At 68.3% G+C, this 56,542-nt stretch carries 55 protein-coding genes and 1 tRNA gene (2 of these 56 only partly in view); 26 read left to right on the top strand and 30 right to left on the bottom strand.

The window, feature by feature from the left end; translation table 11 throughout:
• Together CIK77_RS03965 and greA are read left to right on the top strand one after the other, a co-directional pair.
• Positions 1 to 172 carry the end of a DUF4307 domain-containing protein gene (locus tag CIK77_RS03965; protein WP_087056171.1) on the top strand. It extends 227 nt beyond the left edge of the window, so the window shows 172 of its 399 coding nt (coding positions 228-399); the start codon falls outside the window, past its left edge; its stop codon occupies positions 170 to 172.
• 85 nt (positions 173 to 257) lie between these two features.
• Positions 258 to 737 (top strand): transcription elongation factor GreA, encoded by a 480-nt coding sequence (gene greA, locus CIK77_RS03960; RefSeq protein ID WP_087056170.1) that lies wholly within the window; start codon positions 258 to 260, stop codon positions 735 to 737.
• Positions 738 to 1,153: 416 nt separating this feature from the next.
• Here greA and ilvA read toward each other — a convergent pair whose 3' ends face one another.
• Positions 1,154 to 2,413 carry a threonine ammonia-lyase gene (ilvA, locus tag CIK77_RS03955; protein WP_087056169.1) on the bottom strand — a complete coding sequence of 420 codons (1,260 nt, stop codon included), beginning with the start codon at positions 2,411 to 2,413 and terminating at the stop codon, positions 1,154 to 1,156.
• Positions 2,410 to 3,627, bottom strand: coding sequence for an AI-2E family transporter (locus tag CIK77_RS03950; protein WP_170934229.1), 1,218 nt, complete (start codon positions 3,625 to 3,627; stop codon positions 2,410 to 2,412). The genes ilvA and CIK77_RS03950 overlap by 4 nt, the downstream gene beginning before the upstream one ends.
• A gap of 86 nt (positions 3,628 to 3,713) precedes the next feature.
• Between CIK77_RS03950 and CIK77_RS03945 the strand changes: the two genes are divergently transcribed.
• From CIK77_RS03945 to CIK77_RS03910, 9 genes are all read left to right on the top strand, one after another.
• Positions 3,714 to 5,000 (top strand): winged helix-turn-helix domain-containing protein, encoded by a 1,287-nt coding sequence (locus CIK77_RS03945; RefSeq protein WP_087056167.1) that lies wholly within the window; start codon positions 3,714 to 3,716, stop codon positions 4,998 to 5,000.
• Between the two features lie 65 nt (positions 5,001 to 5,065).
• Positions 5,066 to 5,917, top strand: coding sequence for a MetQ/NlpA family ABC transporter substrate-binding protein (locus tag CIK77_RS03940; protein ID WP_087056166.1), 852 nt, complete (start codon positions 5,066 to 5,068; stop codon positions 5,915 to 5,917).
• Positions 5,914 to 6,963: a methionine ABC transporter ATP-binding protein gene (locus CIK77_RS03935; protein ID WP_087056165.1), complete on the top strand. Its 1,050-nt coding sequence runs from the start codon at positions 5,914 to 5,916 to the stop codon at positions 6,961 to 6,963. Before CIK77_RS03940 ends, CIK77_RS03935 begins: the two co-directional genes overlap by 4 nt.
• Positions 6,960 to 7,628: a methionine ABC transporter permease gene (locus CIK77_RS03930; protein ID WP_087056164.1), complete on the top strand. Its 669-nt coding sequence runs from the start codon at positions 6,960 to 6,962 to the stop codon at positions 7,626 to 7,628. The genes CIK77_RS03935 and CIK77_RS03930 overlap by 4 nt, the downstream gene beginning before the upstream one ends.
• 3 nt (positions 7,629 to 7,631) lie before the next feature.
• On the top strand, positions 7,632 to 8,786 hold the full coding sequence (locus CIK77_RS03925; protein WP_087056163.1) for an aminotransferase class I/II-fold pyridoxal phosphate-dependent enzyme: 1,155 nt from the start codon (positions 7,632 to 7,634) through the stop codon (positions 8,784 to 8,786).
• A gap of 60 nt (positions 8,787 to 8,846) precedes the next feature.
• Positions 8,847 to 9,317, top strand: coding sequence for an S-ribosylhomocysteine lyase (locus tag CIK77_RS03920; protein ID WP_087056162.1), 471 nt, complete (start codon positions 8,847 to 8,849; stop codon positions 9,315 to 9,317).
• Positions 9,317 to 10,093 (top strand): SDR family NAD(P)-dependent oxidoreductase, encoded by a 777-nt coding sequence (locus tag CIK77_RS03915; RefSeq protein WP_087056161.1) that lies wholly within the window; start codon positions 9,317 to 9,319, stop codon positions 10,091 to 10,093. Before CIK77_RS03920 ends, CIK77_RS03915 begins: the two co-directional genes overlap by 1 nt.
• Positions 10,094 to 10,307: 214 nt before the next feature.
• Complete coding sequence (locus tag CIK77_RS17590) at positions 10,308 to 10,919, top strand: hypothetical protein (protein WP_087056160.1); 612 nt, start codon at positions 10,308 to 10,310, stop codon at positions 10,917 to 10,919.
• Between the two features lie 56 nt (positions 10,920 to 10,975).
• Positions 10,976 to 13,549 carry a metallophosphoesterase gene (locus tag CIK77_RS03910; RefSeq protein ID WP_170934228.1) on the top strand — a complete coding sequence of 858 codons (2,574 nt, stop codon included), beginning with the start codon at positions 10,976 to 10,978 and terminating at the stop codon, positions 13,547 to 13,549.
• Positions 13,550 to 13,704: 155 nt separating this feature from the next.
• On the opposite strand, the gene CIK77_RS03905 is transcribed toward CIK77_RS03910, so the two are convergent.
• Both CIK77_RS03905 and CIK77_RS03900 read right to left on the bottom strand, forming a co-directional pair.
• Complete coding sequence (locus CIK77_RS03905; RefSeq protein ID WP_087056158.1) at positions 13,705 to 14,001, bottom strand: hypothetical protein; 297 nt, start codon at positions 13,999 to 14,001, stop codon at positions 13,705 to 13,707.
• Positions 14,002 to 14,009: 8 nt separating this feature from the next.
• Positions 14,010 to 14,576, bottom strand: coding sequence for a LemA family protein (locus CIK77_RS03900; protein WP_087056157.1), 567 nt, complete (start codon positions 14,574 to 14,576; stop codon positions 14,010 to 14,012).
• 97 nt (positions 14,577 to 14,673) lie between these two features.
• Here CIK77_RS03900 and CIK77_RS03895 point away from each other — a divergent pair, with 97 nt between their 5' ends.
• Positions 14,674 to 15,204 (top strand): GNAT family N-acetyltransferase, encoded by a 531-nt coding sequence (locus CIK77_RS03895; RefSeq protein ID WP_249268701.1) that lies wholly within the window; start codon positions 14,674 to 14,676, stop codon positions 15,202 to 15,204.
• Between the two features lie 82 nt (positions 15,205 to 15,286).
• On the opposite strand, the gene CIK77_RS03890 is transcribed toward CIK77_RS03895, so the two are convergent.
• On the bottom strand, positions 15,287 to 16,312 hold the full coding sequence (locus tag CIK77_RS03890) for a pseudouridine synthase (RefSeq protein ID WP_249268700.1): 1,026 nt from the start codon (positions 16,310 to 16,312) through the stop codon (positions 15,287 to 15,289).
• Positions 16,313 to 16,373: 61 nt separating this feature from the next.
• Between CIK77_RS03890 and CIK77_RS03885 the strand changes: the two genes are divergently transcribed.
• The gene (locus CIK77_RS03885) at positions 16,374 to 16,991 is read left to right on the top strand and encodes a GyrI-like domain-containing protein (RefSeq protein WP_170934227.1); all 618 of its coding nucleotides are present in this window, start codon (positions 16,374 to 16,376) and stop codon (positions 16,989 to 16,991) included.
• A 58-nt stretch (positions 16,992 to 17,049) separates the two neighbouring features.
• On the opposite strand, the gene CIK77_RS03880 is transcribed toward CIK77_RS03885, so the two are convergent.
• From CIK77_RS03880 to CIK77_RS03840, 9 genes are all read right to left on the bottom strand, one after another.
• Positions 17,050 to 17,126: transfer RNA gene (locus tag CIK77_RS03880), tRNA-Leu, on the bottom strand.
• Positions 17,127 to 17,187: 61 nt separating this feature from the next.
• Complete coding sequence (locus CIK77_RS03875) at positions 17,188 to 18,642, bottom strand: NAD(P)/FAD-dependent oxidoreductase (protein WP_087056154.1); 1,455 nt, start codon at positions 18,640 to 18,642, stop codon at positions 17,188 to 17,190.
• A gap of 15 nt (positions 18,643 to 18,657) precedes the next feature.
• Positions 18,658 to 19,977, bottom strand: a complete 1,320-nt coding sequence (locus CIK77_RS03870; protein ID WP_087056153.1) for a S8 family serine peptidase — start codon at positions 19,975 to 19,977, stop codon at positions 18,658 to 18,660.
• A complete protein-coding gene (locus CIK77_RS03865; protein ID WP_087056152.1) occupies positions 19,974 to 20,519 on the bottom strand; it encodes a DUF501 domain-containing protein in 546 nt (181 codons plus the stop codon). Before CIK77_RS03865 ends, CIK77_RS03870 begins: the two co-directional genes overlap by 4 nt.
• Before the next feature lie 133 nt (positions 20,520 to 20,652).
• Positions 20,653 to 21,105 (bottom strand): septum formation initiator family protein, encoded by a 453-nt coding sequence (locus CIK77_RS03860; protein ID WP_087056151.1) that lies wholly within the window; start codon positions 21,103 to 21,105, stop codon positions 20,653 to 20,655.
• Between the two features lie 32 nt (positions 21,106 to 21,137).
• Positions 21,138 to 22,418, bottom strand: a complete 1,281-nt coding sequence (eno, locus tag CIK77_RS03855; RefSeq protein ID WP_087056150.1) for a phosphopyruvate hydratase — start codon at positions 22,416 to 22,418, stop codon at positions 21,138 to 21,140.
• A 227-nt stretch (positions 22,419 to 22,645) separates the two neighbouring features.
• Positions 22,646 to 23,644 (bottom strand): CPBP family intramembrane glutamic endopeptidase, encoded by a 999-nt coding sequence (locus CIK77_RS03850; RefSeq protein WP_087056149.1) that lies wholly within the window; start codon positions 23,642 to 23,644, stop codon positions 22,646 to 22,648.
• Complete coding sequence (locus tag CIK77_RS03845; protein WP_087056148.1) at positions 23,641 to 24,702, bottom strand: DUF1648 domain-containing protein; 1,062 nt, start codon at positions 24,700 to 24,702, stop codon at positions 23,641 to 23,643. Before CIK77_RS03845 ends, CIK77_RS03850 begins: the two co-directional genes overlap by 4 nt.
• Positions 24,699 to 25,091 carry a GntR family transcriptional regulator gene (locus CIK77_RS03840; protein ID WP_087056147.1) on the bottom strand — a complete coding sequence of 131 codons (393 nt, stop codon included), beginning with the start codon at positions 25,089 to 25,091 and terminating at the stop codon, positions 24,699 to 24,701. Before CIK77_RS03840 ends, CIK77_RS03845 begins: the two co-directional genes overlap by 4 nt.
• 97 nt (positions 25,092 to 25,188) lie before the next feature.
• Here CIK77_RS03840 and CIK77_RS03835 point away from each other — a divergent pair, with 97 nt between their 5' ends.
• Positions 25,189 to 26,484: an APC family permease gene (locus CIK77_RS03835; RefSeq protein WP_087056146.1), complete on the top strand. Its 1,296-nt coding sequence runs from the start codon at positions 25,189 to 25,191 to the stop codon at positions 26,482 to 26,484.
• A 142-nt stretch (positions 26,485 to 26,626) separates the two neighbouring features.
• Here the strand turns inward: CIK77_RS03835 and hisS are convergent, their stop codons facing one another.
• The 7 genes from hisS to mfd all read right to left on the bottom strand — a co-directional run bounded on the left by hisS (position 26,627) and on the right by mfd (position 36,475).
• Positions 26,627 to 27,892 carry a histidine--tRNA ligase gene (hisS, locus tag CIK77_RS03830; RefSeq protein WP_087056145.1) on the bottom strand — a complete coding sequence of 422 codons (1,266 nt, stop codon included), beginning with the start codon at positions 27,890 to 27,892 and terminating at the stop codon, positions 26,627 to 26,629.
• Positions 27,893 to 28,060: 168 nt separating this feature from the next.
• Entirely contained in the window at positions 28,061 to 28,684 is a 624-nt protein-coding gene (locus CIK77_RS03825; protein WP_087056336.1) for a MazG family protein, read from the bottom strand.
• 199 nt (positions 28,685 to 28,883) lie between these two features.
• The gene (locus CIK77_RS03820) at positions 28,884 to 29,669 is read right to left on the bottom strand and encodes an alpha/beta fold hydrolase (protein WP_087056144.1); all 786 of its coding nucleotides are present in this window, start codon (positions 29,667 to 29,669) and stop codon (positions 28,884 to 28,886) included.
• Positions 29,670 to 29,827: 158 nt separating this feature from the next.
• Positions 29,828 to 31,111 carry an RNA polymerase sigma factor gene (locus tag CIK77_RS03815; RefSeq protein WP_087056143.1) on the bottom strand — a complete coding sequence of 428 codons (1,284 nt, stop codon included), beginning with the start codon at positions 31,109 to 31,111 and terminating at the stop codon, positions 29,828 to 29,830.
• Positions 31,112 to 31,114: 3 nt separating this feature from the next.
• Complete coding sequence (locus CIK77_RS03810) at positions 31,115 to 31,462, bottom strand: YciI family protein (RefSeq protein WP_087056142.1); 348 nt, start codon at positions 31,460 to 31,462, stop codon at positions 31,115 to 31,117.
• 126 nt (positions 31,463 to 31,588) lie between these two features.
• On the bottom strand, positions 31,589 to 32,767 hold the full coding sequence (locus tag CIK77_RS03805; RefSeq protein ID WP_087056141.1) for a Na+/H+ antiporter NhaA: 1,179 nt from the start codon (positions 32,765 to 32,767) through the stop codon (positions 31,589 to 31,591).
• Between the two features lie 81 nt (positions 32,768 to 32,848).
• Entirely contained in the window at positions 32,849 to 36,475 is a 3,627-nt protein-coding gene (mfd, locus tag CIK77_RS03800) for a transcription-repair coupling factor (RefSeq protein WP_087056140.1), read from the bottom strand.
• A 150-nt stretch (positions 36,476 to 36,625) separates the two neighbouring features.
• Between mfd and CIK77_RS03795 the strand changes: the two genes are divergently transcribed.
• The 3 genes from CIK77_RS03795 to CIK77_RS03785 are packed head-to-tail and all read left to right on the top strand — an operon-like array spanning position 36,626 to position 37,663.
• Entirely contained in the window at positions 36,626 to 36,823 is a 198-nt protein-coding gene (locus CIK77_RS03795; RefSeq protein ID WP_087056139.1) for a hypothetical protein, read from the top strand.
• Positions 36,820 to 37,077, top strand: coding sequence for a hypothetical protein (locus tag CIK77_RS03790; protein ID WP_087056138.1), 258 nt, complete (start codon positions 36,820 to 36,822; stop codon positions 37,075 to 37,077). The genes CIK77_RS03795 and CIK77_RS03790 overlap by 4 nt, the downstream gene beginning before the upstream one ends.
• A gap of 16 nt (positions 37,078 to 37,093) precedes the next feature.
• The gene (locus CIK77_RS03785) at positions 37,094 to 37,663 is read left to right on the top strand and encodes a hypothetical protein (RefSeq protein ID WP_087056137.1); all 570 of its coding nucleotides are present in this window, start codon (positions 37,094 to 37,096) and stop codon (positions 37,661 to 37,663) included.
• A gap of 72 nt (positions 37,664 to 37,735) precedes the next feature.
• On the opposite strand, the gene pth is transcribed toward CIK77_RS03785, so the two are convergent.
• Complete coding sequence (gene pth / locus CIK77_RS03780; protein ID WP_087056136.1) at positions 37,736 to 38,320, bottom strand: aminoacyl-tRNA hydrolase; 585 nt, start codon at positions 38,318 to 38,320, stop codon at positions 37,736 to 37,738.
• Positions 38,321 to 38,389: 69 nt separating this feature from the next.
• Entirely contained in the window at positions 38,390 to 39,001 is a 612-nt protein-coding gene (locus CIK77_RS03775; RefSeq protein WP_170934226.1) for a 50S ribosomal protein L25/general stress protein Ctc, read from the bottom strand.
• A 252-nt stretch (positions 39,002 to 39,253) separates the two neighbouring features.
• On the opposite strand from CIK77_RS03775, the gene gndA reads away from it, so the two are divergent.
• Positions 39,254 to 40,693, top strand: coding sequence for an NADP-dependent phosphogluconate dehydrogenase (gndA, locus tag CIK77_RS03770; RefSeq protein ID WP_170934225.1), 1,440 nt, complete (start codon positions 39,254 to 39,256; stop codon positions 40,691 to 40,693).
• A 103-nt stretch (positions 40,694 to 40,796) separates the two neighbouring features.
• Here the strand turns inward: gndA and CIK77_RS03765 are convergent, their stop codons facing one another.
• Both CIK77_RS03765 and CIK77_RS03760 read right to left on the bottom strand, forming a co-directional pair.
• Positions 40,797 to 41,963, bottom strand: coding sequence for an exo-beta-N-acetylmuramidase NamZ family protein (locus tag CIK77_RS03765; protein ID WP_087056133.1), 1,167 nt, complete (start codon positions 41,961 to 41,963; stop codon positions 40,797 to 40,799).
• 7 nt (positions 41,964 to 41,970) lie between these two features.
• A complete protein-coding gene (locus CIK77_RS03760; RefSeq protein WP_249268699.1) occupies positions 41,971 to 42,837 on the bottom strand; it encodes a MurR/RpiR family transcriptional regulator in 867 nt (288 codons plus the stop codon).
• 109 nt (positions 42,838 to 42,946) lie between these two features.
• Between CIK77_RS03760 and CIK77_RS03755 the strand changes: the two genes are divergently transcribed.
• The 8 genes from CIK77_RS03755 to CIK77_RS03720 all read left to right on the top strand — a co-directional run bounded on the left by CIK77_RS03755 (position 42,947) and on the right by CIK77_RS03720 (position 51,473).
• Positions 42,947 to 43,879 carry an N-acetylmuramic acid 6-phosphate etherase gene (locus CIK77_RS03755; protein WP_087056131.1) on the top strand — a complete coding sequence of 311 codons (933 nt, stop codon included), beginning with the start codon at positions 42,947 to 42,949 and terminating at the stop codon, positions 43,877 to 43,879.
• Positions 43,872 to 45,164 carry an ABC transporter substrate-binding protein gene (locus tag CIK77_RS03750; protein WP_249268698.1) on the top strand — a complete coding sequence of 431 codons (1,293 nt, stop codon included), beginning with the start codon at positions 43,872 to 43,874 and terminating at the stop codon, positions 45,162 to 45,164. The genes CIK77_RS03755 and CIK77_RS03750 overlap by 8 nt, the downstream gene beginning before the upstream one ends.
• 62 nt (positions 45,165 to 45,226) lie before the next feature.
• Positions 45,227 to 46,183, top strand: a complete 957-nt coding sequence (locus CIK77_RS03745) for a carbohydrate ABC transporter permease (protein ID WP_087056129.1) — start codon at positions 45,227 to 45,229, stop codon at positions 46,181 to 46,183.
• The gene (locus CIK77_RS03740) at positions 46,183 to 47,094 is read left to right on the top strand and encodes a carbohydrate ABC transporter permease (protein WP_087056128.1); all 912 of its coding nucleotides are present in this window, start codon (positions 46,183 to 46,185) and stop codon (positions 47,092 to 47,094) included. The genes CIK77_RS03745 and CIK77_RS03740 overlap by 1 nt, the downstream gene beginning before the upstream one ends.
• Before the next feature lie 16 nt (positions 47,095 to 47,110).
• Positions 47,111 to 48,091: a serine hydrolase domain-containing protein gene (locus CIK77_RS03735; RefSeq protein WP_087056127.1), complete on the top strand. Its 981-nt coding sequence runs from the start codon at positions 47,111 to 47,113 to the stop codon at positions 48,089 to 48,091.
• A 72-nt stretch (positions 48,092 to 48,163) separates the two neighbouring features.
• Positions 48,164 to 49,078 carry an N-acetylglucosamine kinase gene (locus CIK77_RS03730; RefSeq protein ID WP_087056126.1) on the top strand — a complete coding sequence of 305 codons (915 nt, stop codon included), beginning with the start codon at positions 48,164 to 48,166 and terminating at the stop codon, positions 49,076 to 49,078.
• A 113-nt stretch (positions 49,079 to 49,191) separates the two neighbouring features.
• Positions 49,192 to 49,926, top strand: coding sequence for a response regulator transcription factor (locus tag CIK77_RS03725; protein ID WP_087056125.1), 735 nt, complete (start codon positions 49,192 to 49,194; stop codon positions 49,924 to 49,926).
• On the top strand, positions 49,923 to 51,473 hold the full coding sequence (locus CIK77_RS03720) for a sensor histidine kinase (protein WP_249268696.1): 1,551 nt from the start codon (positions 49,923 to 49,925) through the stop codon (positions 51,471 to 51,473). Before CIK77_RS03725 ends, CIK77_RS03720 begins: the two co-directional genes overlap by 4 nt.
• Here the strand turns inward: CIK77_RS03720 and CIK77_RS03715 are convergent.
• The 5 genes from CIK77_RS03715 to glmU all read right to left on the bottom strand — a co-directional run.
• On the bottom strand, positions 51,467 to 53,026 hold the full coding sequence (locus CIK77_RS03715) for an FAD-dependent oxidoreductase (RefSeq protein WP_087056124.1): 1,560 nt from the start codon (positions 53,024 to 53,026) through the stop codon (positions 51,467 to 51,469). The two genes, CIK77_RS03720 and CIK77_RS03715, sit on opposite strands and share 7 nt — an antisense overlap.
• The gene (locus CIK77_RS03710; protein WP_087056123.1) at positions 53,023 to 53,889 is read right to left on the bottom strand and encodes an FAD:protein FMN transferase; all 867 of its coding nucleotides are present in this window, start codon (positions 53,887 to 53,889) and stop codon (positions 53,023 to 53,025) included. Before CIK77_RS03710 ends, CIK77_RS03715 begins: the two co-directional genes overlap by 4 nt.
• Position 53,890: 1 nt before the next feature.
• Positions 53,891 to 54,319: an FMN-binding protein gene (locus tag CIK77_RS03705; protein ID WP_087056122.1), complete on the bottom strand. Its 429-nt coding sequence runs from the start codon at positions 54,317 to 54,319 to the stop codon at positions 53,891 to 53,893.
• A gap of 98 nt (positions 54,320 to 54,417) precedes the next feature.
• Positions 54,418 to 55,452 carry a ribose-phosphate diphosphokinase gene (locus tag CIK77_RS03700; RefSeq protein ID WP_087056121.1) on the bottom strand — a complete coding sequence of 345 codons (1,035 nt, stop codon included), beginning with the start codon at positions 55,450 to 55,452 and terminating at the stop codon, positions 54,418 to 54,420.
• On the bottom strand, positions 55,427 to 56,542 hold the 3' portion of the coding sequence (glmU, locus tag CIK77_RS03695) for a bifunctional UDP-N-acetylglucosamine diphosphorylase/glucosamine-1-phosphate N-acetyltransferase GlmU (RefSeq protein ID WP_087056120.1). 342 nt of this gene lie beyond the right edge of the window; 1,116 of the gene's 1,458 nt are visible here — the last part of the coding sequence; its start codon lies off the right edge, out of view; it ends in the stop codon at positions 55,427 to 55,429. Before glmU ends, CIK77_RS03700 begins: the two co-directional genes overlap by 26 nt.

Below are 56,542 nucleotides of genomic sequence, written 5' to 3'. Positions count from 1 at the left end.
CGATCGCGACGTGGCCTGCATCCTCACGGCGCTCGATGAGGAGTTCGGCACGGTCGGTTGGAAGGTGTTCGAGTACGCCGCCGACGGCGATCACGCCCAACGGCATACCGAGGAGATCCCCACGCTCGCCGAGGCGACGACGGGTTTGGTGAAGTCCTGCTGGGTGCTCTAAGCTCTTCGAAAGCTACTTGCTCGACGCCTCGGCCACAATGCCGGGGCGTCTTTCGCATCCGGTATTCGCTTAGAAGGGAAATGCCGTGTCTGACTCAACCTTCCTCACTCAGGATGCCTACGACCGTCTCACCTCAGAGCTCGAAGAGCTCTCGACGACGGGCCGTGAGGAGATCGCCAAGCGCATCGAAGCCGCCCGCGAGGAGGGCGATCTGCGCGAGAACGGCGGCTACCACGCTGCCAAGGACGAACAGGGCAAGCAGGAAGCACGCATCCGCACACTGCAGTCGCTGCTCAAGGACGCCTCGGTCGGCGAGGCGCCCGAACTCAACGGCACCGTGCAGTCCGGCACGGTCGTGACCGCTCTGGTGCTGGGTGACGAGGAGCGCTTCCTGCTCGGCAGCCGCGAAATCGCCGGCGGCACCGACCTCGACGTCTACAGCGAGAAGAGCCCGCTGGGCGGCGCGATCCTCGGTCTCGCCGAGGGCGAGAGCACCACGTACGAGGCCCCGAACGGCAAGCAGATCCCTGTGGAGATCGTCAAAGTCGAGTCCTTCGAGGGCTGAACGGCGCGGGGCGCGCACAGCGCGTCGTTCCGCACACTGTGAGATCGAGCGGTTCCGGATGTTCGCAAGAGCATCCGGAACCGCTCTTTCGCGTGCCTGGTCCGCTCGGCGGAACCTGGCTCAGATGCTGTGACGGCAAGGCGGAGGAGAGAAAGGGCACCGAGAGTGCCCTGACCGACGACAACGCCGCCAGCGCAGTTCCCGACTACCGCGAAGCCGGGCTCAGGTGCTGTGATGGCAAGGCGGAGGAGAGAAAGGGCACCGAGAGTGCCCTGACCGACGACAACGCCGCCAGCGCAGTTCCCGACTACCGCGAAGCCGGGCTCAGGTGCTGTGATGGCAAGGCGGAGGAGAGAAAGGGCACCGAGAGTGCCCTGACCGACGACAACGCCGCCAGCGCAGTGCCTGAGCCCGGCTCAGTCTGGGAGGACTTCTGGGGTGAAGCCTGCGTCCCTCAGCGCCTGCAGGACGAGTTCGCGGTGCTCGGCGCCGCGCAGCTCCACGGAGATCTGCAGATTCACCTCGCTGACCTGCAGCCCCTGGCCGTGGCGGGTGTGCAGCACCTCGATCACGTTCCCTCCCGCGCCGGCGATCACCTGCGAGACCATGACGAGCTGGCCAGGCCGGTCGGGCAGCGGGATCCGGATCGTCATGTACCGGCCGGAGGCGGCAAGCCCGTGCGACATGATGCGCTGCAGCAGAAGCGGGTCGATGTTCCCGCCGGAGAGAATCGCGGCGGTCGGGCCCTGGGAATGCACCTTGCCGGCCATCATCGCGGCGACGCCGACCGCTCCTGCCGGCTCGACGACGACCTTGGCGCGCTCCAGGAGCGCCAGCACGGCGCGCGCGATGTCATCATCGGAGACGGTGACGACCTCGTCGACGTACTCGCGGATCGTCTCGAACGGGATCTCGCCCGGCCGTGCGACGAGGATCCCATCCGCGATCGTCGGCTTGGTGGTGATCTCGACCGGATGCCCCGCCTCGAGCGATACCGGCATGGGCGCGGCGTTCTCCGCCTGCACGCCGATGATCCGCACCTCGCGCCCTTCGGCCTTCGCGCGTGCCTTGGCGGCCGCGGCGACACCGGCGATGAGCCCGCCGCCGCCGACACCGACGACGATCGTCTCGACATCCGGAACGTCATCCATCACTTCGAGACCGAGCGTGGCCTGCCCGATCACGATGTCACGATGGTCGAACGGGTGGATCAGAATGGCGCCGGTGCGCTCTGCATGCTCGGCCGCGAGGCGCAGCGGCTCGGCCACGGTGTCGCCCTGGAGCACGACCTCGGCGCCGTAGCCACGGGTGGCGAGCAGCTTCGGCACGGGAACACCGAGCGGCATGTAGATCGTCGCGGAGATGCCCAGCTCCCGTGCGGCGAGCGCGACGCCCTGGGCGTGATTGCCCGCCGAGGCGGCGACCACTCCCCTGGCGCGTTCCTCCGCGGTGAGATGGGAGAGGCGGTACGTCGCTCCCCTGACCTTGAACGAACCCGTGCGCTGCAGATTCTCGAGCTTGAGGCTGACGGGCACACCCATCACCTCGGAGAGATGCTGGGAGTTCTGCGTCGGTGTGTGTTCGATGACGCCGGCAAGGCTGCGCGCGGCGTCCTCGATCTCAGCCAGCGAGGGAATTCGTGCGACCGCCTGGTGTTCGGGTTCGACCGTGGTCATGCCTTGTTCCCTTCTCCCTGTTCTCTGTCATTCAGAAGTTTCTTGGGCACCGCGCTCCACAGCAGGGAGCCGTCCGGCTGATGCCCTGTGCGCCACGAGCCGCTTGCGATCGTGACAGCGACGACGTTGACGAACGCCGCAACCGGCACGGCGAACAGCGCCCCGGCGATCCCGCCGATCATCGCTCCGCCGGCGACGACGAGCACAACGGCGATCGGGTGCACCTTCACTGCCGATCCCATCAGCAGCGGCTGCAGGATATGGCTCTCGATCTGCTGCACGACGAGCACGACGGCGAGCATCGCCACCCCGAGCCAGACACCACCGGTGAACAGCGCCAACAGCACCGCGATCGCGCCCGTGACGATCGCGCCGATGAACGGCACGAACGCACCGAGGAAGACGAGCACAGCGGTCGGAATGGCGAGCGGGACCCCGAGGAGGAACGCACCGAGACCGATGCCGATGGCGTCGATGGTCGCGACGATCACCTGCGTGCGGGCGTAGTTGATCAGTGTGCGCCAGCCGTTGCGTGCCGACGCGTCGACGGCGTCGCGGGAGACACGGGGAAAGAGCTTGAGCGTCCACTTCCAGATCGGCTCGCCGTCGGCGAGCAGGCAGATCAGTACGAAGAGGGCGATGAGCATGCCCGCTCCCACGCTGCCGAGAGTGCTTCCGACGGTGAGTGCTCCGCTGAGCAGGAAATCGGCCTGATCCCGGATGAAGTCGCCGGTCTGGCCGAAGAACTCGCTGATCTGCGCGTCGGTGACGATGCCGGTGGTGAGAAGCCACTCATGGGCTTCGTCGATCATCTGGGTCGCCTCGTCGCGGACCTCTCCCGCTTCCTCGGTGATCTGCCAGATCACCATCGTGAGCAGGCCGGTCACGATCCCGATCAGTCCCACCACGGTGATGGTGATCGCGATGATGCGCGCGCGGACGAAACGGCGCAGCGGCTCGTACACGGGCCAGACGAGTGCCGTCAACAGGATCGCCACGAGCAGCGGAATCACAAGCTGCTTGAACATCACGACCGCGGCGACGGCGACGCCGATCAGCGCGATGATGAGCAGCAGCCGCCACGAATACGCGGCTCCGATGCGCAGCCCCGCGGGGACGTCGTCGCTTTCGCGCCGCGCTCCGCTCGGAGAGGATGGCTCGTCCTTCGACCGGAGCAGATCCCAGAATCCGCGCCTGGAGGTCTTGTCGCTCATCTCAGACAGTCTAGGCCCGCGCATATGCGCCAGCCGTGATGTTCGGTCTCACCGCTGATGTCGGAGGCTGTGAGTAGCGTGGGAGCATGGCGACGATACAGACGCTCAGCGCGGCTCAAGCACGACGGATCGCACTCGGTGCCCAGGGGTTCTCCGGCGCACGGCCGGCGAGCGTCGGCGTGCGCCGGCTGCACGCGGGTCTCGAGCGCATGGGCGCGCTGCAGATCGATTCCGTGAACGTGTTCTCCCGCACGCACTACATGCCGCATTTCTCGAGATTCGGCCCGTACGACCGCGATCGGCTCGACCGGCTCGTGCTGTCCTCCGGCGGTCGCTACGTCGAATACCGCGCGCACGAAGCGGCGTTCGTGCCTGTCGAGGACTGGCCGATGTGGCAGTTCCGGATGGAGCACTTCCGCCAGCGCTTCGGATCGCCGGGAGGATGGGCGCACGCGCACGCCGCCGTGCTCGATCGTCTCCGCGACGAACTGGCGGCGCGAGGCCCGCTGCGCCCGGCCGAGATCGACCCCGAATCGGAGCGCGGGCGCCGGGGGCCGTGGTGGGACTGGGACGATGTGAAGCACGGCCTGGAGGTGATGTGGCTCACCGGCGAAGTGGCGATCGCCGGAAGGCGCGGTTTCGAGCGCCGATACGCACTCGCCGAGCACGTCGTGCCGCCCGAGCATCTGCACCGGGAGATGACGCCGCCGGACGCGATCCGGGAGCTGACGCGGCGGGCGGCACAGGCGTACGGCGTGGCCACCACCGCAGATCTCGCCGACTACTACCGGCTGCGCGCACGAGAGGTGGCGCCCGCGGTCGACGACCTCGTCGCGTCGGGCGAGCTGACTCCGGTGCGCGTGCCGGAATGGGAGCGTTCGGGGCGCGCGCAGTCCGCGTGGCTGCACCGCGATGCCGTCGTGCCGAGGCGCATCGAGCGCACCGCCCTTCTGACTCCCTTCGATCCCGTGGTCTGGTTCCGCAGCCGCGCCCTGCGCACCTTCGGCCTCGACTACCGGATCGAGATCTACGTGCCCGCGGCGCAGCGTCGCTACGGGTACTACTCGCTGCCGGTGCTCGTCGACGATCGCATCGCGGCGCGCATCGATCTCAAGGCCGATCGCTCAGGCTCGCGTCTGCTCGTGCAGTCGGCATGGTGGGAACCCAGCGCCCGGGCGGGGGACGCCGAGCGCATCGCGGACGAGCTCCGTCTTGCCGCCGACTGGCAGGGTCTGGAGACAGTATCCGTGTCGACATGGGGCGACGCGACCGACGAGCTGGCCGCAGCGCTGGGCCGAGCGGATCGCCATGACCCCCCGCGCGCAGCCAGCGTCGGGCAGCAGGTCAGCGACCGGCCGCGACTCAGGGCGTAACACGAATTCGACACGCACTATCGCCATAGCTATCTTCGGAGGGTTCCAGACCTTCAGGAGTCCCCATGCGCATCCCCGCCCGAATCCTTGCCACGGCCGCCATCGCAGGCATCGCCATCACCGCCACGGCGTGCGGCGCGTCGAGCGACGACGACGCTCCGAGCGACGACAAGACGAATATCAGCGTGGGCTTCAACCCCGGGCCGTACCGCGAATACTTCGAGGGCGGCATCGTGCCGCTGCTCGAGGAAGAGGGCTTCGCCACCGAGTCGATCGATTTCACAGACGGGATCACGACGAACGCCGCTCTGGGTCAGGGCGAGGTCGACGCCATCATCATGCAGCACGAGACCTACCAGAACTCGATCAACGAGCAGGAGGGGCTGAGCAACCGCATCCTCGTGCTCGTGCCGACGGCTCCGATGGGATTGTTCGGCGGTGCCGCCTCGTCGCTCGACGACGTCGCCGAGGGGTCCACCGTCGCCGTTCCGAACGAGCCGGCGAACATGTACCGCGCGCTCAACGTCCTGGAGAAGGTCGGCTGGGTCGAGCTCAGCGACTCGATCGACGCGGCCACTGCGTCGCCTGCGGACATCACGGAGAACGTCGCGGGCATCGAGCTCGTCCCGATGGAGAACGCACAGCAGGTCTCGTCGCTCTCCGACGTCGATTTCTCGGCGATCCAGGGCAACTTCATCATCTCGGGCGGTCTCGACCTGACCGCCGCCCTCGCGCTCGAAGACCTCGGCGAGGAGTTCACCGTCGGCGTCTCGGTCGATGAGAAGAACCTCGACACCCCGTGGGCACAGGCACTGAAGGACGCATTCACGTCGCCCGAGTTCGCCGAGTACATCGCCGGCGACCCGCAGTACGACGGCTACACCATCCCGGCTGATCTGCAGGCAGCCGCAGAATGACGCTGTCCCCCCGCGACGACGAGCCTTCAGAGGCCATCGTCGAATTCGCCGCGGCCTCTCGCGTGTTCGGCACGGGAGAGGCCGCGGCGGCCGCCGTTGACGACGTCTCGCTGGAGATCGCCCGCGGCCGCATTTTCGGCGTGATCGGCCACAGCGGTGCAGGCAAGAGCACTCTGATCCGGATGATCAACGGCCTCGAGGCCCCCACCTCGGGCACCGTCACCGTCGACGGGGTCGACATCGCGTCGTTGGTCGGCGGCACGCTCCGCCAGGCGCAGAAGCAGACAGGCATGATCTTCCAGCAGTTCGAGCTGCTGCAGACCATCACGGTGCGCGACAACGTCGCGATGCCGCTGCGGCTCGACGGCGTCAAGCGCGCCGAGGCGGTGCGGCGTGCCGATGAGGTGCTCGAATTCGTCGGCCTCGCGAACAAGGCCGATGCGCACCCTGCCGATCTCTCCGGCGGGCAGAAGCAGCGCGTCGGCATCGCCAGGGCGATCATCCGGCGGCCTCGCGTGCTGCTGTGCGACGAGGCGACCAGTGCCCTCGATCCGACCACGACGACGCAGATCATCGACCTGCTCCGGCGCATCAACGCGGACTTCGGGACGACGATCGTCGTCGTCACGCACGAGATGGACGTCATCAAGGACCTCTGCGAGGAGGTCGCCGTGATGTCGGCCGGCCGTGTCGTCGAGCGCGGCAGCGTTCTCGACGTGTTCGTGCACCCCCGCCACGCGGTCTCGCGCGCATTCGTCGGCACCGTGATCCCGAACGAGCTGCCGGAGCGCGTGAGCGACCGGCTCGATCAGCGCAACCTGCTGCAGCTGCTCCTGCTCGACGATCAGGTCACCGCACCGATCATCTCGACCCTGATCGCCGAGATCGGCGTGGGCGTGAACATTCTGCACGCCGATATGACCGAGGTGCAGCGACACACGGTCGGGCAGATGGTCATCCAGCTCGAGGGCGACGCCGAGCGGATCTCCGCCGCGCGATCCTACCTGGAGAACGAGGTCGTCTCGGTGACGGAGGTGGCGGCATGAACGACGACCGGATCACGCTGATCACGACAGAGCAGTTCCTTCAGGAGCTCGCCGCCACGCTGTACATGGCGGGTGTCGCGCTCGCCATCGGCTCCGTGCTGGGCCTTCTGCTCGGCACAACCGTCGTGCTCACCCGCCGCGGCGGCATCCTGCCGAACCGCCCCGTCTACCTCGTGGTGAACACGGTGGTGAACCTGGTGCGCTCGCTGCCGTTCATCATTCTGCTGGTCGCGATCCTGCCGTTCACGCGGCTGCTGGTGGGCACATCGATCGGCACGACGGCTGCGATCGTGCCGTTGACGATCATGATCGCGCCATTCATCGGACGGCTTGTCGAGAACTCGCTGCTCGAGGTGCCGGCGGGCGTCATCGAAGCGGCACGCTCGATGGGTGCGACGCCGTGGCAGATCTTCATCCGGTTCCTGCTGCCTGAGGCCCGCGGCTCTCTGATCCTGGCGCTCACGACCGCATCGATCGGCCTCATCGACGCCACAGCGATGGCCGGCACGGTCGGCGCCGGCGGTATCGGCGACCTCGCCATCTCGTACGGCTACCAGCGCTTCGACGGCGTCGCGATGCTCGTCACGGTCATCACGCTGATCGTCATCGTGCAGCTCGTGCAGTGGCTCGGCAACTCGCTGGCCCGACGGGTGCGGAGGCGCTGACGCGTGGCCGCCTTCTCCCCCGCTGGCCGCGTGACCGATCTGCCTGGCAACTTCTTCGCCGACCTCGATCGCCGCATCGCCTCCGCCCGCGCCGCCGGCACCGATGTGATCGATCTGTCGAAGGGCAATCCGGATCTGCCGACGCCGGATCACATCGTGCGCGCGGCGCAGCTGGCGGTCGCCGACCCGGCGCATCACCGGTACGGCCCCTTCCAGGCGCTGCCCGATCTCGGCGACGCGATCGCCGCACGCTACCTGGCCGATCACGGCGTCGAGGTCGACCCCGCCAGACATGTCGCCGTCTTCCACGGCTCGTTGGAGGGCTTCATGTCAGCGGTGCTCGCGCTCGTGAATCCGGGGGACACGCTCGTGGTGCCCGACCCCGGCTACCCCGCGTACCGCGAAGCCGCCTCTCTCGCCGGTGCCGAGGTCGCGACGATCGGGCTCGACGCTGAACGGGGCTACGCGCCCGATCCGGCCAGGGTGGGCGCGGATCGCGCGGCGGCGATGCTGCTCAACTACCCGCACAATCCGACGGGCGCAGTCGCCGATGCGGAGACGTTCGAGACGGCGCTGACGGTGTCCGAACGCCTCGGTGCGGCGTTCCTGCACGATTTCGCCTACGGCTCGATCGGCTTCGACGGCCCGCCGCTGTCGGCGCTGGCCGTCGACGGCTCCTTCGAGCGCACAGTCGAGATCTCGACCCTCTCGAAGACGTACAACATGGCCGGATGGCGCATCGGATACGCCGTGGGGAACCCGTCGATCATCGCCGCGATGCGCGCCTATCAGGAATCGGCGTACAGCTCCGTGTTCGGCGCGATGCACGACGCGGCCACGGCGGCCCTCGCGGGCGATCAGGAGCCCGCGAGACGGCTCATCGACGTGTATCGCCGCCGCCGCGACATCGTCGTGAACGCGCTGCGGTCATCCGGATGGAGCGTGCGCCCGATGGAGGGGACCTTCTTCATCTGGCTGCGCGTCGGCGACGACGACATCGCGTTCGCGCAGGAGCTGCTCGCTTCGCACGGCGTCGCCGTCGCCAGCGGCAGCGGCTTCGGCACGGGAGGCGCCGGCTTCGTGCGCCTCAGCCTCGTGCATGATGAGGAGACGCTGCTGCGGGCGATCGAGCGCTTCCCCGCCCTGAGCACCCCGTAACCCGTACCTGTTCGTCCGGGCCGCATCCGGATGCCGGCCCGCTGTTCTGAGGAGAGACCCATGGCAGATGTCGAGAGCTTCGCGCTCGATCACACCGCGGTGCACGCCCCGTACGTGCGTCGCATCGCCGCCGAGCACGGCCAGGCTGGTGACACCATCAGCAACTTCGACCTGCGGCTGACCCAGCCGAACGAGAGCGACATTCCCACCGGTGCGCTGCACACCATCGAGCATCTGCTCGCGAGCCTTCTGCGCGATCACCTCGACGGCGTGATCGACTGCTCGCCGTTCGGATGCCGCACCGGGTTCCACCTCATCGTGTGGGGCGAGCCGAGCGTCGGTGACGTGGCCTCGGCGCTGACTGCGGCGCTGCAGTTCATCGCCGAGAAGGCGACGTGGAAGGACGTGCCGGGTGTCAGCGCCGTCGAGTGCGGCAACTACCGAGACCACAGCCTGCACGGCGCGCGCGAGTGGGCCGCGAGGATCGTCGCCCAGGGAATCAGCCGCGACGCCTTCTCGCGAGTGGTCTGATGGCCTCTTTCCCCGAACTCGCCGGTCAGGTCGTCCTGGTCACCGGAGCCGCCAGCGGAATCGGCGCCGCGACCGCGGCCGCGTTCCTCGATCAGGGGTCGCGGGTCGTCTCGGCCGACCTCGCGTTCGCGTCCGTCGAGCCGGAGCCCGCGGGCGAGCGCCTGTGGCGGGTTCGACTGGATGTGACCGACGAAGCCGCGGTGGCTTCCGCGGTGAGCGCGATCGCCGTCGCGGTCGGGCCCGTGGATGCCGTCGTGCACGCCGCGGGCATCTCGACGATGGACTTCGCCGTCGAGGCGACGTACGCCGACTGGCAGAAGACGATCGACGTGAACGCCACGGGCTCGTTCCTGGTGGCGCGCGCTGTCGCCCAGCAGCTGGTCGAGACCGGCAGGCCCGGCCGGATCGTCCTGCTCGCCTCGCAGGCGGGGAAGAACGGCTACCGCGCGATGACCAGCTATGTCGCGTCGAAGCACGCCGTGATGGGGCTGACGAAGACCATGGCGGTCGAGCTGGCGCCGCAGGGCGTCCTCGTCAACGCGATCTGCCCGGGCATCATCGAGACGGCCATGAAGCACCGCGAGCGGGTCGAGGGCGCCGAGCTGCGCGGACTCAGCGCGGCCGACATCGAGGCGGAGGACTCCTCGCAGGTGCCGCTGGGCCGCACCGGCACCGCGGAAGACGTCGCAGGCGTCGCACTCTTCCTCGCCAGCGACCTCGCCTCCTATATGACGGGACAGGGGATCAACGTCACTGGCGGCATGACGATGCACTGAGATATCGATCGTTCGGCCACTGTTCACCTCGGTGGCCGAACGGTGTCCGGCAGCACACTCGGACGTTCATCCGCCCCTCGTAGCCTGCAGATCGCCGCGTTCAGGCGCCCCGAGCCGACGCGGCGATCTTCCGGCCGACGCTGGCCCGCGCACAGTGCTCTGCCGTGCGCGGACGCGGCTTCGGCACAGCGATCGATGAACTCCGAGGAGCGACATGACTGTGACCACTGGTTCCCTCCGCGCGTGGGGAGCGGCCGCACTCGGCCTCTCCCTCGTCGCGGTGGGCCTGGGAACCCCGACAGGCGGCGAGCCGGCTGCGGCGGCACCGGCTGACGACGCGACCGACTCCGCGCACGCGCAGACCGAACCGGTCGCAAGCGCTGCGGAACTGAGCGGGGTGAACGTGCTTCAGACCACGGGCGCGCGCTCGTGGCGACTCTCCGGGTCGGAAGACCTGACGGGTCTCACCGATGGCGATCGCGACGTCGAGGGCTTCGGCGACTGGCGCTCCGGCGGCGCGGAGAACCGGGTCAACCCGAACTGGGTGGCCTACTACTTCGAGCGCCCGACCGCCGTCGACGGCGCCGCGCTCTACGAGCCGGCCGAGGCGGACAACGTCGGCGCCGTCACCTTCCAGTGGCGGAACATGCGCGGCGGGTGGGAGGACACCTCGGTCGGAACGCTGACGAACGAGGGCGAACGGCTCGCACTCACGGCGGAGTTCGACGCCGTCACGGCGACCGGGTTCCGCGCCGTGTTCGAGAACAAGTCAGACGGGTCCTGGATGCAGCTCGCCGAGCTCGAGGTCTGGGGGCCGGAGCAGTGAGCGCGCAGCAACCGAACACGTCTGTCCCTTCCCGTTCCGCTCGCAGATCCGCCGCGGTGAGGCTGACCGCGGTCGTCGGCGCGGCAGTGACCGCCGGCGCGCTCGCTGTACCCGTCACAGCGCCGACGGCCGAGGCTGCCGAAGACACGGCATCGCGCTTCACACTCGCGGTGCTGCCTGATACGCAGTTCTACTCGCGGTACTCGGCCGATCAGTTCTTCCCCCGGTACGGGACCGATCCGTTCGAGGTCCAGACGAACTGGCTCGCCGACAACGCAGACGAACTGAACATCCGGTTCACGACCCATCTCGGTGACGTCGTCGACCAGGAATGGGTGTCAGGCGAATGGGAGGCCGGCGACCGAGCGATGAGCGTGCTCGACGAGGCAGGCATGGACTACTCGGTGCTGCCTGGCAACCATGATGTCGCCGACTGGAGCGCGCGCAGCTCAGAGGGAAACGCGCAGAACTACCTGTCGCACTTCTCCGCCGACCGGCTCTCCAGCGACACGCTCGTCTCGTCGCACCAGAATGGCTACTCGAATGCGCACGTCTTCTCCGCCGAGGGGCAGGAGTTCCTCGTGCTCGCCATCGGCTGGAACGCCGAGCCGGGCACCTGGGAGTGGGCGCAGTCGGTGCTCGACGCGCACCCGACGCTTCCGACCGCCCTCACCTCGCACTCGATCATCGACATCGACAAGGAGACGGGCGACGCAGCGGACACCGAATTCGGCCAGGAGATGTGGGAAGACCTCATCCGGTCGAACGACCAGATCTTCGTCACGCTCAACGGCCACTCCCACGGCCAGACCCGGCGCGTGGTGACCAACGACGCCGGGCACGATGTGCACCAGATCCTGCTCGACTCCCAGATGGCCGCGGACGGCGGGAACGGGATCATGGGCATGATGGAATTCGACCTCGCGAACGACCGCATCGACTTCGCGACCATTTCGCCCTGGGTGACGCAGAAGGATCCCGAGACGCTCACTCCGTCCGATACCCCCGTCGTGTCGACGCCGGAAGCCGATTTCTCGCTCGAGATCGACTTCTCGGAGCGGTTCTCCTTCGCCACCGAGTTCGGTCCTGGTGACGGCGCCTACGGCGACCTCTCCGAGCGTGCGAAGGAGATCGTCAGCGAGGGCTGGGAGGGCGGCGACGGCGGCACCGAAGCGGTCACTGCCGGCAGTCGCGGCGACTACGTCGAGGTTCCGGGAACACTCGCGCACTGGCGCTTCGGCGACCAGGACGAGGGCGTGCTCCCGGAGAACGCGGAGATCACCGACGAGACCGGCGACAACCCGATGTACCGGCTTCCGGTCGACCAGATCAACGCACCGGCCGAGGTAGAGGACGTCACGATCACGCACGGCGACGCTTCGAACCTCTCGGCGGATGCCGGAGCCGTCTGCTTCGCCGACAGCTCACGGAACACCGGCAAGCTGAATTACCTGACCACGGAGTACGAGGCGCCGGTGACCCACGCCTCCTTCGACGAGGGGTACACGGTCGAGTCGTTCGTCTACCTCGCGGACAATTGGACCGTCGAAGACAACCAGTGGGGCGGTTGGCTCTCGCGCACCGGACGGCGATCGGCTCTTCCCGTTGCCTGGGAACGGTACGACTACGAGATGGGCCCGGCGTTCTTCTCGGTGTCGAACCTCAAGGAGTTCCAGTGGGCGACCACGAACGGCACCCCGTGGACCAACACCGGTTCGCTCTGGTCGGGCGAGATCATGACGGGCAACTGGTATCACGTGGCCGCGGTGAACGACGCCGAGGCGCACACCACGACGATGTACGTCGACGGCGTGCCCGTGCTGCGCAACGCCACCCAGCTCGACGGCATGACGTACGCACCGGGGTATCCGTGGGTGATCGGCACGGTGTTCAACTATGACGAGGCCTCCAACGGATGGAACGGCTGCGTGGGTGAGACCCGCATCGTCGACCACGCCATCGATTCGAGCCAGTTCCTGTACAACCGGATCGACATCGACGGCGACTTCTCCGTCACCGGTGCGCCGTCTGGCGACCTGCCCGCCGGTACGCAGCTGACCGAGCTCGAGGGTGCCGGACGCCCCGGAACCGAGGTGCGCATCGTCGACGACGCCGCAGCCGGTGCCGTGGCGGCCGTCTCGACGTCCGCCGCATCGTCCGAGACCGTGCTCGGGTCGACGACCGTGTCGGACGACGGCACGTGGAACCTGCAGCTCGACTCCGCCATCGCGGAGGCCGGTGCGTACGAGCTGTCGGCGGTGCCGAGCATCGGCTCCCGCGACGGCACCGCGGTCGCTGTGCAGTTCGCGATCGAGCCAGACGATTCCTCCGACGGGACCGACGGTGCAACGGACGGCGGCACCGACGGGGCGACGGACGGCGGCACCGACGGCGAAACCGACGGGACAGCAACTGATGCGGGCACCGACGGCGCCGGCGACAGCCCAACCGGCGACGACGCCGCGACGGATGGTGCGACCACGGACGACGACGAGGCCGCGACCGACGGCGACATGCTGCCGGCGACGGGCCTGACGACCCTCGTCTGGCTCGTGCTCGCATCCGGGCTGGTGGCACTCGGCGTCGGCGCCGCTCTGCGCCTGCGCCGCCGCGCTGACCAGCAGTCCTGACAGTGGGGGTGCGGCGTCCGTCCCCGGGAAGCCGCACCCCCACACCCAGCTGCCGAGATGCGCACTTTTCGCCGAGATGCGCCGAGCTGGCGCGCTTTCCGCGCAAAGAGTGCGCATCTCGCGAGCGTCGCCGCCTGAAACGCGCGAACGCAGCGTCAGAGGAAGCGAACCGGGAACAGCTCCGTCACCCTGATCGCCTGGTCGCGCTCCGCAATGCGCTCCGAGCGACGAGGATCCGCCAGGTACCCCTCGAGCGCCTCCTGCGACGCGAAGCGGTACAGCTGCACCTCGTGCGGATGACCGTCCGCCCCATCGCTCTGCGCGCGCCGGATGACCTCTCCGTCGTGCTCAGGGATCAGCGCGAGCACGGCGTCCTCATACGCGGTCAGCTCCTGGACCCGCCCTTCGTGGGCCCAGAGGAGACAGCACAGCAGCACTTCGCCGTCGGACATCGCCTCGGCTAGAACTGCACGCGCGGCGGCTCCGAGATCGCCGCGCCGTCGATGACTTCGAAGAACTCGCGCTCGGTGAAGCCGAGCCCGCGGGCGAACATGTTGTTGGGGAACACCTTGATCTTCGTGTTCAAATCCCGCACGCCGCCGTTGTAGAACCGGCGCGATGCCTGGATCTTGTCCTCCGTGTCGACGAGATCCTTCTGCAGCTCGAGGTAGTTCTGACTCGCCTGCAGCTGCGGATACGCTTCGGCGACGGCGAACAGGCTCTTCAGCGCCTGTTCCAGATGCCCCTCCGCAGCCCCGGCGGAGCGCGGCGACGTCGCCTGCAGGGTCTCCGCGCGCGCTCGCGTGACGTTCTCGAACACGGCCTTCTCATGGGACGCGTATCCCTTGACCGTCTCGATCAGGTTCGGAACGAGATCGGCACGGCGCTTGAGCTGCACCGTGATGCCGCTCCACGCTTCGTCGACGCGAACACCCAGTTGCACGAGCGAGTTGTACGTCGCCCACAGATAGATGCCGACAGCGACCAGCAGGACAACGACGATCCCGACCGGAATGAGCCACTCCATGTGAAAACCCCCTCGATTGCTGTTCCCAGTGTACGAGCACAAGCATGACGCGAACCGTGAAGATCTTCCCGTCGTCATCACCCGGTACCGTGTCAATGTGACCGACGAACTCATGTTCCGCACGGCGAATCCCTCAGACGTGGACCGGATCGTCGACCTCGTGCAATCGGCGTACCGGGGCGAGGAGAGCCGCGCCGGATGGACGACCGAGGCACATCTGCTCGACGGCCAGCGCACGGATGCCCGCGAGGTCGTCCCGCTCGTATCCGGAGATCCGGATGTCTCGCGCATCGTGCTCGCCTGTCTCGGTGATGCCGCGCTCGCCTGCTGCCACATCGAGAACCGCGGCGACCACGCCTACTTCGGCATGTTCGCCGTCTCCCCCGTCGCGCAGTCAGGCGGCATCGGTCGCGCGCTCCTGGCCGAGGCGGAGCGCGTCGCCCGCTCGTGGCGCTTGGACGAGCAGCGCATGACCGTGATCAGCGCGAGGAGCGACCTCATCGCCTGGTATGAGCGCCGCGGCTACGACCGCACCGGCGTCACCAGCCCGTTCCCCTACGGCGACGAACGCTTCGGCGTCCCCCGCCGCGCCGACCTCGCCTTCGAAGAGCTGCGCAAGCTCCTCTGATCCGCCCGATCTCTTCATTTCTGGCACATCTCCGGTGGTGTGCCCACCCGGAGATGTGCCAGAAATGAAGGTTTGGACCCACTCAGGACGCGGCAGCGTCGAGGGAGAGCGCCGAGGTGAAGGTACGCGGCGCTGCGGTGATGGGGTCGTCGAACTCGAGGTGGTCCGCGAGCAGCTGCAGAGCGTGTGTGAAGTCGTAGCCGTCTGGCCCCTCATCGACGGGGTAGACCGGGTCGCCGAGCAGCGGCATCCCGAGCGCGTTCATATGCACGCGCAGCTGGTGAGTCTTACCGGTGTGCGGGGTGAGCGTGAACTCCCCCATCGGACGCCCCTCGTGCTCGTCGATGCGATCGAGCCGGATGGACGTGTGCGCGTTCGGCTGCCCTTCGACGACGCGCACGGCGCGCACGCCGTCGGTCTTGAGCAGTCGGTTCCGGATGTCGCCGGCCGCGCCTCCGACCTCGAGGCCGAGAGGAAGCGGATCGCCTGAGCGCCACTCGTCCGGCAGCCACGCCAGCGCCCGATACGTCTTGCGGATCCGACGCTCCTGGAACAGCATCTGATACCGGCCGCGCGTCGCCGGGCGCCGGGAGAGCACGAGCAGCCCCGCGGTGACGCGGTCGAGCCGGTGGATCGCGACGATGTCGTCCTCCCCGCGCTCCGCCCGCAGCCGGGTGACGACGCTCTCGCGCACGAACCGGCCGTTCGGTGTCGAAGCGAGGAAGTGCGGTTTGTCGACGACGAGCAGGTCGGCATCCTCATGCCGGATGTCGATCTCGAACGGTACACGAGGCTCCGGCGGGTACGGCTTGTGGAAGAAGTAGAAGCCGCCCGGCGTGACGGGGTCGTCGAGCGACACCCGTTCGCCGAACGCAGTGGTGAGCGAACCGTCATCGCTCGTGAAGAACTCCGGTTCCCACGTCCGGTCGTCGAAGGCCTGCTCCCGCCCGAGTGTCCGCGGGATCACGACTTTCTCGAGCCAGTCCCGGATCGTCGCCGGCACCGCATCATCCGCTGCGGCGTGCGTCTCCCGCCCGCCCGGCGCCCGCAGGCGCGCCGCAGAGATGCCGTCTCGCGGCGGCAGCACCCGCATTCCCCGAAGCCTCACGAGAACAAGAGCCTACCGGCGCCCGCTGACGGACATCCGGATGCCCTACCCTGGTCGCATCGTGGCCGACAAGATCGACTTCAAGAAGACGCTCGACGCCTACAGCGCGCCGCGCGGGGCGTTCCGTGTGGTCGAGGTTCCCGACAGGCGATACCTGGCGATCGACGGCCACGGCGACCCCAATTCGTCGTCGGAGTACGCCGACGCCCTCGCGGCGCTCTATCCGGTCGCCTACAGGCTGAAGTTCGCCAGCAAGGCGGACGGCCGAGACTACGTCGTGCCGCCCTTGGAAGGGCTGTGGTGGGCCGACGATATGCGCGCGTTCACGACCGCGCGAGACAAGACCCGGTGGCACTGGACCATGATGCTGATGATCCCCGACTGGATCGGCACGGAGATGGTCGACGCGACTATGGAACTCGTCGGGCGCAGCGATCCCCCTGCACAGCTGCACGAGATCCGCATCGAGACGCTGTCCGAGGGAAGCTGCGTGCAGACCCTGCACATCGGTCCCTTCGATGACGAAGGGCCCGTCTTGGAGCGCATGCACGACGAGTTCATCCCAGCGAACGGACTCCGGATGCGCGGAACCCACCATGAGGTGTACTTCAGCGACGTTCGCCGAGTCTCACCTCACCGGATGCGCACACTGCTCCGTCAGCCGGTGACGCGCGCCTGACGCCGCCCCTCCGTGGCCCGGCGCCCTGCCCGCACGCCGGTGTGATTCCGAGGGCTGTTGGTCCCCCCAGTGGGGTTCGAACCCACACTGGGCCGATTTTAAGTCGGCTGCCTCTGCCGGTTGGGCTATGGGGGGATGCGCCGAGGGCGCCCCACCACGGTATCGGGTGGGGCGCCCTCGGCGCATGAGACGAGCGCTACTTCGCTGCTTCTGCCTTCTCAGCGTCGACGTTCTCAGCATCCGTCTCCGCCGGGGAGGCGTCGGTCTTCTCTGCCTCCGGCTCGGGCTTCGGCTCGACCGGTGCCGGCTTCGACTCCTCGACCTTGGGCTTGGGCCGCGAGGCGAACTCCTCGAAGAACCCGCGCGGGTTCTGCGACGTCTGCAGCTGCACCTGGTCGCGCCCCAGGAAGAGGTTGTGCCACCAGCCCCACAGCACGCGCCACTTGCGCTCCCACGTGGGCATCGCCAGGCCGTGGTAGCCGCGGTGCGCCACCCAGGCGAGGAAGCCCTTCAGCGCGATCTTGCCCGACTGGAACACACCGGTGCCGAGGCCGAGACCCGCGACCGCGCCGAGGTTCTTGTGGAAGTACTCGACAGTGTCCTCGCCGCGCAGCACGGCGACGAGGTTCTTCGCGAGGCGCTTGGCCTGACGCACCGCGTGCTGGGCGTTCGGCACGCAGGTGCCGTCGGGCAGACCGCCGGTCTTGTCCGGCACAGCCGCCACGTCGCCGGCGGCCCACGCGCCCTCGATGAGATCGCCGTCGGCGTCGACCACGCGCAGGTCGGCCTGCGTCGTGATGCGACCGCGCGGCTCACGGGGCAGATCGCTGCCGCCCACGACCTGCGGATTCGCCATCACACCTGCGGTCCAGATGATGAGGTCGCTGGGGTATTCCTCGCCCGTGTTCGTCTTCACGACGCCGTCGGTCGCGTCGGCGACCTGGGTGTCGAGGTGCACGTAGGCACCGCGCTTGGCGAGATCCTTCAGCACCCACTCGCTCGTCGGAAGCGACACCTCCGGCATGATCCGGCCCATCGCCTCGATGAGATGGAAGTGAGTCTCCTCGAACGTGATCTCCGGGAACTTGTTCAGCAGTGCCGAGGCCGCCGAGCGCAGCTCGCCGAACGTCTCGATCCCGGCGAACCCGCCGCCGACGACGACAACGGTCAGCAGCCGCTTGCGCAGCTCGCTGTCCTTGGGGAGCGACGCCGCCTGCTCGAAGTTCGCGATCAGGCGATCACGCACGGCGATCGCCTCCTCGATCGACTTCAGCCCGATCGCGTTGTCCGCGATGCCCGGGATCGGGAACGTGCGCGACACCGACCCGGCGGTGACGACGATGTGGTCGTACTCGAAGTCGTACTCCTCGCCACCGTTCGGCGAGATCGTGGCGACTCTGCTGTCGTGGTCGATGCCGGTGACCTTGGCGTTGATCACCTTCGTGCGCTTGAGGTGACGACGGTGCGAGACGACCGTGTGGCGCGGCTCGATCGATCCGGCCGCGACCTCGGGCAGGAACGGCAGGTAGGTCAGGTACGGCAGCGGGTCGACTACGACGATCTCCGCCTCGCCCTTGCGCAGGTGCTTCTCGAGCTTCCACGCGGTGTAGAAGCCGGCGTAACCGCCGCCGACGATAAGAATCTTGGGCACGAGTGAGGAACTCCTTCAATCGGATGTGCTGGGCGTGCGGCTCTCAGAGCGCGCAGAACGAGTGCGTCGGACGACAGCAACGAGGCCGAGCGCAATCAGGATACCAGCGCCGCTGAGCGCAACGATCGGCAGCGTGCCCTCGCGGAGCGACTCCGGCGTCGGCAGCCACGGCGATCCGGCCTCCGTCGGGGGCTCAGCGGGCGGCAGTGCAGGCAGCTCGACGTCGCCGACCTCCGGCTGCGTTTCCGCGTCGGTGTCGGCGCGTCGATAGAGCCGGATCCACTCCTCGAGGGTGGTCTCCGCGACCGGATTCTCTGCGACGACCGGCACATCGCGCTCCACGGCCCGCGCCGCGTCGACGATGCCGTAGCCGTAGTCCGCATCAGGCAGGTCGACGCCGTCGACGCTGCTGGTGGTCTTCACTATGCGATTGATGACGTTGTTCGCATCGAGCTCCGGATGCGCCGAGCGCACCAGTGCGGCGATGCCCGCCACGATCGGGGCCGCGCCGCTCGTGCCCTCCCACTGCATCAGCGTGCCATCCGGAGCGAGACCCAGCAGCTCCTCGCTGGGGCCGGTGACACCGATCGTGATGCCCTGCGTCGAGGCGTCTTTGCTGATGTCGCCTTCGCGGTCGACGCCTCCGACGACCAGCACACCGGGAATCGTCGCCGGCGCACCGACGGATTCCGTGCCGCTGCTGCGGTTGCCCGCCGCGACCACGACGACCGCGTCGTTGTCGAAGGCATAGAGGAACGCGTCGTCCCACGACTCGTCCCAGCTGAGGGTATTGGTCGTCCAGGACAGGTTGATCACGTCTGCGCCGTGGTCGACGGCCCACCGGATGGCCTCCGGCACCTGCTCGACGAAGGGAACGGCGACGGATGCCTCGAAGCCGACCGAGATGGACAGGAGGTCAGCTTCCGGCGCGACGCCGATGAATCCCTCGTCCTCGCCCGTGCCGCGAGCCGCGGCGATCGAGCCGACGAGCGTGCCGTGGTTGCGATTGAGCACGCCGACCGGAGTGCGGCCGTCGTCCGACCCGCTTCCCGACACGTCGGTTCCGGCCGAGACCGCGTCGTCGATCTCCTCCGCGCCTGTGCCGATGCCGGTGTCGATGACGGCGATCGTCGTGCCCTCGCCGCGCGTGGTCTCCCACGCGTCGGTGATGCCGTACTCGTCCAGCCAGTACTCGGCCACTCTGACCGGGTCTTCCTTCGGCTCTTCGTCCTCGTCCTTGTGATCCTCCGCGACCGCGGCGCCGCTGAGCAGAACGACGGCGGCGATCGCACCGGCGAGCACCGCGCTCGCACGCCTGGCAGCGCCGGCGATCATCCGGTGACTCCCGCGGGTTCGCCGCGCAGCGCGGCGCCGGGGTCGACGCACTCGCAGCGCTCAGGCGACCACGCGGAGCGACGCAGCGCCTCGTCGCCGAGCGGGTTCACACCCTGACCCGCGGCGAGCGCGTGACCGGCGAGTGCGTGCAGGCACTTCACACGCGTCGGCATGCCACCGGCAGAGATGCCGTCGATCTCCGGGACCTCGCCGAACTGCGCGCGGTCTGCCAAGAACGCTTCGTGCGCCGCTGTGTACTGCGCCCTCGCCTCGTCATCTTCTGCAAGGTGCTGGTTCATCTCGACCATGACCTGGCCGGCCTCGAGCCGGGACATCTCGGCGGTGGCCGCCGGATGGGTCAGATAGTAGAAGGTGGGGAAGGGCGAGCCGTTCTCGAGCCGCGGTGCGGTCGAGACGACAGTCGGATTGCCGCAGACGCAGCGCGCGGAGATGCCGACGACTCCTCGGGCCTCGCGCCCGAGCTGCTCGGACACGACCCGGATGTCGGCGGCCGTCACAGGAGCAAAAGGCGGAGTCGTCACGCGCCCAGGGTATCGAGACCGGCTGACAAACGACTTGAACCCGCCGATGCCGCCGTTCTCGATGCCGAAGCATCCAGACGACGCGAGGTCGCGCCGGCGTGCGCGATCACCCCGCGTCGCTGTCGCTGTCGCGCTACTCGGCCGCGGCCCGCTCGGACAGGCCGGCCTCGGTGATGGAGCGCAGCAGCTGGCCGCCCCAATCGCTGCGGGCTTCCTCGACCTCATCACTGATGGGCTCTGCGTCCTGCGGCTGCTCGGACTCGTCGAGGTCGTTCACGATCAGGTACGGCACCTCGCCCGGCTTGGTGTAGTACAGCCGTTCGCGGGCCTGCGCCATGATGTACGCCTCGTCGCCCCAGCGCTGCTGTTCGTCCTCGAGCGCGTCGATCTCGCTCTGCGTCAGCTGCACCGACTCCTCGAGTGCGGCGATCTTCTGACGCTGTTCGACGTAGGTCGACACGGTCGGCACCAGCACGAGCGCGCCCAGCACCACGAGCGCGAGCATGATCATCGTGAAGCCCGACAGCCGGAGCCTGGCGAGCCACTCGCGTGCGGACGAACGGGAAGGGGGAGCCGATGTGCTCATCCGCTCCCCCTTCCGTCAGTGCTTTCGTGCGATCAGCCCGTGAATCGCGGGTAGGCGCCGCGACCGGCGAACACCGCCGCGCCACCGAGCTCCTCTTCGATCCGCAGAAGCTGATTGTACTTCGCGACGCGGTCGCTGCGAGCGGGCGCGCCCGACTTGATCTGACCGCAGTTCACGGCGACGGACAGGTCGGCGATCGTGGTGTCCTCGGTCTCGCCCGAGCGGTGCGACATCATCGCGGTGTAGCCGGCGTTCTGCGCCATCGACACGGCGTCGAAGGTCTCGGTGAGGGTGCCGATCTGGTTGACCTTCACCAGCAGCGAGTTGGCCACGCCGTCCTTGATGCCGCGGGCAAGGCGCTCGGGGTTGGTGACGAACAGGTCGTCGCCGACGAGCTGCACCTTGTCGCCGATGGCGGCGGTGAGGGCGCTCCAGCCCTCCCAGTCGTCTTCGGCGAGCGCGTCCTCGATGGTGACGAGCGGGTAGTTCTCGACGAGCTCCTCGTAGTACTTCGTGAGCTCCTCGGACGTCATGTCCTTGCCCTCGAAGCGGTACTTCCCATCCGAGAAGAACTCGGTCGAGGCCACGTCGAGCCCGACGGCGATGTCCTTGCCCGGCGTAAAGCCGGCCTTCTCGATCGACGCCATCAGGAAGTCGAGTGCCTCGCGGTTGTTCGGCAGGTCGGGGGCGAAACCGCCCTCATCGCCGAGGCCCGTCGCGAAGCCGCCGGCGAGCAGCTCCTTCTTGAGCACCTGGTAGGTCTCCGCACCCCAACGGAGCGACTCGGAGAACGTCTCGGCGCCGTGCGGCACGAGGAAGAACTCCTGCATCTCAATGCCGTTGTCTGCGTGCTCGCCGCCGTTGATGACGTTCAGCGCGGGAACGGGCAGCACGTGCGCGTTGGGGCCGCCGAGGTAGCGGAACAGCGGAAGGTCGGCGCTGTCTGCTGCCGCCTTGGCGACGGCGAGGCTGACGCCGAGGATCGCGTTGGCGCCCGTGCGCTTCTTGTTCTCGGTGCCGTCGGTCTCGTTCAAGGTGGCGTCGACGAGGCGCTGGTCGCTCGCATCGAGGCCCTCAACAGCCGGGCCGAGTTCGTCGAGGACGGCATCGACGGCCTTCAACACGCCCTTCCCGCCGTAACGGCCCTTGTCGCCGTCGCGCAGTTCGTACGCTTCGAACGCACCGGTCGATGCGCCGGACGGAACAGCGGCGCGCTGCACGATGCCGTCGGCGAGGAGGACCTCCACCTCGACGGTCGGGTTGCCGCGCGAGTCGAGGATCTCGCGAGCGCCTACAGCTTCGATTTCTGCCACGGATGACTCCTTCAGAAGTGGTCTTGGTCCCGCACCGCGGCAATGTCCGCACGCCGCACCGGGCTCGCACACAGCCTATCCGGATCGCCCCTGCGATCCAGCATCCGGATCGCCTTCGGCGAAGCGCTCGCTGTCCGTTCCGATCCGCTTCACCCGGCCGACATGAGTACGGCCGCGCGAGACGAGTACGATCCCACCCCGGAAGGTCGACGCCCGGGAGGTCGTACTCAAGCCGACGCGTTCGGCGACGTCGGGCCGGGGCGCCCCGGCTTCGATGGAGCGAACCCGGTGAGCCTGTCGGACCGGAACTGCCCCGCAGCGATGAGCACGACGATGACCACGGCGAGCACGATCCACATCGGAACGCCCATGGGCGCGATCAGCGCAGGGTCGGGCTCCGTGCCCGCCGCGGTGAACAGCATCGTCGCCTGGCCGACGGCGTTGAGCGCGCCGTGGGCGAAGACGGCCGGCCACACTGATCCGGTGCGCAGTCGGAGCCAGCCGAACAGCACCCCGAGCAGCACGCATGCGGCGACCATCATCAGCACACCGGAGACGTCGGTGCGGCCGTAGTTCTGCCCCAGCAGGATGAGCGGTGCGTGCCACAGGCCCCAGACCACCCCGGTGATGAGCAGCGCCGGCCACACTCCGCGGGACCGCAGCGCCGCGGTCAGCCATCCGCGCCAGCCGATCTCCTCGCCGAACGCGGCGATCGCGTTGGGCACGACGGCGGCGAACGGAACCATGACGAGCTGTGTGAGCACGACGACCCACGGGCTGACTCCTGTCAGGTCGGCCCCCGCGGCTTCGAGCTGGGCGGCGAAGCCGGAGAGGTTCTGCAGATCGAGTTCGACGAACCCCAGCATTCCGGACAGCGCGATGCCCACCATGGTGAGCACGATCGGGCCGAACAGCCCGATCACGCAGAACCAGACCGTACGCCCCACAGGCCTCAGCGGCCACATGCCGAGGAAGCGCAGCGCGCCGCGGTGCGGGGCCCGCATCGCGAGCACGACGACGAGCACCGCCAGCGCAGGCGTGAACATCATCGCCACGGCGATCGCCTGCCCGACCAGCGGCGGCACCGGGCCGAGCCACAGCGGGATCGCCACGGCCCAGGCGAGCGCCATCGCAACGACGACGAACACCGCGATGGCGCCCCATCCGGCTCGTGGAACGCGGCTGTCTCCGCGACGCGTGCTGTCGTTCTCAGTCGTGTCCGTCATGATCTGCTGCCTTCTTCGTCTCGTCCGTCGTCGTCATCCGGAATCGCGCCTGCCAGCAGGGCGGCGCCCGTGGCCGCATCGTCGACCGTGACGGTGACGCTCTTCCCCGCATCCGTCGTGACGCGGATCGCCTCTCCCGCGCGCAGCACGATGCCGAGCCCCGTTCCGACTCCGTAGCGCCACCCCCACCCGCCGTAGTCGCCCATCGGGCTGACGTGCACGACGTCGACCGACCGGATGCTCGCGTGCGGCACGTGCTTGCGCGGCCAGCCCAGCGGCGCACGCACGGTGAGACCGTGGCCGTCGACGCGCACGACGAAGACGGAGCCGAACATGACGGCGGCCGTGACCAGAGCCAGCGCCGCGATCGTGATCCAGGAACCGACGCTCACAGCACCGCTGAGCCGGATGTCGAGAATCGTGGTGGTCAGGGCGAGCCCCGCCACCAGCGCGATGAGGAGGCCGAGTGCGACGAGGCCGGCGCGTGCGATCGACACGCTGCGGATCCATACCGCGCGCTCGCCCGGCCCGAGTTCGAGGCCCGCCGGCGTCTCGCCGCCGCGGCTCTCATCTGCGGGGACGGAGAGCGACAGCTTCCACGCGGCGAACCCGAGCAGCGCGCCCACCGCCAGACCGCCGACGAGGAACCCGCCGACACCGGGCGCGTCACGCGCGTCGTCGAGGCCGATCTGCGCCACCGCCGAAGCGAACTGGCTCAGCCCCACCAGCGAGACCTCCACCCACACGATCGCCGCCATCAGTCTGAAGGAGATCCGCCCGCCGGTGTTCGTGCGGATTCCGGAGAGCGCCAGTCCCGCCACCAGCACAGTGACGCCGCCGCCGACGCCCGCCATCATCGCGGGGAACGTCCACGCCGGCCCGAACCCGTCAGGCCCGCCGGTGAGACCCCAGTGGATCGCGGCAGGGTCCGGCATGTGCGGCAGCAGCACGACGAGCACGAGGGAGAGCATCACGAGCACGCTCAGCGGGAGGATCAGCCCCACCCATCGGAACCGGCGAACGGCCCGTGCGCGCAGCGCGTCGTAGGTGTCGGTCATGACTTTCCTTTCGCGGATCGGGCGGCCCGCGTCTGCGTCGGATTCCGGCCGCCTCTGACGAGCCCGGCCAGCACCTCCGTTGAGACTCCGAGCGACGAGGCACGGTCGACGAGCGCCCGGATGTCGTCGTGCAGCTCTGCGACCGAGCCGGCCGCTGCGGTGACGACCGCTCCCCTGCCCGGGCGCATATCGACGAGACCGTCGTCGCGCAGCTGCTGGTACGCGTGCAGCACCGTGTGCAGGTTCACCCCCAGTGAGGCGGCGACCTGCTTCGCCGAAGGAAGCCTGTCACCCTCACCGACGGAGCCTGCGACGATGTCGCCTCGGATGGACGCCGCGATCTGGGTGAAGACGGGTTCCTCACGCGTCGGGTCGATCCGAATGAGCATGCGCTTATTCTAGCGCAAATAGAACTATTGGGCCAGTATCCTGTCGAGGTCTCGTCCCGTGCACTCCGGCGTCACCGCGCGCCCGTAGAATCCGCGCATGCCCTCCCCCTCGCTCGCCCGTCGTCTCGGACTGGGCGATGCCGTTGCCATCGGGCTCGGCTCGATGATCGGCGCCGGCGTCTTCGCGGTGTTCGCTCCCGCGGCAGCGGCCGCCGGATCGGGCCTGCTGATCGGGCTCGGGCTGGCGGCCGTCGTCGCCTTCGCGAACGCGACGAGCTCCGCCCAGCTCGCTGCGGTGCATCCGGTCTCCGGCGGCAGCTATGCCTACGGCCGTGCCGAGTTGAACGACTGGTGGGGATTCCTCGCCGGGTGGTGCTTCATGATCGGCAAGACGGCGAGCTGCGCGGCGATGGCGCTGACCTTCGCCGCATATGCCTGGCCCGGCATGGAGCGTCCGGTGGCGATCGCGGCGGTCGTCGTGCTGTGCGCGATCAACCTCGCCGGCGTCACACGCACCGCGCTGGCGAGGAAGATCATCGTCTCGCTCGTGCTCGCGGTGCTCGCGGTCGTCGTGGCCGCTGGGGTGTCTGCTGGACTCGACAATGCCGCCGTCGCGGATCCGGGCGATGCGGCGCTGCTCGTCAGCGGCGCGCCCCCGACGTTCCTCGGCGACGGCCTGCTGGCATCCGGATGGCACGGCATCCTGCAGTCGGCCGGCCTGATCTTCTTCGCCTTCGCCGGCTACGCGCGGATCGCCACGATGGGCGAGGAGGTGCGCGACCCCCGCCGCACGATCCCGCGGGCGATCGTGGTCGCACTGACCGGTGCCGTCGTCGTCTACGCCGTGCTCGCCGCCATCGTGCTGTGGGCGCTCGGACCGCAGGGCGCGGCGGAGTCGGCCGCTCCTCTGGCCGACATCGTCGGCGCGGCCGGATGGGCGTGGGCGGAGCCCGCCGTCAGGGTCGGCGCCGCGCTCGCGTCGCTGGGTGCGCTGCTGGCGCTGTTCGCCGGGCTCGGCCGCACGGGCCTCGCGATGGCGCGAGAAGACGACCTGCCGCGTTTCCTCTCTGCCGTCTCGAAGCGCACCGGAGTGCCGCACCGGGCAGAACTCGCCGTCTGCGCCGTGGTGATCGCGCTGGTCGCGTTCGTCGACCTGCGCGGCGCGATCGGGTTCTCGTCGTTCGGCATCATGCTCTACTACCTGGTCGCGAACCTCGCGGCGCTGCGCCAGGGGCGCGACGTGCGCCGCTACCCCCGCTGGCTGCAGGTGCTGGGGGCGGCGCTGTGCGTCGTGATCGCCGCCAGCCTGCCGTGGCAGAGCATCGTCGGCGGCGTGATCGTCATCGCCGTCGGCCTCGCCTACCGCGCCATCCGGCTGCGCCGCGCGCGCTGACCCGCACCCCGCTGCTCCGACACACTGCACAATCCCCCAGCCGCGGCACAATCGCCCGGGGAATGCCGCGGCTCAATGAGCCTGCCGCGGCTCAGAGCACCCCACACCGAAGCTCAGCACCCCGTCCCCGTGCCCGATGCGCTCAGCCGAGGGGCTTCAGCTCGAGCTCCGCGCGCGTCTGACCCGCGCGCACGGCGGCGAACGCGGTGTACCCGTCGGATTCTGCGCGAGCGAGCAGGTTCTTGAGGTTGTTGGTGCGCTGCTCGAGCCGAACGCGTGTGCCTTCGGCGATGAGCGCCGCCTTCAGCGACACCAGCTCGACGACCGGAACGTCCTTGTCGTGCACCAGCACCACTGCCTCGGCAGACTCCGCCTCGGTCAGCTCGACGAGGTCGACGATGCGCTCGAACCCGATCGAGAAGCCCACGGCCGGTACGTCCTGCCCGAGGAAGCGGCCGATCATGCCGTCATAGCGGCCGCCGCCGCCCAATGCATACCCGACGCTCGAGTGCGCGACCTCGAAGATCGTGCCGGTGTAGTACCCCATCCCCCGCACGAGGAACGGGTCGAACTCGAGGCTCGCCGACGCGCCGACGGCGTCACCGATGCCGACCAGGTGGGCGACGACCTCATCCGGAACACCTGTGGGCAGAGCGGCGCGGATCTGAGCCTCGCCGAAGCGCGACTGCTCCGACGGCTCGCGGCCGAGGAACGACTCGAATGCGTCGACCGCGTCTGCCGTCGCGCCGCGCTCGCGCAGCTCCGCCGCAACGCCGGTCGGTCCGATCTTGTCGAGCTTGTCGATCGTGATGAGAACGCCGGGCCGCTCGTCGACCGGGAAGCCGAACACGTCGAGCATCGCATCGAGCGCACGACGATCGTTGATCCGGATGACCACGTCGTTCAGCCCCAGCGCATCGAAGGTGTCGAGCGACGCGGCCAGCAGTTCGACCTCGGCGCGCGAGGAGGCGTCGCCGATGATGTCGATGTCGCACTGCACGAACTGGCGGTAGCGCCCCTTCTGCGGTCGCTCCGCGCGCCACACCGGCGCGATCTGCACCGAGCGGAAGACGCCGGGCAGGTCGGCACGGTTGGACGCGTAGAAACGCGACAGCGGCACGGTCAGGTCGTAGCGCAGCCCGAGGTCGGTGAGCGCGGACTGGTCGTCGGCGGCCGCGGTGATCTTCTCCGGTGTGAGTCCCCGGCGCAGCACGTTGAAGGCGAGCTTCTCGTTGTCGCCGCCGATGCCCGCGTGCAGGCGCGCATGCTCCTCCATCACGGGCGTCTCGATCTCGTCGAAGCCGTGCGCGCGATAGCGCTCGCGGATCACGGCGAGCACGCGCTCGCGACGATTCTTGTCGGCGGGGAGGAAGTCGCGCATTCCGCGCGGAGCGTTTACGGCAGCCATAGCGTCCCCATTCTTCCAGACCCGCCCTGCGGGCTCCGCCCCGTGCCTGCCCGCTTCGCCCCTATTCGGCCCGCACTCCGTCGCTCAGGTGCGCCGAACTGCCGCCGAGACCGTGCCGCAGCGGCGTTCTCCGCAGCAAAGCGCGGCGCACGGGCGACAACGGCGGGGCTATGCTTCCGCGTCGCGGATATCCGTCTCGAATGCGCGCACGCGGCCGCGCAGTGCGCGTTCGGCGTCCCAGCCGCGGGCACGAGCGAGGGCGACCAGGACGAGGACGGTGTCGCCCAGCTCCTCCTCGCTGGCGGGCAGCAGCGGCTCCTCCGCATCGGCCTCGAGCGCCTCGTACGCCGCCGTCGCCTCGACCAGCTCGAGCCCGACGCCGACCTGCTCGCCTTTGCCGAGCACCTTCTGCGCCAGTGCGAGCGCGGGCATCGCGTGCGAAACCCCGTCGAGCACCGACGTGCGGTCGCGCTTCTCAGTGGCCTTCGCCGCGTTCCACAGCTCCAGCACCCGCTCCGGCGTCTCCGCGGTCTCATCCGCGAACACGTGCGGATGACGACGGACCATCTTGTCGACCAGGTCGCCTGCGACGTCGTCGAGCGTAAAGTCGGGGGCGACGGCCGAGTGGAACAGCACCTGCCAGAGCACGTCTCCCAGCTCTTCGCGCAGGCCCGCACGGTCGCCGGTCTCGATCGCGTCGATCAGCTCCGCCGACTCCTCCTGCAGGTACGGCGCGAGCTCCTCATGCGTCATGGCCTTCGACCACACGCACTCCGAGTGCACCTCTTCCATCACATCTGCCGCACGCCGCAGCGCATCGCCCTGTTCGTTCACGCGCCCATTGTGTCACCCGGAGACGTCGTCCGGTCTCCCCGCATCGCTGCGGCGATCGCCAGCTCCGCCGGCTGCGACGGACTCGCGCACATTCCGAGGAAGCGCGCGCTCGGGTCCGCAGGCGTCGGCGCGCGAGCGAGCGCGGCTCCTCACCACCTCAGAGGTGCCGCACAAGGCTCGGCAGCAGCACCTTCGCCGACACCATGTGGTCCTGGCCCCTCAGCACTTCGTGCGTTGCGGCGGGGATCGCTTCGGCGAGCGCATCGGCGACCCGATGCAGCGACGCAGGGCTGCGCTCCCCCGCCATCACGTGCACCGGCACGGTGATCTGAGCTGCCGCATCGAGCGGCGGCGGCGAGGCGGTCAGCGCCATGTCGTAGCGCAGCGTCGGAGCGAGCGCCACAAGCCGACGCCAACCCGGCATCACCGGCAGCAGCCGCGCGAACGCCTTCGGCATGCCGACGCCGATCAGGAACCGCTTGATCGCAACCGCGCCGCGGCCGCCGTCGAGGAGCCCCTCGACTTCTGCGCGCAGCTGCGCGTACGTCGCCGCCTCCTCGTGGTCGGCCACCCAGGACGCGTCGTAGAGCAGGGCGCGCTCGACCTTGCCAGGAAGACGACGGGCCGCATGCATCGCGAGCACCGCGCCAGAGGAGTGCCCGTACAGCAGAGCACGGCCCCCGACGGCGTCGATGACAGCTTCGAGATCCTCGATCTCCTTCTCCAACGACCACGCGTCGGTGTCGCCGGAGTCTCCCCGTCCACGGCGGTCGTAGGTCGTCACGCGAAACCGCTCCGCGAACGCCTTCACGTCCTGCCGGATCGGCGCGAATCGTCGATGGCACACGGCCCCGGTCACGAAGACGAGCACCGGCCCACTGCCCGTGCGTTCGTATGCGATCTGTGTTCCGTCACGGGAGGTGGCGGTCTCGAAATGCGGCATGATCGACTCCTTCTTCGGCTGATCGGTGCGAAAGCCCCGGCGACGGGGCGATGTTCGTCGGCGACGATGCCGCCCGCACGTCGATGCACGAAGCGGAATCGTCTACGCGGCGGTCGCGTTCGTCGCGGCCTGCGACACGGGGTCGCTGAACCCGTCGGTCAGGTGCACAGTCCGTCGAGCGCGGAAACCAGATACGCGTCCTCGGCCTCGTTGCCGGGCAGCTCCAGTGCACGGCGGTATGCCTCGGCAGCGGCGGCATGCTCATCCAGTTCCTCGAGCGTCACGGCTCTGGCAGTGTGGAACGGGCGGAATCGAGCAAGGACCGGATCCGAGGCGAGCGCATCGAGCCTGCGCAGACCTTCGCGCGGCCCCTGTGCCCTCCCCTGCGCGACAGCCTCCCCCAGTCGAACGACCGGCCCATCATCGTGCGCGGCCAGCAGCCGATACAGCACCGCGATCTGCGCCCAATCGGTTGCGTCGAAGCTCGGTGCCTCCGAGTGCACCGCCGCGATCGCCGACTGAATCGCAAAGGGGCCGGCACCGGGGCTGCCCGCGGCACGGGCGGCGAGCGTGAGCCCCTCTCGGATCAGGTCTCGGCTCCAGCGCGAACGGTCCTGGTCGGCGAGCGCGACCGGATGCCCATGAGCGTCGGCGCGCGCCGGCCGACGTGCGTGCGTGAGCAGCAGCAGCGCGAGCAGCCCCGTGCTCTCGGCAGAACCCGGAGTCAACTGGTGCAGAATCCGTGCGAGCCGGATCGCCTCCTCGGCGAGGTCGTCCCGCGTGTGCGTACTGCCGGTGGAGGCGGCGAATCCCTCGGCGAAGATCAGGTAGACCACCTGTCGCACCACAGGCAGCCGGTCGCGTGCCCGCCCGACGGCGGGCGGAATGAACCGGATGCCCATGGTCCGGATGCGCCGCTTCGCTCTGGTGATGCGCTGCTGCATGGTCGGCACCGGCACGAGCAGTGCGTGGGCGACCTCGCTGGTCGACAGCCCACCGACGAAACGGAGCGTGAGCGCGAGACGGTCCTCCGGAGCCAGCGCGGGGTGTGCGCAGGCGAAGAACAGCCCGAGCCTGTCGTCCGGCAACTGGTTCTCTTCCGGCGCCGCGTCCGCGGGGTCGCGGAACGCCGCGGAGACGGGCTCCATCTCTCGCTCAGCCGAAATGCGCGGGAGTCGGCGCGCCTGCATGTCGTCGTGACGCACGATGTCGATTGCACGTCTCGTCGCCGCGGTCGTCAGCCACGCGGCCGGCGAGTCCGGTACACCGGAGCGCGGCCAGCCCTCCAGCGCCCGCACGACGGCTTCGTGCAGCATGTCCTCGGCGAGGTCGAGGTCGCCGAACCGCCGGGCGAGGGCGGCGATGATCCGCGACTGCGCGTCGCGATCCACGCCAGCGATCGCGTTTCGCGCCGCCTCCTCGCCCGGTGCGTCAGCGCTCATGGCTCAATAGGGGGCGACGGGACGCAGCTCGACGTGACCGCCTGGAGCGGATCCCGGGCTCTTCTTGGCCCATTCGATCGCCTCGTCGATTCCGTCGACGTCGATGATGTACACGCCCCCGACGAACTCCTGCACCTCGGCGAACGGGCCGGTCGACGTGATCCGGCCGCCGTCCTCGCTGCTCGCCACCTTCACGGCGACGTCCTGATCCTCCAGCGCGAACGACGTGACGACGACACCGGCCTCGGTGATCTCCTTGTCGAAGGCGAAGAATTCCTCGGGGTCGGCTCCCCCGTCGTCACCGCAATCAGGATCGTTGTGATATCCCATCAGCAGCATGGCGTACTTCATGGTGTCTCCTCCGCTCGGTCGGCCGCGACTGTGCGGCCCCCTCATCTGCGCCGAGCCGATCGGCCCGACACCATGTTGACGGATGAGGGTGCCGCACATCGACAACTTCGGAGAAGAAAGTTCCGGCTACGCCTTCTCGTCCTCTGAGGGCCCGGCGCCCTGCGCCGCGAGACGGCGGTAGTGGCGCGCCCTTCCCGAAACCAGGAACGCCGCGATGATGAGCGAGATGAACGATCCGATGAGCACGCCGAGGACCGCTTCGTCGGCGACCAGCGGGTGCTCGGCGAAAGCGAGGCGCGACAGCAGCAGCGACACCGTGAAGCCGATGCCGCCGAGCGCGGCCGCCGGCAGCATGTCGGGGATGCTGAGCCCCGGATCGCCGTTCTTGCGCCCGATGAAGTTCGACAGCCAGCCGAACAGCGTGATGCCGACGATCTTTCCCACCGGCAGCGCGACGATGATCGCGAACATCGCGGGAGAGAGCTCGCTGACCGGCACCGCCGGAATGGCCACCAACGCGGAGAAGAACGCGAAGATCGGCAGCACGATGCCGTTCACCCATGGCTCGAGTGCGTGGCTGGCGCGCAGGCCCTCGTCCTGTCGGATGACCAGACCGAGCATCACGCCCGCGATCGTGGCATGCACGCCGGAGAGGTAGATGAACGCCCATGCGGCCAGCGCCACGATGATCATCAGCGCGACGATGACGCGGGTGTTCGTCTCGCTGCGCATGCGACTCAGGATCGCGAAGACGACGATGAGCGCGACGCCGATCACGAGGTTGAGCAGGTTGATGTCTGTGGTGAACAGGAACGCGATGAACAAGATGCCGACGATATCGTCGATGATCGCGAGCGCGAGCAGGAACACGCGCACCTGCTTGGGCAGCCCCTTGCCGAACATCGCCAGCACGCCGAGGGCGAATGCGATGTCCGTGGCGGTCGGGATCGGCCAGCCGTTGATCGTGTCGTGATCGTTGGCGATCATCAGATAGGCGAGGATCGGCATGAGCACGCCGCCGAGCGCCGCGACCGCCGGCCTGAGCGCCTTCTGCACGCTGTTGAGCTGCCCCTTGGTGAGCTCGAACTGCAGTTCCATCGCCGCGGTGAAGAAGAAGATCGCCAGCAGCAGGTCGGCGACCCAGTGCGACAGCGACAGGTTCAGGCCGATCGCGGCGGGCCCGATCTCGGTGTGGCTCCAGTCGATGAGCGCTTCGCCGAACGGCATGTTCGCAAGAAGGAGCCCCAGCGCCGCGGCGCCGAGAAGGAGGAAGGCGGGAAACCGCTCTGAACGGAGCAACTTCATGGGGTCCTTTCGGTCAACGACTGCCCGCGGGCCGTCGGGCCCGCGACGCCGACCAGACTTCCCGGCACACCGACCTCGATTCTACGCGGGCCGCGCACTGACGCTTGCATCCGGAGTGTCTTCCTTCCTGGGGAGCGGGAACAGGGCATCGAGCAGCTGCTCCACCCATGCCAACAGCAGTTCGTCCTGGCCCGGCTCGATCTTCGTCGGCAGCGGCACCACCATCGCCTCTCCGCCCGCCAGCAGTTTGGCGCTGGGGTACAGGCGCTTGAGACGCACCTGCATGGAGTCCGGCAGATCCGCCGGTGCGATGCGGAGGTTCTTGCCCATCGCCACGACGTCGCTGAGCCCGGAGCGGCTGGCGCGACGACGCAACCTCGCGACGCGCACAAGTCCGATGACCTCCGCGGGCGGTTCGCCGTATCGGTCGGCGAGCTCCTCGACGACGAGGTCGATGGAGTCCTCCTCCGCCGACACAGCGGCCGCGGCGGAGAGCTTCTGGTATGCCTCGAGGCGCAGCCGCTCGCTGTCGATGTAGTGCTCAGGCACGCGGGCATCGACCGGCAGTTCGAGTCGCAGCTCGGTCGGCCCCTCGGTCTCGTCACCGCGGAACGCCGACACGGCCTCTCCGATCATCCGGAGGTACAGGTCGAAGCCCACGCCGGCGATGTGCCCGGCCTGATCGGCGCCCAACAGGTTCCCGGCGCCGCGCAGCTCCAGATCCTTCATGGCGACCTGTGTGCCGCTGCCGAGGTCGTTGTGCACCGCGATCGTCTCGAGCCTATCGGCGGCCGTCTCGCTGAGCGGCTTCATCTCGTCGTACACGAAGTAGGCGTACGCGCGCTCCCGACCGCGCCCGACGCGCCCGCGCAGCTGGTGCAGCTGTGCGAGGCCGTACCTGTCGGCGCGGTCGATGATGATGGTGTTCGCGTTGGTGATGTCCATCCCGGTCTCGATGATCGTGGTGCACACGAGCACGTCGAACTTGCGCTCCCAGAAGTCGTCGACGACCTGTTCGAGCTGCTGCTCGCCCATTCGTCCGTGCGCCACCGCGATCCGGGCCTCAGGCACCAGCTCGGCGATATGACTGGCGATCTGCTGGATCGACTGCACGCGGTTGTGCACGTAGAACACCTGTCCCTCACGCAGCAGTTCGCGGCGGATCGCGGCAGTGAGCTGTTTGTCGTTGCGCGGGCCGACGTACGACAGGATCGGGTGGCGATCCTCCGGCGGCGTCTGCAGAGTCGACATCTCCCGGATGCCTGTGACGGCCATCTCCAGCGTGCGCGGGATGGGAGTGGCGCTCATCGCGAGGATGTCGACGTTGGTCTTGAGCTTCTTCAGCGCGTCCTTGTGCTCGACGCCGAAGCGCTGCTCCTCGTCGACGATCATCAGGCCGAGATCTTTGAACTTCACGCGCTCGGTGAGGATCCGATGCGTGCCGATCACCATGTCGACGGTGCCGTCGGCCAGCCCCTGCACGACCTCACGTGCCTGTTTGTCGCTCTGGAAGCGGCTCAGCGAGCGGACCTTCACGGGGAACCCGGCGAAGCGCTCGGCGAAGGTCTCGAAGTGCTGCTTGACCAGCAGGGTCGTCGGCACCAGCATCGCGACCTGCTTGCCGTCCTGGATCGCCTTGAATGCTGCCCGCACGGCGACCTCGGTCTTGCCGAAGCCGACGTCGCCGGAGAGCAGCCTGTCCATCGGCTGCGGGCTCTCCATGTCGCGCTTGATCTCGTCGATCGTCTGCAGCTGGTCGGGGGTCTCTGCGAACGGGAACGCCTCCTCCAGCTCGCGCTGCCACGGGGTGTCCGGACCGAATGCGTGACCCTTGGCCGCCATTCGGGCCGAATACAGCTTGACGAGCTCGACGGCGATGTCGCGGACGGCCCTGCGCGCCTTGCTCTTGGCCTGCGCCCAGTCGCTGCCGCCCATCTTCGACAGCTGCGGGTCCTCACCTCCGACGTACTTCGAGAGCTGATCGAGCTGATCGGTGGGAACGTGCAGCTTGTCGCCGGGGCGGCCTCGCTTGCTGGGCGCGTATTCGAGAACAAGGTACTCGCGCTCGCTCTTGACCGCGTTCCTCCCGCCGGTCGAGACCTCTCGCTTGACCATCTCGACGAAGCGGCCGATTCCGTGCGTGGCGTGCACGACGTAGTCGCCCTTCTTCAGCTGCAGCGGGTCGACGACGTTGCGCCGGCGCGAGGCGAGCTTCTTGGCGCCGAGGTTCGTGCCGCCGATTGCCCTGCCGTAGAACTCGTTCTCGGTGAGCACGGAGAGGCGCGCCTCGGCGAACTCGAAGCCGCGCTCGAGTGAGGCGCGCACGAGCGTGGCGACCCCGGGTTCCGGCGCGTCCGTCAGTTCGTCCACGATGCGCGCCGCCTGGCCGCGCTCGCTGAGCACGTCCCTGGCTCGTTCGACGAGGCCCGCGCCCTCGGCGGCGACGACGACGGCCCAGCCGTCACGCAGCCTGCCCGCGATGTGCTCGGTCGCGCCTTCGACGTTCCCCTGGAAGGACGGAACGGCATCGGCTCGCACCCTTGTCGCTCCGCCGTCCGGAACGACGTCCTCCCCCGCCTCAGCGAGCTCCGCACTGATCTCGGCGATTCCGGCGTCGAACGGGCTGAGAGACCACCACACACCACCGGCGGATCGCACATCGTCGCGCAGTCGAGAGATCGGCAGGAAGTCGCCTGCGTCGAGGTCGACCGGCGCGTCTCCTCCCCCGGTTGCGACGGCCCATGCCGCCTCCAGGAACTCACGGTTGGTCTCGCCGAGCGTGAGGGCGCGAGTGATCGCGCGTTCCGGATCGACCAGAGCGACCGACGCAGCAGGCGGAAGGTATGCCGGCAGCGATACGAGCGGACCGGCGACCACGGGGCTGAGCGATTCCATGCCCTCGACCGGGATGCCGTTCGCCATCTTCTCAAGCATCTGCGCGATGCCCGGCATGGAGTCCTGCAGCTCGAGTGCGCGTTCGCGCACGTCGTCGGTCAGCAGCAGCTCCCGGCTCGGCACCAGTTCGACGCCGCCGATGTCGCCGGGGAGCGATCTCTGGTCGGCCACGGAGAACGCCCGGATCTGGTCGACCTCGTCGCCGAACAGCTCGATGCGGTACGGATGATCGGCGACGGGCGGGAAGACGTCGACGATGCCGCCGCGCACAGCGAACTCACCGCGGCGCGAGACCATGTCGACACGGGAATACGCGCGCTCCACCAACCCGCCGACGAGTTCGTCGAGATCGCATGCGCGCTCACCGACGCGCAGGTCGATCGACGAGATGTCGGCCAGGCCCGGCGCGATCGGCTGCACAGCGGCGCGCACGGACGCGGTGACGACGATCGGGTGATCGCCGTTCCACGCGGCCAGCGCGCGGAGGGTCGTCAGCCGACGCCCGACGGTCTCCGGGCTGGGGCTGAGCCGCTCGTGCGGGAGCGTCTCCCACGCCGGGAAGCTCAGTACGGTCGCACCGGGAACGAGGGATTCGATGGCGGCGCCGAGCGCATCAGCCCTGCGGCCTGTGGGGGCGATCGCCAGCAGAGCGGGAGGATGGCCGGCGGCCGCGCGTCGCGCCAGCATGGCGGCCAGCAGCGGCGCGTCCAGCCCCGATGCGCACGACAGCTCCGCGTCGACGGCCGCCTCGGCGAGCGCATCACGATAGCTTTCAGAACGTTCGAGGGCGCGCTCGATGCCGTGAACTGTCACTGCTCGAGTCTACGCTCGCGAGATGCGTACTTCTTCGACATCCCAGCGTCCGAACCGGCGCATCTCGACGAGAAGTGCGCATCTCGGCAGCGTGGACGCAGGTGGGAATGCCCTACTGCGCACGGGCCGGGCGCCCCGTAGCATGGAGGCATGACGTATCAGGGTGGGTATGCGGCTCCGTATCAGCCGCCCGTCGACTCTCGATACGCGCCCGTCGTCGCTCCGCGACCCAAACGCACGACTCCCCGCCTCGGACGAGTCGCTCTCGTGCTCGCGATCGGGGCGTTCGTGCTCGCGGCCGTCCCGCTCTGGTTCGCCGGCCATAGTGCCGGCAGGCGATCGGCGTGAGCGCATTCTTGGATTCCGGAGTCTGGACCTGGGCCGTCCTCGCTCCTGCGCGACCGCTGATCATCATCGGCGAAATCGGGTTCTGGCTCGGCAGCGCGCTCGGCGTCTGGGCGCTGATCCAGGGCATCGTCGCACTGCGCACGCAGCGCGGGCGCGCCCCGGCGGTGTGGGCGATCGTCGTCGCCGCCGCTTCCCCCATCCTGCTCGCCGCGCTCACGAGCGCTGCCCTCGCCGTCGGCGTCGCCGCCGCATAGAAGAAAGGGACGACTCATGTCGACACCATCGGTTCCTCCGCAGCCGAACAACCAGCCGGGTCACCCCGGCCAGCCGCCGCAGGGTCAGCCGGGCCAGGGCTACCCGCCGCAGGGTCAGCCAGGACAGGCCTATCCGCAGCACCCGGGGCAGGGATACCCGCAGCAGCAGCCGGGGTACTACCCGGCGCCGCCGCAGCCGCGACCCGCCCGGCCGAAGGGTTCGCCGACGCTCGGCATCATCGCCGCCGTCGCCTCCGTGATCGCCGTCATCGCGGGGAGCGTGATCGTCGGCGTCGCCTCCACAGCGCTCGCTGGATCCATCGCCGATGCGGCGAGCTCCGAGTACACCCCCTCCGACCTCGAGAACGCGGAGTTCCTGCCCTACCTGTTCGGTGTCTTCGCCGGATTCGGCGTATACGGTCTCTTCGGCATGTGGGGCCTGGTCCAGGGAATCGTCGCAACCGTGCTCAACCGCGGCCGCGGCTGGGGCATCGCCGCGATCGTGATCTCGGTCGTCGGAATCGTGCCGGTGATGATCACCTACATCGCCACCTTCGTGTCGTCCATCCCGTTCGACACCATGTGACGCTCAACCGGCTGTCACGAGAGGCCCGTCGCCTTCCCGAGGCGACGGGCCTCTCGTATGCTTCTGCGCCCGCTACGCTCTCGGCGCATGTGCCCGCTGCTGGGCGGCGGTCAGACCGTCCTCCACGATGCGCTCCACCGCGTCCGCCGCGTCGACGAGCAGGTTCCCGAGGTCCTGCCTCTCACCGGCGGAGAACGGCGAGAGCACCCAGTCGGCGGGGTCCTGGCGCCCAGGCGGGCGACCGATGCCCACGCGCACCCGAACGAATTCGCCGCTGCCGAGGGCCTTCGCCACATCGCGCACGCCGTTGTGCCCGCCGTGGCCGCCGCCGAGCTTGAGCTTGAGGGAGTCGAATGGGATGTCGAGCTCATCGTGCACGACGATCACCCGGCTGGGATCGATCGAGAAGAACTTCGCCAGCGACGACACGGGGCCGCCCGAGACGTTCATGAACGAGTTCGGCTTCGCCAGCACGAGCTTCGCCGCGCCGGGTCGCACCCAGGTCTCGGCGACGCGTGCGTTCGCCTTGTGCTGCCCGAATGACTCCGCCCGGCGGGCGGCCAGTTCATCGACGACCATCTGGCCGACGTTGTGCCTGGTCAGCTCGTAGCGGGGGCCGGGATTTCCGAGCCCCGCGATCAGCCATGTGTCGACCACGGCTCTCCTTTCACGAAAAAGCGAGGGGGTGCGATCATCATCGCACCCCCTCGCAGAGACGTCGTGGCGCTACTCTGCGGACTCCTCCGACGCAGCCTCGCTCTCAGCTGCGGACTCGTCCTCCTCCAGCTCGTCCTCCTCGCCGCGCGGCGTCGAGATCGACACCAGCAGCAGCTCGGGGTCGTCGGCGAGCGTGACGCCCTCCGGCATCTCGACGTCCTTGGCGTAGACGTACGCGCCTTCTTCGAGGCCATCGATCGAGACCGTCAGGGTCTCGGGGATGTGGAAGGCCTCGGCCTCGACCGTGATGGCCGATGCCGACTGCGTGTGGATCGTGCCGGCGAAGCTCTCGCCCTCGATCACGAACGGCACGTCGACCTGCATCTTCTCGCCGCGCTTGATCGAGATCAGGTCGATGTGCTCGATGATCGAGCGCACCGGGTCGCGCTGCACATCCTTGACGAGCACGAGCTCGCTCTTGCCCTCGATGTCGAGGTCGATGACGGCGTTCGCGTGGCGAACGATCAGGCCGGTCTCGTGGCCGGGCAGCGCGACGTGGGTCGGATCGTTGCCGTGACCGTAGATGACTGCGGGGATCTTGCCTGCCGCGCGCAGACGGCGCGCGTAGCCCTTGCCGAACTCGGTGCGGACGGATACCGCAAGAGTGTTTCTGTCGCTCATGATTCTCCTCGTACTCGCGGCATGTGGCTGCCACGGTGGTTAAGCTTCTCGACTCGAACGCGACGCGTGAGGAGAGCATTGTGGCCCGCACACCCGCGTCGATAACGGATGCCATGCATGGCTATCCCTCGCCGAGGTCGCTCCTATCCTACCCGACGAATCATCCGGACGAGGAACGCTGTGCGACTCCGTACTGCGCTGCCGAACCGCCCGCGTCTCACGGACGCTCTCAGGGGCGATAACCTTGTACGCATGAGTGCGAATATCGGAGTCGTCGGACTTGCCGTGATGGGGTCGAACCTGGCCCGCAACCTTGCCAGCCGCGAAGGGAACACCGTCGCGGTGTACAACCGCAGTCGTGAGAAGACCGACACGCTGGTGACCGAGCACCCCGAGGCCGGGTTCATCCCCGCGTTCTCGTACGAGGAGTTCGCCGCATCGCTGTCGAAGCCCCGCACGGCGATCATCATGGTCAAGGCCGGCCGCGGCACGGATGCGGTCATCGACGAGCTCGTCAGGGTCTTCGAACCGGGCGACATCATCGTCGACGGCGGCAACGCCTACTTCCCCGACACCATCCGCCGCGAGAAGGCGGTCCGCGAGACGGGCATCAACTTCGTCGGTGCAGGCATCTCCGGCGGCGAAGAGGGTGCGCTCAACGGCCCATCGATCATGCCGGGCGGCTCCGACGAGTCGTGGGTGACTCTCGGGCCGATCCTCGAGTCGATCGCCGCGGTCGCAGAGGGCGAGCCGTGCGTGACCCACGTCGGCCACGACGGCGCAGGCCACTTCGTGAAGATGGTGCACAACGGCATCGAGTACGCCGACATGCAGCTGATCGCTGAAGCCTATGACCTGATCCGCCGCGGCACCGGCAAGACCCCCGCAGAGATCGCCGATGTGTTCGCCGAGTGGAACACCGGTGAGCTCGAGTCGTATCTCATCGAGATCACCGCCGAGGTGCTGCGCCAGAACGACGCGTCGACGGGCAAGCCCCTCGTCGACGTCATCCTCGACCAGGCCGGCGCCAAGGGCACGGGAGCCTGGACGGTGCAGACCGCGCTCTCGCTGGGCGTTCCGGTCTCCGGCATCGCCGAGGCGACGTTCGCCCGTTCGCTGTCGTCGCACCCCGAGCAGCGCGCCGTGGCGGCAGCGCTCCCCGGCCCCGACGAGGAGTTCCACGTCGAGGACACCGACGCGTTCATCGAGGATGTCGCCCAGGCACTGTTCGCCTCGAAGATCATCGCGTACTCGCAGGGTTTCGACGAGATCCGCGCGGGTGCCGAAGAGTACGGCTGGACGATCGACCTCGGCGCCGTCTCGAAGATCTGGCGCGAGGGCTGCATCATCCGGGCCCAGTTCCTGAACCGCATCGCCGACGCCTACGCCGAGCAGCCCGAACTTCCCGTGCTCGCCACGGCGCCGTATTTCGCTGATGCGCTCACCCGCGGCCAGGCCGCATGGCGCCGCGTCGTCATCGCCGCGACACAGGCGGGGATCCCCTCGCCGGCGTTCAGCTCGTCGCTGGCGTACTACGACGGCATCCGTGCGGAGCGTCTGCCCGCCGCGCTGGTGCAGGGGCAGCGCGACTTCTTCGGTGCGCACACCTACAAGCGCGTCGACAAGGAGGGCACCTTCCACACGCTGTGGTCAGGTGACCGCTCCGAGATCGAGGCCGAAGACACGCACTGATCTCAGCGCTCTCGGTGGGCCGGTCCGGATGATCCGGGTCGGCCCACTGCTGTTCCCGGATGACGTCCGAAGCGTCCACATCTCGCCTGCGCGTGCGACCGTGTCACGTGTACAGCAGATCCGGCGCGACGATGTCTGCCCACTCCGGAACGGCGAGGCGAGCAGGATCGTCCCACGCGCCGAGGCGGATCTCTTCGAAGGCACCACGCACGCCGAACAGTCGCTCCAGCGGCGAAGCATCGGATTCACCCGGCATCGGAACGCCAGGTCGCTCTTCGAGACAACCGGGGTGGAGCTCCTCGATCAGGGAGAGAAGCCGAACCCCGGTGCGGACAGGGCGGAAGGCATCCGCGTCGGTGATGTGCAGGATGATGCCCTCGCAGGGCTCCTCAGCGTGGTCGCGGACCAACGGGGTGAAGCCATACGGCACGGCTCTGACGCCGGGCAGCGCTTCCGCGTCGATTCGCGCCGCGTAGCGCTCACCGTCGATATACGGCGCCGCGATCACACGGAAGGGGACGGCCGTGCTGCGCCCCTCCGACACGTTCACGCCCTCCGCCAAGCACGTGCCGGGATAGAGCATGGCCGTGGCTGCACTCGGCAAGTTGGGCGAGGGCGGCATCCAGGTGAGCTCGCGACGGCCGAGGGCGGTCTCATCGCGCTTCCAGCCGGTGACTTCGATGACGTCGAGCTCGACGTCGATGCGCCGTGTGCGCACCCAGTGTCGCGCGAGCTCGCCGATCGTGAGGCCATGACGGATCGGCATCGGCCACCGCCCGACGAGCGATTGCACCGAGGGGTCGAGCATCGGCCCTTCGGCACGTGCGAGGTCTCCGCCAAGCGGATTCGGACGATCGAGCACGACGACTGCGACCCCCGCATCGGCGCACGCCTCGAGCATGTGGCTCATCGTCCAGGCATAGGTGTAGAAGCGACTCCCGACGTCGGGCAGGTCGACGAGCACGGCGTCGATGCCGGAGAGGTCACGGGGACTCGGGCGCGAACTCTCGCCGTAGAGGCTGCGGACAGCGACACCGGTGACGGGATCTGGCATGTCCGCGATGTGCGCTCCCTCGCGGGCACGTCCGCTCATCCCATGCTCAGGGCCGAACAGGAGCGCGAGCTCCCATCCGGCCGACGCGAGCGCGGCCCGTCCTCTTGTGAGATCGGATGTGAGCGCGAGGTCGTTCGTGAGCAGACCGAGTCGGCGCCCCCGCCAGCGTCCCCCGACCGCGTCGTCTCCGAGAAGTCTGTCGATTCCGGTCTGCATCCGTTCCTCACTCGATCCGGTGCGACGTGACGGCGTCGTACGTCAGCCGCAGATTGTTCGAGATAGTGTCGTAGTCGTCCTGGGCGATGCGCACGAAGAGGAAGTCGAGCACGGCGAGCTGCGCGATCCGACTCGCCATAGCACCCGACCGGAACGTCGACTCCGCGACGGCCGTGACGAGTGTGCGTGAGCAGGCCCGTGCGAGCGGGGAGTCAGGATTGTTCGTGATCGCAATCGTGATCGCGCCCGTATCAGCGGCGACGCGCGCGGCCTGGACGATCTCCAACGTCCGCCCCGAGTGCGAGATCGCAATGGCGACGTCGCGTTCGTCCAGCAGCGCGGCGCCGGTGAGGGCGAGGTGCAGATCGGTGTGCGCCTGCGCGACGATCCCGGCACGATGCAGCTTCTGCTCGAGGTCGAGCGCCGCGAGCCCGCTCGAGGCCGCACCGTAGATGTTGATCCTTCTGGCTGCGCGCATAGCGGCGACGCACTGCTCCAACTCGTCGATGTCGATCTGACGAGCGGTGCGCTCGATGGCTGATGCCTCGGCGAACGCGATCTTTCGGATGGTCGTGCGAGCGTCATCCCCCCGGTCGACGTCGCCCTCGGCCACTTGGAAGCGTTCGCGCTCCGTCTCGCTGCGCTCGAGATCGGTCGCGAGGGCGAGCCGAAACTCGGGGTAGCCGGAGAAGCCGAGGTTCTGCGAAAGGCGGGCGACACTGGCGACCGAGGATCGCGAAGCCGCAGCCAGGTGCGTGATCGAAGCGTCGACCACCCGGCGAGGGTCGTCGAGGACGTAGCGCGCGATTCGCTGCTCGGTCGGGGTCAGTCCGGACAAACGCTGGTGGATCGCCGTCATGGCACTGGTGGACACAAGACCATCGTGACAGAAAATTCCCCATCAGCAAGCAACGATTTTCCGAAAAGTCTTGCCAACTTGGAAAATCTTCTCCAAAGTGGGATCACCGACCTTGGAGAAGCAGATGACCTCACCCCGACCAGCCGTGGACCTTCCTTCCACGGAGCGACGCCGCCCGGCCACCGGGCATCTCGACGAGCTCAGCACCCTCGAGCTGCTTCATGTGTTCAACGACGCCGATGCTGAGGTGACCTCGGCCGTGCGCGCGGCGCTGCCGAGCCTGTCGATCCTGGTCGAACAGACCGTCGCAGCCCTCGACGCCGGAGGAAGCGTGCACTACTTCGGTGCGGGCACTTCCGGGCGCCTCGCCGTTCTCGACGCCGCAGAGCTGCTCCCCACCTTCAACCTCGACCCCGGCGTGTTCGTCGCCCACCTCGCCGGTGGGGACGAGGCCATGCGTCGCGCGATCGAAGGCAGCGAGGACAGTGAAGCGGCGGGTGCCGCTGAGGCGCATCAGCTCGACCAAGGCGACGTGGCCATCGGGATCGCCGCTTCTGGCACGACGCCCTACGTGCACGGCGCGCTCGAAGCGGCACGGGATCGCGGCGCGAGGACAGCGCTCATCACGAGCAATCCTGCCGTTCCAGCGGAATCGGCCGACATCATCGTCGTCGCGGACACCGGCGCGGAGGTGCTGACCGGATCGACCCGACTCAAAGCGGGAACGGCCACGAAGCTGCTGCTGAACAGCTTCTCGACCGCCGTGATGGTCCAGCGCGGCTACGTCTGGTCGAATCTGATGGTCTCGGTCGTCGCGACCAACCACAAGCTGCGCGAGCGCTCCGTGCGCATCCTCGCGGAGGCGACGGAAATCCCGCTCGAAACCGCGCGCGAACGGCTCATGGCCGCCGATGGAGACCTGAAGGCGGCGCTCGTGAGTGAGCTCGGCTCGGTCTCCCTCGAGAGGGCCCGCGGCGCGCTCCGCTCCGCATCCGGCGCCGTTCGGCGCGCGCTGGCATCGCTTCCCCCGTCCGACACCGACTCTTCACATGACTGAGAGGAATCTCATGCATCACCGCATCACTCGTCTTGCGATCCCCACAGGGCTCCTCGTCACCGGCGCAATCGTGGTGGGATGCGCCCCCGCTGCTTCCAGCGGAGACGACGTCACCCTCTCGGTCTGGTCCTGGCAGGCCTCTTCCGCGCCGAAGTGGGAGGCTGTCTTCGACGTCTACGAGGAATCCAACCCCGGCGTCACCATCGAGTTCGAGGGGTACCAGCCCACCGAGTACAACCAGATCCTCGCCACCGGGATGACGGGCAGCGACGGTCCAGACGTCGCGATGCTTCGTGCCTACGGTGGTGTGCAGCCGGCCATTCAGGCCGATCAGCTGGTGCCGATCGACGACGTCGTGGACGGCCTCGACCAGTTCGAACCGAGCGTGCTGCGGGCGGCACAGGGGGTCGACGACGGTGCGACCTACGGCGTGCCTTTTGCTTACCAGACGATGCACATGTTCTACAACAAGACGATCTTCGACGAGCAGGGTCTCGAAGAGCCGACGACATGGGACGAGTTCATCGCGTTGCAGGAAGACCTTCTCGACGCCGACATCACACCGATGGCGCTCGGTGCCCGCGACGCCTGGGTGCTCCCGATGTTCGCCGACATCGTCGGTTCCGCCCGCTACGGCGGAACCCAGTTCGAGGAGAAGGTGCTCAGCGGGGAGACCGACTTCACGGATGACGACTACGTGGCGTCACTCGAGATCGTCGAGGACATGCAGGAGTACCTCGACAAGGACGTGAACGCCATCGCCGTCGCCGATGCGACGCTCCAGTTCGCCTCGGGGCAAGCTGCGCAGTGGCCTGGAGGATCCTTCGATCTGCCCACCTTCCAGGAGTCGGCGCCCGACACCGAATGGGGCGTGTACGACGTTCCGCCGCCTCCGGGAGCGGTGCTCGACGAAGCCGTCACCCCCGGGTATGCCGACGGAAGCTTCGGGATCAATGCCTCGAGCGACCAGCAGGACGCCGCCGCGGACCTGCTGCGCTGGATGACGACGACGGAGTTCGGACAGCTCGTCGCCGACGAGGTCGACCAGTTCTCCCCGGTGCCCGGCGTTTCGTACAGCGACCCGCTCATGCAGGAGATGAACGAGCTGTACGAGGCGAACCCCGCTCCGTACCTGCTGCTGGTCGACTTCCGCTACGGCGACCCCACCGGAACCGACGTCCTCGGTCCGGACATCCAGGCGCTGTTCCTCGGAGAGAAGACTCCCGAGAACCTCGCGGAAGACCTGCAGGCCGGCGTCTCTTCCTGGTTCACGCCGTCCCCCTGACCTGAGTGCCGCGGGGCGACGCCGAAGGCGCGTCCCGCGGCCTCTCTGAAAGAGGCCCCTCCATGGCATCACCCGTCGCTCTCGTCCGCCCCAAGGGCCGGGGGAACCGCACTGGAACCGCGCTGACGACCCCGACCGCGCTGCTGTTCGTGCTTCCCGCCCTCGTTCTGTTCGCCGTGCTCATCCTGTATCCGATGGTCACCGCGCTGAGCTATTCGTTCTTCGAATGGCAGGGAACCAGCCAAAGCGGGTTCGCGGGGTTCGCCAACTACGCCACTCTGCTCTTCCAGGAGCCGTACGCTTCGTCTCTGTGGAACGCGTTCGGGCACAACCTGCTGCTGTTCCTCGGCGCCATCGTCTTCCAGAACTCACTCGGGCTGGGAATCGCGACGCTGCTGCATCGACGGCGACGCACGAAACGACTGTTCCAGACCATCTTCGCCCTGCCCTATCTGGTGAGCCCGATGGTCATCGGCTATCTCTGGTCGCTCATGCTGTCGCCGCTGTTCGGCCCTGTGAACGCGATTCTGCGGGGCGTCGGGCTGGAGAGCATGGCATTGCCGTGGCTCGGTGACCCGAAGCTCGCGATCTGGGTGATCGTGTTCGTGAGCGCTTGGCAGTGGATCGGCTTCCCGATCCTGCTCTACGGGGCCGCGTTGGGCGGCATCCCCGAGGAGATCGAGGAGGCTGCCTCGCTCGACGGCGCGTCCGCGGGAAAGCGATTCCGGTTCATCACGATCCCGATGCTCGTCCCCACGATCGGGATCATCACGGTGCTGACGTTCATCGGCAGCATGGAGGCGATGCCGATCCCCTTCGCCCTGGCGGGATCCAATGGCGCCCCGGCCGGCTCGACCGACGTCATGATGCTGCTCTTCTACCGCACGGCGTTCGAATCAGGCAACGCCAACTCGATCGGCATCTCATCAGCGCTGGCAACGGTGCTGTTCCTCTTCATCCTCCTCATATCCGTCGTCATCACGTCGACGATGCGGCGAGCCGAACGGAAGCTCTTCTGATGGCCATCACGCAACTCGATGCCCCGGACGTCTCGACGCAAGCGCTCGTGACGAAAGCACCTCGACGGTCGCCTCGGCGGATGAAGTCGGAGACGTCACCGCTGGGACGGCTTCTTGCGAACGTGTTCTTGTGGGGGTATGCGGTCATCGCGATCGGACCGCTGCTGCTGATGGTCTCCAACTCACTGCGCACCCAGGCGCAGATCGCCGAGGACCCGCTCGGGCTGCCCCTGCAGCCCACGTTCAAGAGCTTCCAGAACGCCTGGCTCACCGCATCGTTCGACACCTACTTCATCAACTCGATCGTGGTGACCGTCGGCTCGGTCATCGTCACGACCGCAGTGTCAGTCCTCGCGGCGTACGCGTTCGCACGGGCGAAGGCGCGCTTCTTCCGCGGCATCGAGGCGCTGTTCCTCTCCGGCCTCATGCTGCCGGTTCATCTGGCCATCCTGCCGCTGTTCTACCTGCTCGATTCGCTGCGGATGACCAGCAACATCCTCAGTCTGATCCTCGTCTACGGTGCGCTCGGAATCCCCTTCACCACGTTCGTGCTCACGGTCTTCTTCCGACGTCTCCCCCTCGAGCTCGAGGAGGCCGCGCGGATCGACGGGGCAGGACCTCTGCGCACCTTCCTGCAGATCCTGCTCCCCCTCGTTCGGCCCGCACTCGCGACGGTGATCGTGTTCCGGTTCGTCCCGGTGTGGAACGACTTCTTCTATCCGTTGATCCTGCTGCGCGACCGGGAGTCCTATACGCTGCCCGTCGGCCTGACGCGCTTCTTCGGCGAGTATTCGACCGACTGGCCGCAGCTGTTCGCGGGCCTCACCATCGCGACCATCCCGCTGGTCGTCCTCTTCCTGGTGGCGACGAAGCAGATCATCAGCGGACTCACCTCGGGGATGAGCAAGTGACGCGGCGACCGATCCGATGGTGAACGGCGCACCCGGATCTGCCTGGGCGTCGGTCATCGGCGGAGACCGCGAGCAGGAACGGCAGCTTCTCGGGACACCAGCCGAACACGACGATTCGCCGCTCACAGAGGCTCATCTGTTCGATCTGGCCTCGTTGACGAAGCTCTTCACGGCTGTGAGTGCGCTCTCGCTCGTCGATGACGGCATCATCGATCTCGACGCCCCCGTGAGCGAGCATCTCGAGATCCGTTCGGGCTCCGGCGCAGGCGAGGCGACTCTCCGGCAGCTCCTCACTCACACCGCGGGCCTGCCGGCCGATCATCCTGGCTGGCGCACCGAACGGCGCGACGAAGCGCTGATGCGCGATGTGCTCGCCACCGAGCTCGTGGCACCGCCCGGACAGCGCCATCTCTATTCCGACGTCGGTTTCATCCTCGTCGGCCGGCTCATCGAGTGCGCAGCCGGCCGCAGCCTTGAGAATCTCATCGAAGAACGCGTATCCGGGCCCCTGGGTGCAGGGACGCTGACGTTCCGGCCGGATCCCCGCTCGGCGGTTGCCTCAGAGACGCAGCCGCATCGCGGACCGGTCAGGGGCGAGGTGCACGATGAACTGGCTCATGCGCTCGGAATGCCAGTGGGCCACGCTGGCCTGTTCGGCACTGTCGACGACGTGGCCGCATTCGCCACGATGATTCTGGACGAAGGTGCTGGCGCACTCGGGAAGGTGCTCTCCCAGCGCAGCGCGCGCCTCATGACCGAAGCATCGGTCCTCGCGGAGGGCTACGTCCAGGCCGCCGGGCTGCGCGCAAGGGAGCACAGCTGGATGGGACGGGCCGATGCGCTGGGGCACACGGGATTCACCGGAACATGCGTCGCGCTCTCGCCAGCAGCACGACGCTTCGGCGTCCTGCTCACCAACCGCGTCCATCCGAGCCGCGATGACGCGGACATCGCAGGCATCCGCCGGGCGTTCGTCGGCCGAATCTGCGCGGTCTGACGTCGCCGCCCGCGCACCCACGCCGACAGCAACAGCAACCACACCGCCTGACCATTCACGAGAGGACACCGGATGAGCGAACGGAGAGGATGCATCGCCGTCGACCTCGGCAAGACCACGATTCGACTGCGCGGCTACGGCACCGCGCGCTCGCTCGATGCGACGGGCAGCGGCGCCCCCGGATTGGCGGACGAAGGCGGAGTCGCGGCAGCCGCGCACAGCATCACCGCGGCCATCACGACCTGGCCCGCGGAGACGGTCGCGGGCATCGCCAGCTGGTCGATCGGCGCCGCGGGCGCAGGCTCCGCGCCATCGGCATCGCTGGCTCTCGCCCGACAGCTGCGCGAGAGGCTCGATGCGCCGATCACACTCACATCCGACATGGTCACCGCCCACGCAGGCGCCATGCAGGGACGGCCCGGCACCCTTCTGATCGCCGGCACGGGTGCGGTTGCTCTGCGCATCTCCGACGTCGGAGCGGTCGACCGCTCCGACGGCTGGGGCCCCTGGCTCGGCGACGAGGGAAGCGGACGCTGGATAGGTCAGTGCGGACTGAGCGCGGCACTGCGCGCCATCGACGGACGCGGTCCGCACACCGCCCTCGAATCAGACGCACTCACCCTCTGCGACGGCGTCCCCACCGCGTTGCCGCAGCTGATGACCGGTGCGAGCGCGGCGGCCCGTCTCGGCGCCTTCGCTCCCTCCGTGCTCGCGCGCGCAGATGAGGAGGACCCCGTGGCGAGTGCCATCGTGCTCGACGCCGCGCGTGCACTCGCTGACACCGCGGCGTCGGTCGCTCCGTCAGATCGGGAAGTCGTCCTCGTCGGCGGGCTCGGCGAACACGACGGTCTGCGCCTCGCTCTCGACACCGCTCTGGTGGAACGGGGCCTCCTGCTCCGCAGCCCGCGAGGCGACGCATTGGACGGTGCTGCGCTGTTGGCCGAGCCTGCTGGCCTCCCGCACGAGCGACTCGTCATCCGCGCGTGACGTGCGGGCAAGACACCGCGCGCACCGCCCGCATACGACCCGATGCCGAGTTCACAGGCGACGCATAGCAGGCACCATAGCGGACGCATAGGTTTGTGCGCACAATGGATTACATGACCGATCCGCACGCTCTCCTCGCCCGGCCCGACGGCTCCCCCGTTCGCGTGCTCGTCGTCGACGACGAGCAGATGCTCACCGACCTGCTCTCCATGGCCCTGAAGATGGAGGGCTGGGAGGTACGCGCAGAGGCGAGCGGTTTCGACGCGCTGCGCGCTGCAAGCGAGTTCGCCCCTGACGCGATCGTGCTCGACATCATGATGCCCGATCTCGACGGCATGGCTGTGATGCAGAGACTGCGCCAGTCGGGCGACGACGTACCGATCCTGTTCCTCACTGCGAAGGACGCTGTCTCGGACCGCGTCGCCGGCCTCACCGCCGGCGGCGACGACTACGTCACCAAGCCGTTCAGCCTCGAAGAGGTCGTCGCCCGCCTGCGCGCCCTGATGCGCCGCACGGGCGTGCAGCCCGCAGAGGAGGACCCGGTGCTGCGTGTGGGCGACCTCAGCCTGAATGAGGACAGCCACGAGGTCGATCGCGACGGGCGCGAGATCGAACTGACGGCCACCGAGTTCGAACTTCTGCGCTTCCTGATGCGCAACCCGCGTCGCGTGTTGAGCAAGGCGCAGATTCTCGATCGGGTGTGGAACTACGACTTCGGCGGGCGCTCCAGCGTCGTCGAGCTCTACATCTCGTACCTGCGCAAGAAGGTCGACGCCGGCGGCGAGCCGCTGATCCACACCGTGCGCGGCGCCGGATACATGATCAAGGCACCCCAGAAGGAATCGTGAGCCAGACCCCGGCGACGGGTGCCCCACCGCCACGGCATCCGACGGACCAGACCCCGACCGGGTCGGTCGCACCGGGGCGACTCACCGGCAAGATGAGCATGCAGTCGCGGCTGATGGCGACGGTCTTCGCGATCGTCGCCGGCATCCTCCTGGTGGTCGCACTCGTGACGAGTGCCGTGCTGACCACCGTGCTCAACGAGAGCGTGGACGAGCGCCTCAAGAACACGGGCGAATCCCTCGGGCCGGAGTTCGGTCAGAACGCGGCCGCCGGCGACCCTGTCGGCCAGTTGCAGGACTCACGCGCCGCGCCGGGCACGATGCTGATCTTCGGGACGAGCCCCGGGGGCGCAACCGGTGCCTACTTCTCCGAAGACTTCTCGGCACAGTCGCTGTCAGCACAGCAGATATCCGAAGTGCTTGCGGTGATCACGGACGTCCGTCCGCACACAGTGAAGATCTCCGGCATCGGAAGCTTCAGAGTGCAGGCGCTGATCGACAGCTCCACGGGCAAAGTGCTCGGTGTGCTGGGGCTGGCGACAAGCAGCGAGAGCGAGACACTTGCCAGGATGCTGTGGGCGATCGGTCTGGTCACAGCGGGCGGTATGGTCGGCCTCGGGGTCGCGACCAGCGTGATCATCCGGAGAGGCCTGCGTCCGCTGCGTGACATCGCTGAGACCGCCACGCGCGTCTCACGCCAGCGTCTCGACCAGGGCGACGTGTCGATCGCCGAGCGCGTTCCGCACGACCAGGCTGACCCCGCAACCGAGGTCGGGCAGGTGGGCTCCTCGCTGAACACGTTGCTCGACCACGTTGAGAACTCCTTGTCTGCGAGGGAGCGCAATGAGGCGACCATGCGCCGCTTCGTCGCCGATGCCAGCCACGAACTGCGCACTCCGCTGTCGTCCATCCGCGGCTACTCCGAGTTGTCGCTGCGCGACCCCACCCTTTCTGACACCACGGAGCAGTCACTCGAGCGCATTCAGGCGCAGTCCCTGCGGATGACGGGCCTGGTGGAGGACCTGCTCCTGCTGGCGCGACTCGACGAGGGCCAGGAAGTGGTCATCGACGCGGTCGATCTCACCGAAGTCGCCGTACACGCGCTGGTCGACCAGCAGGTGGCTGCTCCGGATCATGCCTGGAGCGTGGAGGCCGATGAGGAGCCGCTCATCGTCGCGGGAGACGCCGCCAGGCTCAGCCAGGTGTTCGTGAACCTGCTCGCCAATGCGCGAACGCACACTCCTGCCGGCACGGAGGTGACGCTGCGCGTGCGCCGCGTCGGCGCGGGCAGCGCCACGCGCGCCGTGGTGCAGGTGCACGACGACGGACCGGGCATCGACGAGGCGCTGGAGGCGGAGATGTTCTCGCGATTCGCGCGCGGCGACGCATCCCGAGCACGCAGGACGGGCGGCACGGGCCTCGGCCTGGCGATCGCGAAGGCCATCGTCGAGGCGCACCACGGCACGATCAGCGTGCGCAGCTCACCGGGCGACACCACGTTCGAGGTGCGGCTGCCGGCGAAACCCCTGGATGCGACCGGCGCTCAATAACCGGCGAATGCGTCGGTCGTGACGGATCGCGCCCTCTGCAGCGTCGGGGAGAGCCCGGCGATCAGGCCGGGAGGGCCCGAGACGTAGGCGCGGCGCTCGTCCACACCGGGCACCGCATCCGCGAGCGCGGTTCCCGTGAGACGTTCGCTCTGCCACGTCCACTGTGCGGGCATCCGGCCGGGATGATCGGGGGTCACGATGTGCACGGGAACGCCGGCTCGCTCGAGCTCGTCTCGGTACGCCAGCTCATCCGCCGTGCGTGCGACGTACACGACCACGATGTCTCCCATCTCGCCCGCCATACGCCGATGGCGCAGCTGCGAGACGAACGGTGTGATGCCGATCCCGGCGGCAACCAGCAGCAGGGGCTGTTCTGCGTCGCGGGGCAGCACGAAGTCGCCCCACACGCCCGTGGCGCGGAGCTTGTGCCCCTGGACCGCCCTGGCGAGCGCCGCCTTGTACGTGGACGGCGGCGCGGTGCCGACTGCGCGATAGGCGACGCGCAGCTCCGGCAGGTCCTCTGGTGCGGAGACGATCGAGAACTCGCGCCTGGTGCCCCGCGCGTCCGCGCCGCGGTGCGGCACCTCGAGCTCGAGGTACTGGCCAGGCACGAACCGGATGTCGCCCGCCGCGGTGAGACTCAGCTCACGCACGGTGGGCGTCAGGTCTTTGGCGTCGGCGAGCGTCAGCCGCACGGCCGAACGCGCGGCGAAGCAGAACGCCACGATGTTGCCGATCAGCAGCGCACGCTCCTGCCCGAGGGTGATCGCACCGACGGACAGCGGCCATCCGGCCAGTGCTCCGACGATGCAGGCCACGACGTACTGCTGCCAGCGCCGCGGCGGCTGGGTCAGCGGCTCCGACAGCATGAACGCGCCGAGGAACAGGTACGGCGACTGCACGATGACGGCTGTGAGCAGGTCGTCCAGTGCCATCGATGCGCCGCTGGCGTTCAGCTGCACGATCGTGCGCACCACTGCGACGACGACCGCGACGAGGAAGAACAGCGCGACGACTCTGACGCGCTCGGTGCGCCACAGCACGACGACACCGGCGAGCAGCACTGGCACGAACATCACGGGCGAGCCCACCCACCAGGCCGAGCCTCCACCGATCCACGGTGCGAGCGCGACGAGCGTCGCGCCCGTGGCGCCGGCCGCCGCCGGGTTGAGAATGTGACGACCCCGCCAAGAGAGGAGGTGCTTCGATGCCACGGCGATCGCGGCCCCGACGGCCGCACCGACCAGCGCGGCGGCATCCGTGCCCGGTCGAAGCACGAACAGCAGGATCCCGGCGGTGATCAGCGTCGATTCTGCGCGCCACGCTGTTCCCCGCATGCGGTGCCCCAGCATGTCGACGCCGGAGCCGACGATGACGAGAACCGCTGCGGTGAGCGCGATGGATGCCGGAGTGGCAGCGAGCAGGTCGAACGCCGACGCGGCGAGGGCGACGGCCACGAGGGCTGCCAGCGACAGCAGAGTGAGTCGGTACATCGACGCCCTGCCGAGCAGGCGCATTGCCCGCAGGTACCAGGCTCTGGGTGATCCGGTCATCTGAACAGCTCCGCCTCGCCTTTCTCGATCCGCTCCCCCAACGACCATTCTGCTCTGCCGTCGGAGTGCATGCGCACCCAGTGCACACCGTGATCCTTGGCGAAGCGCGGGCCTCCGTCGAAGAACAGCGCCGTCGCCGCAGCGTCCGCGGTCATCGCGTCCATCGCGATCGCCCAGCTGGCGACGATCGTGCGCACCGGCACTCCTGTGCGGGCATCGATCACATGGTGCAGCCCGTCGCCCCACGCGCGCCGGTTCGACGACGACGCACACAGTGCCTCGTCGCGCACCGTGACGGCGCCGATCGCCCTGCGTGCGTCATACGGATGCTCGAGTGCGATGCGCTGAGGCTTCGAGCCGATCCGGATGTCGCCGCCCGCGTCGATCGCGACGGCGTCGGGGATGAGATCCGCGACCCGGTCGACGAGGCGCCCTTTGCCGAGCGCGCCGACGTCGACGACCGCTGTGCCCTCGATGCGGAGCGCGCCGTCGCGCCAGGTCATCCTGTCCCTCCATCTGGCGGGAGCCGCGAGTGTCTCCCCGGATGAGCGCAGCGAGTATGCCGCGTCGTACCCGAGCCGCTCCAGCGATTCCCCGGCCAGCGGGTTCACGGCACCATCCGTCGCCAGTGACAGCTCGGCGTACAGATCGAGCATGGCCAGGGCATCTGCGGGTGCGGGCGCCTGGCCCCCTCGCGCGCCGAGGCGGGAGACCAGCGAGTCGGCGCGGAAGCGCGACCATTCGGCGTCGAAGCGATCAATGGTCTCGGTGACCGCTCGGCGGCGTCCGTCGCCGAGCGGTGCAGGAGCGACGATCTCCCACGACGTGCCGATCGCGTCGAATCGCCACGCTGCGTCTGTCATGTCAGGCTGCGGCGTCCTGCTTGATCTGATCGATCGCCTGGTTGAAGCCACCACTCGTCAGCGACGAGCCGGCGACACGGCTGACGTCGAGATCGTCGATGTCCACGCCCACGACCTCATCGGCGATGCCGTCGATGAACTGACCCTGGTACTCCTCGGTCTCCGGCGCCTGCGGGTCGCCCGTCACCTCCACCTCGGCGACGACCTCGTCTTCCAGAGTGACCGTCACCGTGATCGTCTCAACGGTCTCCGGCGTCTGATAGGTGCCCTCAGCGGCGTACGTGCCGTCGGAGTATCCGCCCGACGACGTGTCGCCGTCCGTCGACGACTCCGCCTCTCCAGAACCGACGGTGACGGCTCCGCATCCGGCGAGGACGACGATTCCTGCGGCTCCTGCGATTGCGGATCCTGTGCGTGCGGTTCGGTTCATCGTGGGCCCCTTGTCGGCGTCGCGGTGAGTCGGTACCGCCAGACTAGAGCCGAATGCGAAGCAGCGGATCGGATCCGGATATGAATCCCCTGTGACGCTCAGGCGGCCCCGTCGAACATGCTCGTGACGGAGCCGTCGTCGAAGACCTCGCGGATCGCACGGGCGAGCAGCGGTGCGCTGGAGAGCACGGTGAGGTTCTCGAATCGGCGCTCCTCGGGGACAGGAACGGTGTCGGTGACGACGACGCGATCGATCGCCTCGTCGCCGAGCCGCTCGACAGCGGGGCCGCTGAGGATCGCGTGAGTCGCACCGACGATGACCTTCTCGGCGCCGTTGGCCTTCAGCGCCTGTGCCGCCTTGACGATGGTGCCTGCCGTGTCGATCATGTCGTCGACGAGGAGGCAGGTGCGGCCGGCGACCTGCCCGACGATCTCGTGCACCGTGATCTGATTGGCGACCTTCGGGTCGCGGCGCTTGTGGATGATCGCGAGCGGTGCGCCCAGCGATTCCGACCACTGGTCGGCCACGCGCACGCGCCCCATGTCGGGCGAGACGACCGTGAGGTTCTCGCGTTCTGCGTCGGTGAACGACTCCTTGAAGTGGTTCATCAGCACGGGCTTGGCGAACAGGTGATCGACGGGACCGTCGAAGAAGCCCTGGATCTGGGATGCGTGCAGGTCGACGCTCATGATGCGGTCCGCGCCGGCCTGCGCGATGAGATCGGTGATGAGTCGTGCCGAGATCGGCTCGCGGCCGCGACCCTTCTTGTCCTGGCGCGAGTACGGGTAGTACGGCGCCACGACGGTGACGCGCTTGGCTGAGGCGCGCTTGAGCGCGTCGAGCATGATGAGCAGCTCCATCAGCTCTTCGTTGACGTTCTGAGAGAACGACTGGATGAGGAAGACGTCAGAGCCGCGCATCGACACCTCGAAGCGCGTGTAGATCTCGCCGGAAGCGAAGGTGCGGTGCTCGGTCGGCGCCACCTCGATGCCGAGGTGCTCGGCCACGGATGTCGCCAGTTCGGGGTGCGAACGGCCGGCGACCACCACCAGGCGCTTCTTCGTCTTGGTCACGACACCGGGCGCTACGCCCTTGTCGCGGTCGAGCTCAACGTGCTTCTTCTTCTGACCCACCGGCTGCCTCTTCTGCTCGACGCGCCCGTGCGGCCACGTCGGCCGCCTCGGTACCTGCCCTGTTCTTCTCCACCCAGCCCTCGACATTGCGCTGCGGCGCAACGCTCAGGGCCAGGGCGCCGGGCTTGACGTCCTTGCGGATCACTGCCCCCGCCCCCGTCTTCGCGCCGTCTCCGATCCTAACGGGCGCCACGAAGTCGTTGTGCGTACCCGTGTGCACCTGATCGCCGATCTCGGTTCGGTGCTTGTTCACGTCGTCGTAGTTCGCCGTGATCGCCCCTCCCCCGATGTTCGCGCTGCGGCCGATCGTCGCATCTCCGATGTACGACAGGTGCGGAATCTTGCTGCCGTCGCCGATGGTGGAGTTCTTCACCTCGACGAACGTGCCGATCTTGCCGCCGTCTCCCAGCGTCGTCCCTGCTCGCACGTACGAGAACGGCCCGACGGTGCTCTCCGCGCCGAAGACCGCGAGCGTGGCGTCGGAGCGATGGATGCTCGCGCCCCGGCCGACCTCGCAGTCGACGAGCGATGTGTCCGGGCCGATCGTGGCGTCCTCATCGACGGTGGTCGCGCCCAGGATGTGCGTGTTCGGCAGGATCGTGACGTCGGGCGCCAGCGTCACGGTGTCGTCGATCCAGGTGGTCGCCGGGTCCTTGACGGTGACGCCATCGCGCTGCCAGCGGCGCACGATCCGATCGTTGAGGATCGCGCCGGCCTCCGCGAGCTGCACGCGATCGTTGACTCCGAGGGCGACCCGCGCATCCGGAGCCACGCTCGCGGCGACCGAGCGATGCGCGTCGCGGAGCATCCGGACGACCTCGGTCAGGTAGAGCTCGCCCTGCGCGTTATCGGACGAGAGGTTCGGCAGGTGCTCCCTGAGCGTGCTCGCGCGGAACACGTAGACGCCCGCGTTGATCTCGCGCACGGCCCGTTCGACGTCGCTGGCGTCGCGGTGCTCGACGATGCGGTTCACCGCGCCCGCTGTGTCGCGGATGATCCGGCCGTAGCCCGTTGCGTCCTCGAGCTCAGCCGAGAGGATCGTCGCCTCGGCCCGTGCGTCGCGGTGCTCCGTGATGAGCGCGGAGAGCTG

The sequence above is a fragment of the Microbacterium sp. JB110 genome, from assembly GCF_003335195.1.
GTDB lineage: Bacteria > Actinomycetota > Actinomycetes > Actinomycetales > Microbacteriaceae > Microbacterium.
The sequence above is the reverse complement of the archived record's forward strand: the minus strand, read 5'-3'. Positions and strand labels throughout refer to the sequence as shown.

Bases quoted from the DNA above. Each gene is read 5' to 3' on its own strand.
- CIK77_RS03745 (WP_087056129.1), top strand. From the start codon at position 45,227: ATGGCATCACCCGTCGCTCTCGTCCGCCCCAAGGGCCGGGGGAACCGC.
- CIK77_RS03815 (WP_087056143.1), bottom strand. From the start codon at position 31,111: ATGAGCGCTGACGCACCGGGCGAGGAGGCGGCGCGAAACGCGATCGCT.
- CIK77_RS03795 (WP_087056139.1), top strand. From the start codon at position 36,626: ATGACGTATCAGGGTGGGTATGCGGCTCCGTATCAGCCGCCCGTCGAC.
- CIK77_RS03715 (WP_087056124.1), bottom strand. From the start codon at position 53,026: ATGACCGGATCACCCAGAGCCTGGTACCTGCGGGCAATGCGCCTGCTC.
- CIK77_RS03870 (WP_087056153.1), bottom strand. From the start codon at position 19,977: ATGATCGCCGGCGCTGCCAGGCGTGCGAGCGCGGTGCTCGCCGGTGCG.
- CIK77_RS17590 (WP_087056160.1), top strand. From the start codon at position 10,308: ATGACTGTGACCACTGGTTCCCTCCGCGCGTGGGGAGCGGCCGCACTC.
- CIK77_RS03825 (WP_087056336.1), bottom strand. From the start codon at position 28,684: ATGGAAGAGGTGCACTCGGAGTGCGTGTGGTCGAAGGCCATGACGCAT.
- CIK77_RS03725 (WP_087056125.1), top strand. From the start codon at position 49,192: ATGACCGATCCGCACGCTCTCCTCGCCCGGCCCGACGGCTCCCCCGTT.
- CIK77_RS03920 (WP_087056162.1), top strand. From the start codon at position 8,847: ATGGCAGATGTCGAGAGCTTCGCGCTCGATCACACCGCGGTGCACGCC.
- ilvA (WP_087056169.1), bottom strand. From the start codon at position 2,413: ATGACCACGGTCGAACCCGAACACCAGGCGGTCGCACGAATTCCCTCG.
- gndA (WP_170934225.1), top strand. From the start codon at position 39,254: ATGAGTGCGAATATCGGAGTCGTCGGACTTGCCGTGATGGGGTCGAAC.
- CIK77_RS03810 (WP_087056142.1), bottom strand. From the start codon at position 31,462: ATGAAGTACGCCATGCTGCTGATGGGATATCACAACGATCCTGATTGC.
- CIK77_RS03850 (WP_087056149.1), bottom strand. From the start codon at position 23,644: ATGACGGACACGACTGAGAACGACAGCACGCGTCGCGGAGACAGCCGC.
- CIK77_RS03945 (WP_087056167.1), top strand. From the start codon at position 3,714: ATGGCGACGATACAGACGCTCAGCGCGGCTCAAGCACGACGGATCGCA.
- CIK77_RS03820 (WP_087056144.1), bottom strand. From the start codon at position 29,669: ATGCCGCATTTCGAGACCGCCACCTCCCGTGACGGAACACAGATCGCA.
- CIK77_RS03840 (WP_087056147.1), bottom strand. From the start codon at position 25,091: ATGCTCATTCGGATCGACCCGACGCGTGAGGAACCCGTCTTCACCCAG.
- CIK77_RS03900 (WP_087056157.1), bottom strand. From the start codon at position 14,576: ATGGAGTGGCTCATTCCGGTCGGGATCGTCGTTGTCCTGCTGGTCGCT.
- CIK77_RS03935 (WP_087056165.1), top strand. From the start codon at position 5,914: ATGACGCTGTCCCCCCGCGACGACGAGCCTTCAGAGGCCATCGTCGAA.
- CIK77_RS03775 (WP_170934226.1), bottom strand. From the start codon at position 39,001: ATGAGCGACAGAAACACTCTTGCGGTATCCGTCCGCACCGAGTTCGGC.
- CIK77_RS03860 (WP_087056151.1), bottom strand. From the start codon at position 21,105: ATGAGCACATCGGCTCCCCCTTCCCGTTCGTCCGCACGCGAGTGGCTC.
- CIK77_RS03930 (WP_087056164.1), top strand. From the start codon at position 6,960: ATGAACGACGACCGGATCACGCTGATCACGACAGAGCAGTTCCTTCAG.
- hisS (WP_087056145.1), bottom strand. From the start codon at position 27,892: ATGGCTGCCGTAAACGCTCCGCGCGGAATGCGCGACTTCCTCCCCGCC.
- CIK77_RS03765 (WP_087056133.1), bottom strand. From the start codon at position 41,963: ATGCAGACCGGAATCGACAGACTTCTCGGAGACGACGCGGTCGGGGGA.
- CIK77_RS03705 (WP_087056122.1), bottom strand. From the start codon at position 54,319: ATGAACCGAACCGCACGCACAGGATCCGCAATCGCAGGAGCCGCAGGA.
- CIK77_RS03785 (WP_087056137.1), top strand. From the start codon at position 37,094: ATGTCGACACCATCGGTTCCTCCGCAGCCGAACAACCAGCCGGGTCAC.
- CIK77_RS03755 (WP_087056131.1), top strand. From the start codon at position 42,947: ATGACCTCACCCCGACCAGCCGTGGACCTTCCTTCCACGGAGCGACGC.
- CIK77_RS03735 (WP_087056127.1), top strand. From the start codon at position 47,111: ATGGTGAACGGCGCACCCGGATCTGCCTGGGCGTCGGTCATCGGCGGA.
- CIK77_RS03835 (WP_087056146.1), top strand. From the start codon at position 25,189: ATGCCCTCCCCCTCGCTCGCCCGTCGTCTCGGACTGGGCGATGCCGTT.
- CIK77_RS03940 (WP_087056166.1), top strand. From the start codon at position 5,066: ATGCGCATCCCCGCCCGAATCCTTGCCACGGCCGCCATCGCAGGCATC.
- CIK77_RS03805 (WP_087056141.1), bottom strand. From the start codon at position 32,767: ATGAAGTTGCTCCGTTCAGAGCGGTTTCCCGCCTTCCTCCTTCTCGGC.
- CIK77_RS03710 (WP_087056123.1), bottom strand. From the start codon at position 53,889: ATGACAGACGCAGCGTGGCGATTCGACGCGATCGGCACGTCGTGGGAG.
- CIK77_RS03950 (WP_170934229.1), bottom strand. From the start codon at position 3,627: ATGAGCGACAAGACCTCCAGGCGCGGATTCTGGGATCTGCTCCGGTCG.
- CIK77_RS03845 (WP_087056148.1), bottom strand. From the start codon at position 24,702: ATGACCGACACCTACGACGCGCTGCGCGCACGGGCCGTTCGCCGGTTC.
- CIK77_RS03915 (WP_087056161.1), top strand. From the start codon at position 9,317: ATGGCCTCTTTCCCCGAACTCGCCGGTCAGGTCGTCCTGGTCACCGGA.
- CIK77_RS03730 (WP_087056126.1), top strand. From the start codon at position 48,164: ATGAGCGAACGGAGAGGATGCATCGCCGTCGACCTCGGCAAGACCACG.
- CIK77_RS03750 (WP_249268698.1), top strand. From the start codon at position 43,872: ATGACTGAGAGGAATCTCATGCATCACCGCATCACTCGTCTTGCGATC.
- CIK77_RS03905 (WP_087056158.1), bottom strand. From the start codon at position 14,001: ATGTCCGACGGCGAAGTGCTGCTGTGCTGTCTCCTCTGGGCCCACGAA.
- CIK77_RS03740 (WP_087056128.1), top strand. From the start codon at position 46,183: ATGGCCATCACGCAACTCGATGCCCCGGACGTCTCGACGCAAGCGCTC.